The organism is Pseudomonas mendocina (assembly GCF_003008615.1).
Classification (GTDB): Bacteria; Pseudomonadota; Gammaproteobacteria; order Pseudomonadales; family Pseudomonadaceae; genus Aquipseudomonas; species Aquipseudomonas mendocina_C.
Genome location: NZ_CP027657.1, coordinates 5,377,491 through 5,435,161, shown reverse-complemented (window position 1 = coordinate 5,435,161; position 57,671 = coordinate 5,377,491). Strand labels below are relative to the sequence as shown.

Annotated in this window: 47 protein-coding genes and 1 other RNA gene (2 of these 48 cut by a window edge); 16 read left to right on the top strand and 32 right to left on the bottom strand. The window is 63.8% G+C overall.

Annotated elements, in window-relative coordinates:
- The 6 genes from C7A17_RS25210 to C7A17_RS25185 form a co-directional block, all read right to left on the bottom strand.
- Nucleotides 1-64 carry the 5' end (the start) of a hypothetical protein gene (locus C7A17_RS25210; RefSeq protein WP_106741975.1) on the bottom strand. The gene continues 137 nt to the left of window position 1, outside the view, so only the first 64 of its 201 coding nucleotides appear in the window; its start codon is at nt 62-64; its stop codon lies beyond the left edge, outside the window.
- Complete coding sequence (locus C7A17_RS25205) at nt 61-1,188, bottom strand: PepSY-associated TM helix domain-containing protein (protein ID WP_106741972.1); 1,128 nt, start codon at nt 1,186-1,188, stop codon at nt 61-63. The genes C7A17_RS25210 and C7A17_RS25205 overlap by 4 nt, the downstream gene beginning before the upstream one ends.
- A 97-nt stretch (nt 1,189-1,285) precedes the next feature.
- Nucleotides 1,286-3,730, bottom strand: a complete 2,445-nt coding sequence (locus C7A17_RS25200) for a TonB-dependent siderophore receptor (RefSeq protein ID WP_106741969.1) — start codon at nt 3,728-3,730, stop codon at nt 1,286-1,288.
- Between the two features lie 148 nt (nt 3,731-3,878).
- A complete protein-coding gene (locus C7A17_RS25195; RefSeq protein WP_106741966.1) occupies nt 3,879-4,838 on the bottom strand; it encodes a FecR domain-containing protein in 960 nt (319 codons plus the stop codon).
- Nucleotides 4,835-5,359 (bottom strand): RNA polymerase sigma factor, encoded by a 525-nt coding sequence (locus C7A17_RS25190; RefSeq protein ID WP_394337056.1) that lies wholly within the window; start codon nt 5,357-5,359, stop codon nt 4,835-4,837. Before C7A17_RS25190 ends, C7A17_RS25195 begins: the two co-directional genes overlap by 4 nt.
- Before the next feature lie 189 nt (nt 5,360-5,548).
- Nucleotides 5,549-6,070, bottom strand: a complete 522-nt coding sequence (locus C7A17_RS25185; RefSeq protein WP_106741961.1) for a MarR family winged helix-turn-helix transcriptional regulator — start codon at nt 6,068-6,070, stop codon at nt 5,549-5,551.
- Between the two features lie 83 nt (nt 6,071-6,153).
- Here C7A17_RS25185 and C7A17_RS25180 point away from each other — a divergent pair, with 83 nt between their 5' ends.
- Together C7A17_RS25180 and C7A17_RS25175 are read left to right on the top strand one after the other, a co-directional pair.
- Nucleotides 6,154-7,320, top strand: a complete 1,167-nt coding sequence (locus C7A17_RS25180) for an aminotransferase-like domain-containing protein (protein WP_106741959.1) — start codon at nt 6,154-6,156, stop codon at nt 7,318-7,320.
- A 46-nt stretch (nt 7,321-7,366) separates the two neighbouring features.
- Nucleotides 7,367-7,969, top strand: a complete 603-nt coding sequence (locus C7A17_RS25175) for a glutathione S-transferase family protein (protein ID WP_106741956.1) — start codon at nt 7,367-7,369, stop codon at nt 7,967-7,969.
- A 9-nt stretch (nt 7,970-7,978) separates the two neighbouring features.
- Here C7A17_RS25175 and C7A17_RS25170 read toward each other — a convergent pair whose 3' ends face one another.
- The 9 genes from C7A17_RS25170 to C7A17_RS25130 all read right to left on the bottom strand — a co-directional run bounded on the left by C7A17_RS25170 (nt 7,979) and on the right by C7A17_RS25130 (nt 19,167).
- Nucleotides 7,979-8,446 carry a helix-turn-helix domain-containing protein gene (locus C7A17_RS25170; RefSeq protein ID WP_199796374.1) on the bottom strand — a complete coding sequence of 156 codons (468 nt, stop codon included), beginning with the start codon at nt 8,444-8,446 and terminating at the stop codon, nt 7,979-7,981.
- A 192-nt stretch (nt 8,447-8,638) separates the two neighbouring features.
- Nucleotides 8,639-9,280 (bottom strand): response regulator, encoded by a 642-nt coding sequence (locus C7A17_RS25165; protein ID WP_106741952.1) that lies wholly within the window; start codon nt 9,278-9,280, stop codon nt 8,639-8,641.
- Nucleotides 9,277-12,333 (bottom strand): sensor histidine kinase, encoded by a 3,057-nt coding sequence (locus C7A17_RS25160; RefSeq protein ID WP_106741950.1) that lies wholly within the window; start codon nt 12,331-12,333, stop codon nt 9,277-9,279. Before C7A17_RS25160 ends, C7A17_RS25165 begins: the two co-directional genes overlap by 4 nt.
- The gene (locus C7A17_RS25155; RefSeq protein WP_106741948.1) at nt 12,320-13,057 is read right to left on the bottom strand and encodes an alpha/beta fold hydrolase; all 738 of its coding nucleotides are present in this window, start codon (nt 13,055-13,057) and stop codon (nt 12,320-12,322) included. The genes C7A17_RS25160 and C7A17_RS25155 overlap by 14 nt, the downstream gene beginning before the upstream one ends.
- A 44-nt stretch (nt 13,058-13,101) precedes the next feature.
- The gene (locus C7A17_RS25150) at nt 13,102-14,724 is read right to left on the bottom strand and encodes an MFS transporter (protein WP_106741945.1); all 1,623 of its coding nucleotides are present in this window, start codon (nt 14,722-14,724) and stop codon (nt 13,102-13,104) included.
- Between the two features lies 1 nt (nt 14,725).
- Entirely contained in the window at nt 14,726-16,708 is a 1,983-nt protein-coding gene (locus tag C7A17_RS25145) for an amidohydrolase (protein ID WP_106741943.1), read from the bottom strand.
- Nucleotides 16,705-17,283 (bottom strand): antibiotic biosynthesis monooxygenase, encoded by a 579-nt coding sequence (locus C7A17_RS25140; RefSeq protein ID WP_106741941.1) that lies wholly within the window; start codon nt 17,281-17,283, stop codon nt 16,705-16,707. Before C7A17_RS25140 ends, C7A17_RS25145 begins: the two co-directional genes overlap by 4 nt.
- An 81-nt stretch (nt 17,284-17,364) precedes the next feature.
- Complete coding sequence (locus tag C7A17_RS25135) at nt 17,365-18,051, bottom strand: hydrolase (RefSeq protein WP_106741938.1); 687 nt, start codon at nt 18,049-18,051, stop codon at nt 17,365-17,367.
- Nucleotides 18,052-18,189: 138 nt separating this feature from the next.
- Entirely contained in the window at nt 18,190-19,167 is a 978-nt protein-coding gene (locus C7A17_RS25130; protein WP_106741936.1) for an alpha/beta hydrolase, read from the bottom strand.
- A gap of 157 nt (nt 19,168-19,324) precedes the next feature.
- On the opposite strand from C7A17_RS25130, the gene arcD reads away from it, so the two are divergent.
- From arcD to C7A17_RS25095, 7 genes are all read left to right on the top strand, one after another.
- Entirely contained in the window at nt 19,325-20,752 is a 1,428-nt protein-coding gene (gene arcD, locus C7A17_RS25125) for an arginine-ornithine antiporter (protein WP_106741934.1), read from the top strand.
- 67 nt (nt 20,753-20,819) lie between these two features.
- On the top strand, nt 20,820-21,212 hold the full coding sequence (locus C7A17_RS25120) for a hypothetical protein (RefSeq protein WP_106741932.1): 393 nt from the start codon (nt 20,820-20,822) through the stop codon (nt 21,210-21,212).
- 72 nt (nt 21,213-21,284) lie between these two features.
- Nucleotides 21,285-21,581: a hypothetical protein gene (locus C7A17_RS25115; RefSeq protein ID WP_106741929.1), complete on the top strand. Its 297-nt coding sequence runs from the start codon at nt 21,285-21,287 to the stop codon at nt 21,579-21,581.
- A complete protein-coding gene (locus C7A17_RS25110) occupies nt 21,568-22,965 on the top strand; it encodes a TolC family protein (RefSeq protein ID WP_106741927.1) in 1,398 nt (465 codons plus the stop codon). Before C7A17_RS25115 ends, C7A17_RS25110 begins: the two co-directional genes overlap by 14 nt.
- Before the next feature lie 15 nt (nt 22,966-22,980).
- Nucleotides 22,981-24,393 carry a copper oxidase gene (locus tag C7A17_RS25105; protein ID WP_106741924.1) on the top strand — a complete coding sequence of 471 codons (1,413 nt, stop codon included), beginning with the start codon at nt 22,981-22,983 and terminating at the stop codon, nt 24,391-24,393.
- Nucleotides 24,394-24,437: 44 nt separating this feature from the next.
- The gene (locus C7A17_RS25100; protein ID WP_106741921.1) at nt 24,438-24,938 is read left to right on the top strand and encodes a cupredoxin domain-containing protein; all 501 of its coding nucleotides are present in this window, start codon (nt 24,438-24,440) and stop codon (nt 24,936-24,938) included.
- A 21-nt stretch (nt 24,939-24,959) separates the two neighbouring features.
- Nucleotides 24,960-25,253, top strand: a complete 294-nt coding sequence (locus C7A17_RS25095; RefSeq protein WP_106741918.1) for a copper-binding protein — start codon at nt 24,960-24,962, stop codon at nt 25,251-25,253.
- 103 nt (nt 25,254-25,356) lie between these two features.
- Here the strand turns inward: C7A17_RS25095 and C7A17_RS25090 are convergent, their stop codons facing one another.
- Complete coding sequence (locus tag C7A17_RS25090) at nt 25,357-25,635, bottom strand: HU family DNA-binding protein (protein ID WP_106741916.1); 279 nt, start codon at nt 25,633-25,635, stop codon at nt 25,357-25,359.
- Between the two features lie 305 nt (nt 25,636-25,940).
- On the opposite strand from C7A17_RS25090, the gene C7A17_RS25085 reads away from it, so the two are divergent.
- Nucleotides 25,941-27,575, top strand: coding sequence for a methyl-accepting chemotaxis protein (locus C7A17_RS25085; protein ID WP_106741913.1), 1,635 nt, complete (start codon nt 25,941-25,943; stop codon nt 27,573-27,575).
- Between the two features lie 103 nt (nt 27,576-27,678).
- An RNA gene (gene ffs / locus C7A17_RS25080) (signal recognition particle sRNA small type) lies at nt 27,679-27,775 on the top strand.
- A gap of 250 nt (nt 27,776-28,025) precedes the next feature.
- Here the strand turns inward: ffs and C7A17_RS25075 are convergent.
- From C7A17_RS25075 to C7A17_RS25040, 8 genes are all read right to left on the bottom strand, one after another.
- Nucleotides 28,026-29,777 carry a ShlB/FhaC/HecB family hemolysin secretion/activation protein gene (locus C7A17_RS25075; RefSeq protein ID WP_106741911.1) on the bottom strand — a complete coding sequence of 584 codons (1,752 nt, stop codon included), beginning with the start codon at nt 29,775-29,777 and terminating at the stop codon, nt 28,026-28,028.
- Nucleotides 29,778-29,779: 2 nt separating this feature from the next.
- Nucleotides 29,780-34,666, bottom strand: coding sequence for an MBG domain-containing protein (locus tag C7A17_RS25070; protein ID WP_158704706.1), 4,887 nt, complete (start codon nt 34,664-34,666; stop codon nt 29,780-29,782).
- A 411-nt stretch (nt 34,667-35,077) separates the two neighbouring features.
- Nucleotides 35,078-36,433 (bottom strand): DUF1329 domain-containing protein, encoded by a 1,356-nt coding sequence (locus C7A17_RS25065; protein WP_106741906.1) that lies wholly within the window; start codon nt 36,431-36,433, stop codon nt 35,078-35,080.
- 13 nt (nt 36,434-36,446) lie between these two features.
- Nucleotides 36,447-38,309, bottom strand: coding sequence for a DUF1302 domain-containing protein (locus C7A17_RS25060; protein WP_106741903.1), 1,863 nt, complete (start codon nt 38,307-38,309; stop codon nt 36,447-36,449).
- Nucleotides 38,310-38,446: 137 nt separating this feature from the next.
- Nucleotides 38,447-40,348, bottom strand: coding sequence for an acyl-CoA synthetase (locus C7A17_RS25055; RefSeq protein ID WP_106741900.1), 1,902 nt, complete (start codon nt 40,346-40,348; stop codon nt 38,447-38,449).
- Nucleotides 40,348-41,304, bottom strand: a complete 957-nt coding sequence (locus C7A17_RS25050) for a fumarylacetoacetate hydrolase family protein (protein WP_106743171.1) — start codon at nt 41,302-41,304, stop codon at nt 40,348-40,350. The genes C7A17_RS25055 and C7A17_RS25050 overlap by 1 nt, the downstream gene beginning before the upstream one ends.
- A gap of 157 nt (nt 41,305-41,461) precedes the next feature.
- Nucleotides 41,462-42,550: a VOC family protein gene (locus C7A17_RS25045; RefSeq protein ID WP_106741898.1), complete on the bottom strand. Its 1,089-nt coding sequence runs from the start codon at nt 42,548-42,550 to the stop codon at nt 41,462-41,464.
- 79 nt (nt 42,551-42,629) lie between these two features.
- Nucleotides 42,630-43,244 carry a TetR/AcrR family transcriptional regulator gene (locus C7A17_RS25040; protein ID WP_106741895.1) on the bottom strand — a complete coding sequence of 205 codons (615 nt, stop codon included), beginning with the start codon at nt 43,242-43,244 and terminating at the stop codon, nt 42,630-42,632.
- A 244-nt stretch (nt 43,245-43,488) separates the two neighbouring features.
- On the opposite strand from C7A17_RS25040, the gene C7A17_RS25035 reads away from it, so the two are divergent.
- Genes C7A17_RS25035 through C7A17_RS25025 form a run of 3 tightly spaced genes read left to right on the top strand, consistent with a single transcriptional unit; the run spans nt 43,489 to nt 47,010 of the window.
- Entirely contained in the window at nt 43,489-44,562 is a 1,074-nt protein-coding gene (locus C7A17_RS25035; protein WP_106741893.1) for an amidohydrolase family protein, read from the top strand.
- Nucleotides 44,563-44,570: 8 nt separating this feature from the next.
- Nucleotides 44,571-45,773 carry an amidohydrolase family protein gene (locus C7A17_RS25030; RefSeq protein ID WP_234035855.1) on the top strand — a complete coding sequence of 401 codons (1,203 nt, stop codon included), beginning with the start codon at nt 44,571-44,573 and terminating at the stop codon, nt 45,771-45,773.
- Between the two features lie 4 nt (nt 45,774-45,777).
- A complete protein-coding gene (locus tag C7A17_RS25025) occupies nt 45,778-47,010 on the top strand; it encodes an NADH:flavin oxidoreductase/NADH oxidase family protein (RefSeq protein WP_106741890.1) in 1,233 nt (410 codons plus the stop codon).
- On the opposite strand, the gene C7A17_RS25020 is transcribed toward C7A17_RS25025, so the two are convergent.
- Together C7A17_RS25020 and mhpA are read right to left on the bottom strand one after the other, a co-directional pair.
- Nucleotides 47,007-47,651, bottom strand: coding sequence for a TetR/AcrR family transcriptional regulator (locus C7A17_RS25020; RefSeq protein ID WP_106741888.1), 645 nt, complete (start codon nt 47,649-47,651; stop codon nt 47,007-47,009). The two genes, C7A17_RS25025 and C7A17_RS25020, sit on opposite strands and share 4 nt — an antisense overlap.
- A gap of 58 nt (nt 47,652-47,709) precedes the next feature.
- Entirely contained in the window at nt 47,710-49,299 is a 1,590-nt protein-coding gene (mhpA, locus tag C7A17_RS25015) for a bifunctional 3-(3-hydroxy-phenyl)propionate/3-hydroxycinnamic acid hydroxylase MhpA (RefSeq protein ID WP_106741885.1), read from the bottom strand.
- Nucleotides 49,300-49,430: 131 nt separating this feature from the next.
- Here mhpA and C7A17_RS25010 point away from each other — a divergent pair, with 131 nt between their 5' ends.
- The gene (locus tag C7A17_RS25010; protein WP_106741883.1) at nt 49,431-50,405 is read left to right on the top strand and encodes a phytanoyl-CoA dioxygenase family protein; all 975 of its coding nucleotides are present in this window, start codon (nt 49,431-49,433) and stop codon (nt 50,403-50,405) included.
- 89 nt (nt 50,406-50,494) lie between these two features.
- Here C7A17_RS25010 and C7A17_RS25005 read toward each other — a convergent pair whose 3' ends face one another.
- Nucleotides 50,495-51,538 (bottom strand): LLM class flavin-dependent oxidoreductase, encoded by a 1,044-nt coding sequence (locus C7A17_RS25005; protein ID WP_106741881.1) that lies wholly within the window; start codon nt 51,536-51,538, stop codon nt 50,495-50,497.
- Nucleotides 51,539-51,733: 195 nt separating this feature from the next.
- Here C7A17_RS25005 and C7A17_RS25000 point away from each other — a divergent pair, with 195 nt between their 5' ends.
- On the top strand, nt 51,734-53,680 hold the full coding sequence (locus C7A17_RS25000; RefSeq protein WP_106741878.1) for a methyl-accepting chemotaxis protein: 1,947 nt from the start codon (nt 51,734-51,736) through the stop codon (nt 53,678-53,680).
- Nucleotides 53,681-53,774: 94 nt separating this feature from the next.
- On the opposite strand, the gene C7A17_RS24995 is transcribed toward C7A17_RS25000, so the two are convergent.
- The 5 genes from C7A17_RS24995 to C7A17_RS24975 form a co-directional block, all read right to left on the bottom strand.
- A complete protein-coding gene (locus C7A17_RS24995; RefSeq protein ID WP_106741875.1) occupies nt 53,775-54,260 on the bottom strand; it encodes a flavin reductase family protein in 486 nt (161 codons plus the stop codon).
- 221 nt (nt 54,261-54,481) lie between these two features.
- Nucleotides 54,482-55,630, bottom strand: coding sequence for an ABC transporter ATP-binding protein (locus C7A17_RS24990; protein WP_106741873.1), 1,149 nt, complete (start codon nt 55,628-55,630; stop codon nt 54,482-54,484).
- A gap of 17 nt (nt 55,631-55,647) precedes the next feature.
- A complete protein-coding gene (locus C7A17_RS24985) occupies nt 55,648-56,457 on the bottom strand; it encodes an ABC transporter permease (RefSeq protein ID WP_106741870.1) in 810 nt (269 codons plus the stop codon).
- 3 nt (nt 56,458-56,460) lie between these two features.
- On the bottom strand, nt 56,461-57,369 hold the full coding sequence (locus C7A17_RS24980; protein ID WP_106741868.1) for an ABC transporter permease: 909 nt from the start codon (nt 57,367-57,369) through the stop codon (nt 56,461-56,463).
- Nucleotides 57,354-57,671, bottom strand: partial view of an ABC transporter substrate-binding protein gene (locus tag C7A17_RS24975; protein WP_106741866.1) — the final stretch only. Its footprint extends 708 nt past the window's final position; only the last 318 of its 1,026 coding nucleotides appear in the window; its start codon lies off the right edge, out of view — the gene reads right to left on this strand; its stop codon occupies nt 57,354-57,356. Before C7A17_RS24975 ends, C7A17_RS24980 begins: the two co-directional genes overlap by 16 nt.

The window sequence follows — 57,671 nt, the reverse complement described above, 5'->3', positions numbered from 1 at the left end:
GCCCGAGGGCGCTGAGCAGGCCGATCAGTGCCGGCAAGGCGAAAGTCGACTCGCGCCACTTCATTGCGTCACCTGCGCTGTCGGTTTGAGGCGTGGCGTCCGCCGCCGAACCCACCACAGGTACAGGCCGCTGAGCAGCACGATGATGGTCAGCACGTCGAGCACCGCCCAGAGAATCTGCATCGGCCTGCCGCCGTAGTCACCGAAGTGTAGCGGCTGCGACATCGACAGCGCGTCCATGTACCAGGGGCGTTCGGCGATGGCCGTGACTTCCAGGTGTTGCGCGTCGATCAGTACCGGTGTCCACAGATGGGCTGTGAGGTGCGTGCTGCCGATCATGAATACGGTGTAGTGGTGTTCGGTGGAAAAGCGTGTGCCGGGGAAGGCGATGAAATCCGCCTGCATGCCCGGCAAGGCCTCGCCGGCAATACGCAGCAGTTCGTCCGCCGGAGCGCGCTGCTGCAAGGGCGGCGCACCGCGGTAGGGCTCCATCAGCGCCCCCAGCGCTTCTTCGCGCCAGGCTTCGATAAGAATGTCCGCACAGGCGCTGATCACGCCGGTGATGCCGACCACCAGCGCCCAGGTCAGGGTGACGATGCCGATCAGGTTGTGCAGGTCGAGCCAGCGCGTGCGTGTCGAGCGTTCATGGCGCACCTCGGCGAATTTCAGGCGGCGCATGAACGGGGCGTAAAGCACCACGCCTGACACGATGGCCACGACGAACAGCAATCCCATGAAGGCCAGCAGCAACTTGCCGGGCAGGCCGGCGAACATGTCCACGTGCAGGCGCAGGATGAACATCAGTACGCCGCCGTTGGCGGCCGGCATGGCCACCGGTTCGCCGCTGCGTGCATCGAGCATGAAGGTGTGCGAGGAGTTGGGCTCGGTGCCGGCAGTTGCCGCGGTGATGGCGATGATGCCGTTGGGCTCGTCCTTCTCGAAACCCACGTACTGGATCACATCGCCTGGACGGTGGCGCTCGGCGGCGTCCACCAGTTGCTGCAGGCTCAGGTGGGGCGTGTCGGGCGGCAGTTCGCGCAGCTCGGGCGCTTCGCCGAGCAGGTGCTCGAGTTCGTGATGGAAGATCAATGGCAGGCCGGTGAGCGCCAGCATCAGCAGGAACAGGGTGCAGATCAGGCTGGACCAGGTGTGCAGCCATGACCAGCGGCGGATGGTTGTCGATCTCATGGTTTATCCGAGTGTCGGCGCGTGAAGCGGAAAAACACCGCGGCCGTGCAAGACGGTCGCAGTGTTTTCCAGGTGCATCGGTTGCCCGCGTGGGGGCTTACCACTTGTAGCCGAGGCTGGCGGTCACCCGACGTGGGTCGCCGGCGTAGCAGTAGAAACCGTCGCAGGTAGCCAGGTATTCCTTGTCGAACAGGTTCTCGGCGTTGAGTGCGATGCTTGCACCGCGCAGGCTGGCGTCGAGCTGGCCAAGGTCGTAGCGCACGGCGGCGTCGTAGACGGTGTAGGCGCTGCTGTGACCATCGGAGAGGTCTCTGATGTTACCTATCTGGCCGACGGCGACATTGTCGGTGGAACCGACGAAGCGCGCGCCGAAGCCAACGCCGAAGCCCGCCAGTGGGCCGACGCTGAAGTCATAGTTCGCCCAAAGCGAGGCTTGATGCTCAGGTGTCAGCGGCAGCGCGCGGTTCTTGTCACGTGGGTCGCCGACCTTGGTCATCTTGCTGTTGGTATAGGTGTAGGAGGCGGTCAGGCTCAGATTTTCAGTGACGTTACCCGTGGCTTCCAGTTCAAGGCCGCGTACCTGCACTTCACTCACGGGCTCGCTGGCACCCAGTGTGTTGGTCGAAATGATGTTTTGCCGCTTCAGGTCGTAGACCGCTGCGGTGAACAGCATATCGCTACCCGGCGGCTGGTATTTGATCCCCAACTCGTATTGCTTGCCGGTGCTGGGTTGGAAGGCTTCTCCAGTGCCGGCTACGGTGTCGGTCATCCCGCCTGCTTCAGCCTGGAAGGATTCGGCGTAAGAAATGTAGGGCGTGAAACCCGAATCGAAGACGTAGCTCAGCGCCGCGTTGCCACTGAATTGACTGTCGCGGCGGTGATCTTTCGCGTCATTGGCGTTGTAGAACACCGAGTCGGTGTTCAGACGATCCCAGCGGCCGCCCAGGGTCAGGCGCCAGGCGTCCAGCGAAAGCTGATCCTGAATGTACAGGCCCGTGTTACGGCGCTTCTGGTTGTAGTCCTGCAGGCGCCAATACGTCACGCCGCTGAAGTCCTGACCGTAGACCGGGTTGATGATGTTGCTGGAGGGAGCGCTGCCATACAGCCAGCGATAATCGGTATTCACGCGCTGGTAATCGAGGCCGAGCAACAGCGTGTGGCCGATCACGCCGGTGTTGAAGTCGGCCTGGAAGTTGTTGTCCACGGCGAAATGGCGGACGTTCTCGTCGTAAACGTTAGCACCGCGAGCAACGGTGCCATCAGGGCTTACCGCTTCATGTGGGCCATTGGGCCAATGCATGCCGCCAGCCGTGATGATCTGGTTGTCCAGTTCCAGCTTGCTGTAGCGCAGGTTCTGGCGGAACTGCCAGACGTCGTTGATGCGGTGCTCGAAGGCGTAGCCCAGGGCGTAGAAGGTCTTGTCGTAGAACTCCCAGTCCGGGTCGCCGAGGTTCTTGTTGTAGTCGACCTTGCCGGCCTGCGTGCTCAGTTTGGTGCCCTGTAGCGGCAGGAACTGGCTGGTGCCACCGGTATCGTCGCGGTTGAACTGGCTGAGGAAGGTCAGCTTGGTCTCGTCGCCGATGTTCCAGGTCAGGCTGGGCGCCAGGTTGAAGCGCTGGTCGTCAATGTGTTCGACCACCGTACCGCTGTCGCGCCCCATGCCGCTGATGCGGTAGAGGAAGCGACCGTCGTCGTCGATGCGACCGGTGCTGTCGAAGTTGATCTGCTTGTGGTTGTAGTTGCCGACCTGTACTTCGACTTCATGGCTGCTTTCATCCTGCGGACGCAGGCTCACCGCATCCACCAGGCCGCCGGGCGGCGTCTGGCCATATACCGAGGAGGCCGGGCCACGCAGGATGGCGACGCGTTCGAGGTTCCAGGTTTCCAGTTTGGGCATGGCATAGCTGCCCTTGGGCAGTGGCAGCCCGTCGAGCATCTGGATCGGTTCGAAACCGCGAATCTTCATCCAGTCGGCGCGACTGTCGCTGCCGTAGCTGCTGGCAATGACACCTGGCATGTAACGCACCGCATCATCGAGGTTCTGCACCTTGCGGTCGCGCAGCTGTTCACGGGTGGCTACCGAGATGGAGCGCGGGGTTTCCAGCAGCGGGGTATCGGTCTTGGTGCCGACCGCGACGCGGTTGGCCAGGTAACCGTTGGCCGGGCCCCAGGCGCTTTCGCTGGCCTGGCCCGTCGCCGTGACGGTCACATCGGGCAGTGCCATGGCTTCCTGGTCGGCCGGCGCCAGGCTGTAGGCGCCCGAGCCGCCGCCTTGCAGCTGCAGGCCAGTGCCGCGCAATGCCTGGTTGAGCGCGTCGATGGCGTCGAAGTCACCGTTGACCGGGGCCGAACGTTTGCCGGCGGTCAGCGCCGGATCGATGCTCAGGGTAATGCCCGCCTGGCTGGCGATCTGATTGAGGGTGCTGGACAGCGGGCCGGCCGGCAGCAGATAGGCGTCGGCCTGAGCCAGGCCGATATGGCCAGCCATGGCGACGGTCATGGCCAGCAGGGTGTGGCGGAACGGGGCAGGGCGGAAAGACATTGCGAACTTCTCCTAAGCGGGAATGCATCTCAATGTCCTGTTGCCGAAGCAGAATGAAAAAGTGACAGGGGGGCAGAAAAAATATTTCTGCCGCGCCATCCATGGGCTCCCCAGCTGTGGGCAAGGTCTGGATATTCGCCGACAACGCTTATTTTTCGGCCGGTACCACGCGTGTCCACCAGGGGCCAACCTGTTCGATACGCACCGGCAGGCTGGGCGGCAGGGCGGCCAGCGCCTTGTCCGTATCGTGCAGCGGGAAGCTGCCGCTGATGCGCAGTTCAGCCAGGCTCGGGTCGAGGCTGAGATAGCCGCTACGGTACTCGCCAATCTGCTCGATCAGTTGCGCCAATGGCAGTTCGTCCGCCACCAGCATGCCGCGGCTCCAGGCATCGGCGCCGATGGGAGCGGGCGTGCTGGCGCCCAGGTGCTGGCTGTCCATGCGTATCTGTTCGCCGCTGTGGACGATGCGTTCTTGCGCGCCGGATCGTGGCCGTGCGGCAACGGCAGACTGCAGCACGATCAGTTCGGTGACATCGCCTTCACTGCGTACCAGGAAGCGTGTGCCCAGCGCTTGCAGGCGTCCTTGCGCCGTTTCGACGACGAAGGGCCGCGTGTCGCCCTTGGCGGTCTGGATGAGGATTTCACCGCTGCGCAGCACCAGGCGTCGTTCCTGTCCATCGAACTCCACATCCAGCGCACTGCGGCTGTTGAGGCGGATCTGGCTGTGGTCAGCCAACAGCAGTTCGCGCTGCTCACCACCTGCGGTGTGGTAGTCGGCCAGGTAGTCACTCAGTGGTCGCTGCTGAGCCAGCAGTGCCAGGGTGATCCCCGCGGCCAGAACCACGCCCAGCGCACTGCCGCCCAGGCTGCGTAGACTGCGGCGGCGAGTGCTGGCGCTCTGTAGCAGGGCGCGGCGCGCCATGGGCGGCGCGGCAGCGCTCAGTTGCTGATCGATGCCGCCCAACTGGCGCCAGACCACCGCGTGCTCCGGATGGGCCGCCAGCCACTGGCTGAATTCATGGCGTTGCTGATCATTGGCGTCACCGGAATCCAGGCACAGTTGCCAGGCGATGGCTTCGTCGAGGGCGCGGGCTGATACCTGGCTCATCGTGGCTCGCCATACAGCGCGATATAGCACTGGCGCAGGCCCTGGGCCAGGTACTGGCGCACGCGCGACGGCGAAACGCCGAGGCGTTCGGCGATCTCGGCATGACCGAGGCCGTCCAGACGGCTATGCAAGAAGGCGGCGCGGGCCTTGTTCGACAGTTGGCCGAGCAGGCGGTCGATCTCGCTCAGTTGCTCCAATGCCAGCGCCTGTTCTTCCGGGCTGGGGTGCAGGGCCTCGGGGGCCAGGGCGAGTTCGTCGAGGTAGGCGCGTTCCAGCGCGCTGCGGCGGAACTGGTCGACCAGCAGGCCTTTGGCGATGGTGGTGAGCAGCGCCCTTGGTTCGCGTGGGGTTTGCAGGTCATCACGGCCAAGCAGGCGAACGAAGGTGTCCTGGCTCAGGTCTTCGGCACGTTGTGGGCAGTTGAGGCTTTTGCGCAGCCAGCCGAACAGCCAGTCGCGATGGTCGCGGTAGAGCAGACCGACCAGCTGCTGATTGCTGGAATCCTGAACCGACACGCGCACCTCGCGATAACCTAAGTTAAGGTGATAATTATTCGCATATGATTGCAGAGGTCATGTCCGGGTGCAATCACGCTGTGGCGTGGTATGACCGGCGGTGTTGGCAGCAGGAGCAAGAGGGCATGAGGTCTGTAGAGGCGAGCCCCGCCTGCCAAAGGGGCTCGTCCTGCATGGGCAATCTATCGGCGACTGCTACGCGCGTTCCTGGCGGCTGCGTGCCAGGGCGCGATTGACTTCCAGCCAGCCTTGCACAGCTTCTTCGTCCATTTCCCCGAACACCCGTTGCAGCAGGCGCGCCTGCTCACGGCGCAGGGCCTGTTCCAGCTTGGCACCTTCAGGCGTGAAGCCGAGCAGACGCTTGCGCTTGTCGTCTGGCGCGGCTTCGCTGAGCACCAGGTTCATTTCCATCAGTTGCCGCAATGGTGTGTTCAGCGCCTGTTTGCTTACGCCCAGATAGCGCAGCAGCTCGGTCATGTTCAGGCCCGGGTATTTGGCGATGAAGAACAGAATGCGGTGGTGCACGCGTGACAGGCCGCGCTTGGCCAGCATTTCGTCGGGCTTGGCGGTAAAGGCCTGATAGCCGAAGAAGAAGGCTTCCATGGCGGCCTGCTGAACGGCGCTGTTCTTTATGGCCTGCCATCCCTGGCGGCCACTTTGCGGGCCGTCGCTGTGCGACGTTAAAAATTTCTCGGGGAAATTTTTTAGGTCAGTCATATTGACGTATCCCTGTTCGGCATCGTAGTTTCGGTCAAGCAGTTTGACTTAAATCTACAGCCTTTGGCACCCCAGGAATACTCATGGCCTTCTCCGAACGCATCGCCCGCCTGAAAAGCTCCCTGATTCGTGAAATTCTCGCTGCGGCACAGCGTCCGGAGGTGATGTCCTTTGCCGGAGGCCTGCCGGCCGAACCCATGCTGCCGAAGGTGGACTGGGCCGAGATGCCGGCGAGCATGGGCCAGTACGGCATGAGTGAGGGCGAGCCGGCGCTGCGTGAGGCCATCGCCGCTGAAGCGCGCGCCCTGGGCGTACCTTGCGACGCCAGCCAGGTGCTGATCGTCAGCGGCTCGCAGCAGACGCTGGATCTGGCTTCCAAGCTGTTCATCGATCCGGGTACCGAAGTGCTGCTGGAGGCGCCGACCTACCTGGCCGCCCTGCAGGCCTTCCAGTTGTTCGGCGCCAATTGCATCAGTGTGCCGCAAGAGGCCGATGGCCCTGAGCTGGCTGCACTGCGCCAGCGCCTGGAAACCAGCAAGCCGGCCTTCGCCTACCTGATCCCGACGTTCCAGAATCCGTCCGGCACCCGCTACAGCGAGGCCAAGCGTGAAGCCGTCGCCGCGTTGCTGGACGAGTTCGGCGTGACCCTGATCGAAGACGAGCCGTACCGTGAGCTGGTATTCGATGCCGGTAGCGCCACGCCGATCGTCACCCGTTTGCAGAAGGCCAGCTGGATCTACACCGGCACGGTATCCAAGACCCTGCTGCCGGGCCTGCGTGTCGGCTACCTGATCGCCACCAAGGATCTCTACCCGCACCTGCTGCGCCTGAAGCAGTCGGCCGACCTGCACACCAACCGCATCGGTCAGTGGCAGGCGCTGCAATGGCTGGGCCGCGAGCAGTATCGCGGTCACCTGGCCGAGCTGCGTGACTTCTACCGCATCCGCCGCGACGCCATGCAGGTGGCTCTGGAAGAGCACTTTGGCGAGTTGGCCAACTGGGAAATCCCGCAGGGCGGACTGTTCTTCTGGCTGACGCTGAAGCAGCCGCTGGATACCCGTACGCTGCTGGATGCGGCGCTGGAACAGAACGTCGCGTTCATGCCGGGCGAGCCGTTCTTCATCGACCCGGACGCCAATCCAGGCTATCTGCGGCTGAACTTCAGCCACGTGGCGCCGGAGCGTCTGGGGGAAGGTCTGCGCCGGTTGGCGGCGGTTGTTCGTGAAGCGCAGGGCGTATCAGGGGTTTGAATTCTTAGGCGGCGAATGTGCCGCGAGCGTTAAGGAGGGCGGGGCAATGTTCAAGGTCTACGGCGATTACCGGTCGGGCAACTGCTACAAGGTCAAGCTGATGCTGCATCTGCTGGGCAAGGAGTACCAGTGGATTCCCATCGATATTCTCAAGGGCGAGACGCAGAGCGACGCCTTCCTGGCCAAGAACCCCAACGGCAAGATTCCGGTGCTGGAGCTGGAGGACGGCACTTGCCTGTGGGAGTCCAACGCCATCCTCAACTTCCTCGCCGAGGGCAGTGAATTCCTGCCGAGCGAACCGCGTCTGCGCACCCAGGTGCTGCAATGGCAGTTCTTCGAGCAATACAGCCATGAGCCCAATGTCGCCGTGGCGCGCTTCATCCAGCTCTATCTGGGCTTGCCGGAGGATCGGCGTGAAGAACACGGCGTTCGTCTGGTACGTGGCTACAAGGCGCTCAAGGTGATGGAGCAACAATTGCTGCGCACGCCGTACCTGGTGGGCGAGCAGTACTCCATCGCGGATATCGCTTTGTACGCTTACACCCATGTAGCCGAAGAGGGTGGTTTCAGTCTGGAAGCCTTCCCGGCCATTCTCGCCTGGATGGATCGGGTGGCCAGTCACTCACGTCATGTCACTATGCTGGGCTGATTGAAACCCTCACGCTTGATCGTTGGCGGGCTGCGCTCTTGAGGCGCAGCGCTGCCGCCACATCAGCGGGCTCAGTCCGGTTTCGCGGCGAAAGGTGCGGGTGAAGTGCGACTGATCGCAGAAACCGTGGGCATGAGCGATTTGTGTCAGCGGCTGGTCGCTGACCAGCATCATCTCCCTGGCGGCTTCGATACGCTTGCGGGCCACATAGGCCAGCGGCGTGATGCCGAAGGTCTGTTTGAACACATGGGAAAAATGGCTGCTGCTCAGGCTGAGCTGGGCGGCCAGGTCGCAGGTGCGAATCGAGGCGGCGAGGTTCTCGCTGATGTACTGATCCAGGCGTCGCGTCTGCCAGTGGGTCAGGCCGCTGTTTGCATGGCGCGCACCACAGTCACGACAGGCGTTCGCATGACGCAATAGCTCCATCGCCTGTTCGAGGTAGAAGTAGGCGCTGTGGGTGTCGTCTTGCAGCGCCATTTCGGCTTCCGCGAGCAAGGACGAGATTCGTCTCAGCACCTGCGGGTCGCGGCCAGCCTGGTGTGGGCAGGGCGCTACTGCGCGAAAATCACCGAACGAGCCCATATGGAAGCTTCCTTGTATGACTGGATGCCAAGCATGCGCGGCGCCTCGGGTCGCGCACAGCTCACAAGGAGGGGAAGCGCGGCAACACTAAAGTGGGGTGCCGATCTCCAGTACGCCGCGTTGCACGGCGATAGCCACGGCGTGGGTGCGGTTGTTGGCGCGCAGCTTGTCCATGATCAGGTGCATGTGACCTTTGACCGTGTCTTCGGTGATGCGCAGTTGCAGGGCGATGTCGCGATTGGAGTAACCCAGTGCGGCCGCCTGGAGAACCTCGACTTCACGCGGGCTGAGGCTTTGCTGGCCGATGTGCGCGGCCAGGTCGGCGGCGATCTCCGGCGGAATGTGGCGCTTGCCCGCGGCGAGGGTGCGGATCGTTTCCACCAGCTCCTTGCGCAGGCTGCTTTTCAGCAGATAGGCCTGCGCGCCTGCCTGAATGGCGTGCAGTGCGCGCACGTCGCCGCGATAGGTGGTGAGAATGGCAATGCGTGCATCCGGGCATTCGCCGCGAATCGCCAGGATGCTGTCGATACCGTTCATGCGCGGCATTTGCAGATCCATCAGGGTCACGTCCGGGCGCAATTGGCGAAAGCGCTCCAACGCCTCGCGACCATCGCTGGCTTCGCCGACCAGATCGATGTCCTCTTGCCCGGCGAGCACCGCGGCGATGCCTTCGCGCAGCAGGGGGTGATCATCCGCGACCAGTACGCGGATGGGGTTGGCGGCTGTCATGGCAGCGAGCTCCTGATCAATCGTTTCCAGTGTAGCCAGCGTCGTGCGCGCGGGTGCGGCTGACGGTAGGCCAATGGCCCGGCCAGGGCCACCTGCACCTGGCAGCCGTGGCCAGGTGCACTGTGAATATTCAAGGTGCCGCCGATCTTGGCGGCACGTTCGTACATGCCTTTCAGTCCCCAGTGGTCGACCGGTTCCGTGCCTTGCAGGTACTCGGCCAGCAGGCCGCGACCATCATCACTGACGGACAACGAGAACTGCCGAGGGTTGTAATCCAGGCGCACGCGTACGTGGCTTGCGTTGGCATGGCGGAAGGCATTGCTGACGGCTTCGCGGGTGAGCTGGCTGAGTTCGTCATGCACCACCGGATGCAGGGCGCAGGGTGTGCCGGCGATCTCGACCTGATAGTCGGTGTCAGCATGCTCGTGCAACTGATCGAGCTCGCGCAGCGTTTGCGGCAGGTCGCTCGATACCTCCTGCGCGTGACGCAGGTTGCGCACGCGTTCGCGCCCTTCGGCGATCACCTGGTCAGCACGATCCAGGGCATTTTCCAGCTTCATTCGCGCCGGTTGATCGGCCGGCAGGCTATCCGCTGCGGCCTGCACGTGCAGCACCAGGCCTTGCACGCCTTGCAGCAGGGTGTCGTGCAGTTCGCGTGCGATGCGTTCACGTTCATCGTGGCGTTCTTCCAGGCGCGTGCGCAGGCGCTCGGCGGCGCGCTGCATGTTGCTGCGGTAGAGCAGGTGCAGCACCAGCAGCACGCTCAGTGCCACGGCGAGTATGAACAGAGGATGGCGGTAGAACATCTGCTCGATGCTGAAGCTCAGCTCGGCATCCTGCTCGCTGGGCACGCCATCCTGATTGAGTGCGCGTACGCGAAAACGATAGGAGCCGGCTGGCAGGCCGGTGTAGGTCGCCTCGCGCTGGCGCCCGGCGGAGTGCCAGTCGCTGTCGAAACCATCGAGTCGGTAGAGAAAACGCAGCCCCTCGGGAGCCGACAGGCTCAGGGCGCTGTAACGAATGGCCAGGCGCTTGCTGTCGGCAGGCAGGGTCGTTGGCGCTTGCAGCGAGATGTCTGCACCGTCGGCGACCAGTGACTCGATGCTGACCTTGGGGGCTTTGCTGTTTTGCATCTGCCAGCCTGGCTTCAGTCCGGCCACGCCATTGCGGGTCACGAACCACAGGCGCCCCTGGGCGGTACGTACGGCCGTTGGCAGGGCAAGCACCTGCTGTGGGTCGTTGGCCAGGCCGCCCTGCAGGTCATAGGTGCGATAACGGATAGGATGCCGTGGGTCGTTCAGAGCCTTGGCGATCTCCTCGGCCGGCAATTGAAATACGCCGCCTTTGCCCTGTAGCCACAGGTCTTCGCCCTGTGCACTGGCCACGGGAATGATGGCGTAGAGGTTGTCGAACAGGCCGTTCTCGCTCAATGGCAGGCTCTGGAAACGCTTGCCGTCGAAGCGCGCCAGGCCTCGCTGTCCGCCGAACCAGCTGTGATCCGGCAGATGAGCCATCGCCGTCACATGACCGATGTCCAGGCCTTCGGCGCTCCCCCAGCGATGCTCGCCCTGATCGTCATGGCTGACGAGCAGGTTGTCGCGGTAACCGAACCAGCGCTGCCCGTCGGGTGCCAGCGCAGAGCTTACCGGCATCAGTTGCGTCGGGTTGGCGCTGGGAGGCGGTAGCCGCTGCCACTGGCCGTCACGCAGTACGTAGAGCCCCTGGCGGTTGAGTGACAGCCAGACTGCACCCTGGCGGTCGATCAGCAAGGTACGTACCGATGAATCCAGGTCGCGCTCGACAGGCAGGGCCGAGACCTTCTCCAGTCGCTCGCCGATGCTGCGCCAGATGCCCTCGGGGCCGGCCAGCCAGACCGAGCCATCCGGTGCCTTGCTGATCGCACTGATTGGCGTGTGCAGCGGCAGTTGATGCAGGCCGTCGTCGTTCAGGCGCATGACTGGCAGGTTGCTGCTGCCAGCCCAGAGGTTGCCCTGGTCATCGGCGCCCAATGCCAGGTTGTGCGCGTTTGCGGGAAAGCCGGCGGGAAGCAGGGAACGTTCGCGCAAACGATCCAGGCCGTTCTGCGTACCGATCCACAGGCTGCCGTCGCTGTCCTCGAGCAGTGGTCTGGCGAAGTCGGAGCTGAGCCCGTCGCGGGCGGTGAACCGCTCGCTGGTATCGAACCCGGCGCTGCCATGCTCGTTGGGCTTGGCCACATGCAGCAGGCCGCTACCCGCGGTGCTCAACCACAGGCAACCATGCAGATCGAACAGCATGGCGTTGGCTTCAGCGCCGATGGCGATGCGGCTTGCCTGCAGTGATGCCAGGCTAGTGTCGACTCGAAGCAGGCTTTCGCGATCGCGCTCGATCAGCCACAGCGCACCATCGGGAGCCTGCATCATCTGTCGGGTGCGGTTGCTGCGAATGCCGGTATCGTGCAGTGCTCGGGCGCCAGGCTGGAGAACGTAGAGGCGCTGTTCGTCGGCGACCCAGAGTCGGTCACTGCTATCGACCAGGACGCTGTAGGCATTGTTGCCGAGAAAACCCTCTGCGCTGCCCAGTCGTTGCCAGCCTTTACCGTCGTAGCGCAGCAGACCGTCGTTGGCAGCTGCCCAGACGCTACCGTCCGCCGTTTGCGCCAGGGCATAGATCACGCCGCTGCCCAGGTCGAAGCGGCTGGGTTGCTCCTTCTCCGACGCGATCAGGTAAACGCCGCCGTTGCGCAGGCCTACCCATAACCCGGCGTCGCTGGTCAGCAGGCTGGAGACGATCCCCAGTTCATGGCCGTCGGGTGTGCGGTAGCTGGTGAACTCGAAGCCGTCGAAGCGATACAGGGAGTCGTGCGTGCCCAGCCACATGTAGCCGTCGCGGGTTTCCGCCAAGGCGCCGATCTGGCTGGGGCTGTTGTCATTGAGCGTCCAGCGGCGATGTTCCAGTTGCTGCTCCAGCCCACTTCGGTCTGCCCGCGCGACGGCGCTGAACAGCACCAGGCAAAGCAAGGCCAGCACGACGCTGAGGCGGGTCTGTGAGGTGTACGGTCTAGAAGCATCCAACTTGATTCTGTGCCCATTCGATGCAGTAGTCGGCAACTCTTTCCCACCCGGGTTCGGCGATCAGCCAGTGGCTGTAGCCTGGAAACTGCTTGAAGCTGGTGACAGCGGCCGAGCGCCGATGATGGCGGTAGGTGGCGGCCACCGTGCTGGCGCGAACGATGCGCGCGCAGCCTCCGGCGATCAGCAGCAGCGGTGCGCGCTCGGCATTGGCAAAGTCGACACGCTTGCCAATGCCCAGTGCCGCCTCGAACAACACCCGGCCTGGCGCCGGGACGATGTGCTGCGCATAGGCATCGCTTTGCTCGGTAGGCGTCAGGGTTTGCGCCATATTGCGCGCGAAATACTGCGGTGTCATGTACAGCAGGTGACGCCAGCCTGCCCAGTGCAGCAGCCAGGGCCAGGCGCCGTACAAGCTGGCTAGGCTGGCCCGTGACGGCAATGGGTCGATGGCGATGCCGGCCTGGCCCAGGCCACGGTCGAGGAGCAATTGCACCAGCAGGCCGCCGAGGTCATGCCCGATCAGCAGTGGCGGCTGGCCCAGGTTGCGAATGTGCGCTTCGTAGTGATCGAGGATGGCGCTGATGCCCGGCTGCCGCCCGCCCTGGTCTGGCGGCCAGGGCGGTGCGCTGCAGCGATAACCGCAGGCGCTGAAACGGCGCTGGAACGACTCCCAGATTGCAGGCGTGAGCCAGATGCCGTGGATGAACAGTGCATGACGAGGCATATGCTATCTAGCCTGTCGCGCCCTGCGCTGTGCAGTCGCTCTCGTCAGGAGGTGGCATGAGGCGACTCCGCAGGCTGAGGGGCGCCCTTGGCAGACATCAGGAAGTGTTCGATATGCACCGCCACGTCCGGATTCTGGAAGCGCCGGGCCGCCGCCTCGATGCGTTGCTCGGCGCGGGTTACCCGGCCGTGATGGCGCAGGTGTTCGAGCCAGGACTCGTCGAAGAAGAACTCCTGCCAGTGCCGCGGATTCTCGCTGTTCTGTACCAGCCCCCAGGAAAATGCACCGTTACGCTTGCGCATGCGGGCGACCTCGACCATTGCCTGGCGAAAGCCTGCCACATGCTCCGGCGCGATGTCGTACTGCAGGGTGATCATCACCGGACCGCGTTCACGATCGGCCTCGTCGGCGAGGATCGGTGCCGGCCAGTGCAGCGAGGGCGCCAGGTCTTCGCTTTCGGTCACCGGCAGGGTGAAGCGCGGTGTCAGCAACAGGCCGAGCACCAGGCAGCCGGACGCGGCGAGCAGGGCGACGGGAATCGACGCATGACTGGCGACATAACCCCACAGCGCGCCGCCAGCGGCCATGCTGCCGAAGAACACCAGGATGTACACCGACAGCGCGCGGGCTCGCACCCAGTCCGGCACCGACGTCTGCGCGCTGACCTGCAGGCTGGACAGCACGGCGATCCACGCTGCGCCGCTGAGCAGCATCACCGGTAGTAGCACGGCGAAGTCGCGTACCCAGGCCAGGGCCAGCAGCACCAGGGCGTAGAGCACACTGGCCATGGCCACCAGATGGTTGGCGCTGATGCGCTCGCGCAGCCTGGGCAGCAGCATGGCGCCGAGCACCGCGCCGATTCCGACGCTGCCCAGCAGCAGACCGAAGTCACTGGCGCTGCCTTTCAGCTCGCCCCGTACGATCAGCGGTAGCAACGAGGTGCCGGCACTGGCGCCAACGAAGAAGGCTGCTGCGCGCACCAGCACCGACTGCAATGGGCGTGAGGCACGGCTGTAACGCCAGCCGGCACGCATGGCGCCGAGCAGGCGTTCGGCCGGGAAGGCGGCGACCTGGCGCTCGCGCTTCCAGGTTAGCAGCACCGCCATCACCGCGAAGAACGACAGGGCGTTGAGGGCGAAGGTCGCCCACGGCCCACTGAGGCTGACCAGTACCCCGGCGATGGCCGGGCCGAGCGCGCGGGCGACGTTGATGCCGAGGCTCGACAGGGCGATGGCCGAGGGCAGGTCGCGCTTGCTTACCAGCTCCGGCGTCAGCGCCGACCAGGCCGGCATCATCAGCGCGGTACCGACGCCCATGGCCAGGGTCAGGCTGAGCAATAGCCAGACCGTGGTCAGCCCGAGCAGCGTCAGGGTCGCCAGCAGTGTCGCCACGGCCGCCATCCACACCTGCACGAGCAGCAGGTAGCGACGCTTGTCGATGATGTCGGCCATGGCCCCGGCCGGCAGCGCCAGGAGGAACATCGGCGCGCTGCCGGCTACCTGCACCAGCGCCACGTGCATGGGGTTGCTCGACAGGCTGGTCATCAGCCAGCCGGCACCGACCTCGTGCATCCAGGTGCCGATGTTCGAGGCGATGCTGGCCAGCCACAGCCAGCGGAACGTGTTGTGCTTTAGGGCACCCCAGGGCGAAGCTTTTTCGCTGGCCATATCAGAACGCAAAGCACGAGCAGCCGAAGGCGCCCCAGAAGCCCTGGTGATCGCTGACCGGCACACTGCTGCGGCGGGCGCGATCATGCTGGTGCTGGTGTACCGCACAGGCGCCGATGCATTGGTGGATGCTGGCCGACAGCGGTGCTGCGACCGGCTTCCAGTGGCCGGGCACCTTGGCTACGGGTGACCAGTCCGGCAGTACCGGCAGCGTGGGCGGCGCGAGTTTGTCGAATTCGGACGTGGCATGCACGACCTTGCCGCCGACTACGGTGAGCACCGATTCCAGCCACTTGATCTGTTCTTCCTCGACGCTGAAGAAGTCCGCCGACAGCGCCACCAGGTCGGCGAGCTGGCCCACCTTGATCTGGCCCTTCTTGCCTTGCTCGCTGGAGAACCAGGCGCTGCCGTGGGTGAACAGTTGCAGGGCGGTGTTACGTGACAGGCCCTGCGGATTCAGCGTGGTGCCGCCGACCGTCTTGCCGCTGACCAGCCAGTACAGCGCCGTCCACGGGTTGTAGCTGGCCACGCGGGTGGCATCGGTGCCGCCGCCGACCGGGATGCCTTCGGCCAGCATGCGCTGTATCGGAGGAGTGGCCTCGGCGGCCTTGGCACCGTAGCGGTCGATGAAGTATTCGCCCTGGAAAGCCATGCGGTGCTGGATGGCGATACCGCCGCCAAGCGCTCGTACACGTTCGATGTTGCGCGGGCTGATGGTCTCGGCGTGGTCGAACAGCCAGGGCAAGCCGTTGAACGGCATGTCACGGTCGACCTTCTCGAATACGTCGAGCATGCGCGAAATGGATTCGTCGTAGGTGGCATGTAGGCGGAACGGCCAACGCTGTTCCACCAGATGACGCACTACCGGTTCCAGATCGGCTTCCATGCTGGGGGCCAGATCGGGACGCGGCTCGAGAAAGTCCTCGAAGTCGGCGGCGGAGAACACCAGCATCTCGCCGGCGCCGTTGTGGCGGAGGAAGTCGGTGCCGTCGCCCGGTTTGACGATCTTGCTCCAGGCCTGGAAGTCCTGCAGTTCTTCCTTGGGTTTCTGGGTGAACAGGTTGTAGGCGATGCGCACGGTGAGTTGATCCTGCGCGGCCAGCTCTTGGATCACCTGGTAGTCATCGGGATAGTTCTGGTAGCCGCCGCCGGCATCGATGGCGCTGGTCACGCCCAGCCGGTTTAGCTCGCGCATGAATTGACGCGTGGAGTTGACCTGGTATTCCAGCGGCAGCTTCGGCCCCTTGGCCAGGGTGGCGTAGAGAATCAGCGCATTGGGGCGGGCGATCAGCATGCCGGTGGGCTCGCCGCTGGCATCGCGCTGAATCTCACCGCCGGGTGGGTTCGGGGTGTTCTTGTCGTAGCCGACGGCACGTAGCGCGGCACGGTTGAGCAGGGCGCGGTCATATAGATGCAGCACGAACACCGGGGTGTCCGGCGCGGCCTTGTTCAGCTCATCCAGGGTGGGCAGGCGTTTCTCGGCGAACTGGAACTCGGTCCAGCCGCCGACCACGCGTACCCATTGCGGCGTCGGCGTGCGGTCGGCCTGTTCCTTGAGCATGCGCAAGGCGTCGGCCAGCGACGGCACGCCCTCCCAGCGCAGCTCCAGGTTGTAGTTGAGGCCACCACGGATCAGGTGCAGGTGCGAGTCGTTGAGGCCGGGGATCACCGTGCGTTTCTGCAGGTCGACCACGCGGGTGCCCTCACCGCGCAAGGCCATGGCTTCGGCATCGCTGCCGACGGCGACGAAGCGCCCGTCCTTGATGGCCACGGCGCTGGCTTGTGGTTTTTCACGGTCGACCGTGTGCAGCCGGCCGTTGAACAGAATGAGATCGGCACTCATGTTGCCTCCTGATGAACTGGCGGATGAGTCGCTGGCCATGGCGGCGAAGGGCAGCGCTGACCACAATGCGCCGGCGGCGCCAAGGACGCTACTGGTGGCGAGAAAGTGGCGGCGTTTCGGGTCGCTGGGATCCTGGCTCATGGTCGATCCTCGTCTACGGTTGGGCTCAGCCAGGCGGCGAACAGTCGCGTGGCGATGGGCATGAATAGGTACACCACGAGCAGAACGATGCTCAGGGTGATCACGACATTGCTCGGCAGATAACCGCCGAGCCAGGGTATGCGTTGAAACAGGGGTTGCCAGAGCAGCGGTACGAGCAGGCTCAATGGCAGGATCACGAGAAAGGTCACGCAGCTCTGTTTCCAGCGTGGCGGCGGGGCTTGCGCGGTTTCCGGCACGAACCAGAACTCCTTGTTCTCGGCGATTTCCAGCTGATCACCTGTGCGTAGCAGCGGTTCTACTTCGGCGATCAGCTGGCGCCGCTGCTCGGAGTCGATCCAGTTCTGCAGTTGTTCCAGGCTGGCGAAACGCAGCACGCAGGTGAATTGCGTCATGCAGGCCTGATGGCTGCGCACCACGTCGACGCCCAGGTGACCGGGGCATTGGCTGGCAGTGGCGATGATGCGCCGCAGCCAGGATTCGTAACGCGGCACGTGGTTTGGGCGAACCTGATGGCGTACCACCAGGGTGACGGTTTCCGACTGCGTCTCGCTCATGCTGGCGACTCTGCTCAAACCTTGTGCTTGTCGATCCAGCGGCGCGCATCGCTGCGCGCCGCTCGTTAAGCCTTCATCGGCTCAGATGGGCGCCGCGATCGGTGCCAGGGTCGGGCCATGCTGCACGCGCTCCGGCGCCTTGTGCACCATGGTGTAGGCGTAATCCACGCCCATGCCATAGGCACCGGAGTGCTCCTTGACCAGCGCCATGACGGCGTCGTAGGTATCACGGTTCTTCCAGTCGCGCTGCCATTCCAGCAGTACCTGTTGCCAGGTCACCGGCACCACGCCGGCCTGGATCATGCGCTGCATGGAATAGTCATGAGCGGCTTGCGAGGTGCCACCGGAGGCGTCGGCGACCATGTAGATCTCGTAGCCGGCATCGTGCATGGCCGACAGGGCGAAGGTGGTGTTGCACACCTCGGTCCACAGGCCGGAAACGATGATCTTGTTGCGGCCATTTTTCTTCAGCGCATCGCGGACTTTCTGGTCGTCCCAGGAGTTCATCGAAGTGCGCTCGAGCAGTGGTGCGTCGGGGAATACGGCAAGCAGCTCGGGGTAGGTGTAGCCGGAGAAACTCTCGGTCTCGACCGTGGTGATGATGGTCGGCACGTTGAAGATCTTGGCCGCCTTGGCCAGGCCCACGGTGTTGTTCTTCAGGGTTTGCCGGTCGATGCTCTGCACGCCGAAGGCCATCTGTGGCTGCTGGTCGATGAAGATCAGCTGGCTGTTCTGAGGGGTGAGGACTTCGGTTTTTGGATTGCTCATAGCGGTTACCTGTCGGTGAGGCGGTGGTCGATGCACGCATCCCGTCGGTCGTTGCCGTCGGGTAGACGCCGGAACTATTGCAAAGCGGCCAGCGCCTGGATTGGATGGGACTACGGTTCTGGTATCGGGCTGTGGTGTTCAGGCCAGGTGTTCGCGCAGGGCCGCGCCGGCCTGCTGCATGGCCGTGCGCACGGCAGGTACTTCGGCGATCACGTTGAGCAGGCCGTAGTCATGGATCATGCCGTTGTAGCGCACGGCACTGACCGCCACGCCAGCAGTCCCCAGGCGACGGGCGTAGGCTTCGCCTTCGTCGCGCAGCACGTCCATCTCGGCCGTCTGTACCAGGGCTGGTGGCAGGCCTCGTAGCTGCTCCAGGCTGGCGCGAAGTGGCGATGCATGGATCTCGTTACGCTGCTTGGGGTCGGTGGTGTAGTTGTCCCAGAACCACTCCATCATCGCGCGAGTCAGGAAGTGGCCCTCGGCGAACTGGTTGTACGACGCGTTGTTGAAACTGGCGTCGGTCACCGGCCACAGCAGCAGTTGGAAACGCAGCTTGGGCGTGCCGGCCTCCTTGGCTTTCAGGGCCACCACGGCGGCCATGTTGCCTCCGACGCTGTTGCCGGCCACGGCCAGGCGAGACCCGTCGATGCCGATCTGACTGCCATTGGCGGCTACCCACTGGGTGGCTGCATACGCCTGGTTGATCGCGGTCGGGTACTTGGCCTCGGGGGATGGCGTGTAATCGACGTAAACCGCTGCGGCACCGGAGTGCCGTACCAGGTCATGGATCAGCCGCGCGTGGGTGGGGTAGTCGCCCAGTACCCAGCCGCCGCCATGGAAGAACATGAACCCCGGCAGTTCGCCCTGACTGCCCACAGGACGCACCACGACCAGCTTGAGGCTCTGGCCGGCGACCTCAATGTCGTGTTCGCGCGCTTGCACGGCAGAGAGATCGATCTCGACCGAGGCCTGCGCGCCTGTGAGCACGTCTCGGGCCTGCGCTGGCGGTAGTTGTTCCAGTGGTGTGCCGCCACCGGCGGCGAGCGCTTCGAGAAAGGCTTGGGTGTTGCGTTCGACGCCGGGACTGCCGGCGCCCAGGTTGGGGGAGGGCTGCATGGCGAATGACCTCGTGATGGCTGAAGAAACGTTAGCGCAACTGCGTCGAGCATCTTCGGCCCAGGCGCGGTCACGCGCTTGGATCTATCTGCCGTTTTGGCATCAGGCTGCTGTCGGGCTGCTAGAGTGAGGTCGAAAGCTCAACCACGAGGTGGTCATGACAGGGGAAAGTCGCAAGCTGGGCCTGGGATCGCTGACCGCGCTGGTGGTGGGCTCGATGGTGGGCGGTGGCATCTTCTCGCTGCCGCAGAACATCGCCGCGCGCGCCGATGTCGGTGCGGTGCTGATCGGCTGGTGCATCACCGCGGTGGGCATGCTGGCGCTGGCTTTCGTGTTCCAGAACCTGGCCAATCGCAAGCCGGAGCTGGATGGGGGCGTGTACATCTATGCCAAGACCGGGCTTGGTGACTATATGGGCTTCTCGTCAGCCTGGGGCTATTGGATCAGCGCCTGGCTGGGCAATGTCGGTTACTTCGTCCTGCTGTTCTCGACCCTTGGGTACTTCTTTCCAGCCTTCGGCGAGGGCAATACACCGCTGGCGATTGGCTGCGCCTCCGTATTGCTGTGGTGCGTGCATGCCCTGGTGCTGCGCGGGATCAAGGAAGCGGCGCTGATCAACCTGATCACCACCGTGGCCAAGCTGGTGCCGATCCTGCTGTTCATCGTCATCGTCGGCCTGGCCTTCGACCGCGAGATATTCACTCGCGACATCTGGGGGCGCAGCAACCCGCAGTTCGGCAGCGTGCTGGAACAGGTGCGCAACATGATGCTGGTCACCGTGTTCGTGTTCATCGGCATCGAGGGCGCCAGCGTCTACTCCTCGCGAGCCCAACGCCGCAGCGACGTGGGCAAGGCTACGGTGATCGGTTTTCTCGGCGTATTGGCGCTCTTGATGCTGGTCAACCTGCTGTCGCTCGGGGTGATGAGCCAGCCGGAGCTGGCGTCGCTGCAAAATCCGTCCATGGCGGGTGTGCTGGAGCATGTGGTGGGCCGCTGGGGAGCCGTTTTCATCAGCATCGGACTGGCGGTTTCACTGCTCGGTGCGCTGCTGTCCTGGGCGCTGCTGTGCGCGGAGATCCTCTTCGTTTCGGCCAAGGACGGCACCATGCCGGCCTTTCTGAGCAGGGAGAACGCCAACCAGGTACCGGCCAATGCGTTGTGGCTGACCAATACGATGATCCAGTTGTTCCTGCTGATCATCCTGTTCGCAGAAGGCACCTATCTGTCGCTGATCTACCTGGCGTCATCGATGATCCTGGTGCCGTACCTATGGTCGTCGGTCTACGCCTTGCTGCTGGTGCTGCGCGGCGAGACTTACGAGGGACAGGTCGGCGTGCGGCGCAAGGATCTGCTGATCGGTCTGCTGGCGACCCTCTATGCCATCTGGCTGCTTTATGCCGGTGGGGTGAAGTACCTGCTGCTTTCGGCACTGCTCTACGCACCTGGCGTGCTGCTGTTCCACAAGGCCAAGAAGGAACTGGGACAAGCGCTTTTCAGGCATTACGAATGGCTGATCTTCGCCGCGGTTCTGCTGACAGCACTGCTGGCTGGGTATGGTCTGTATAGCGGTCACCTGACGCTTTGACACTGGACAAAGTGCTGCGAGTACGCATAATCCGGCAGACCATTTTCACTCTGATGCACCGAACCCCATGCGCAAGACGCTGCGTTGTGCCCTGATCTGGATGCTGATGCTGGCCCTGCCGGCACAGTCCATGGCAGCGCTCGCCATGCAGTTGTGCGAACAGGTGCATCGCAGTGACATACAGATGGTCATGGTCGAGCATGGCGCTCATGCGGGCATGGCTGCCGACAGCGGCCACGGTGGTCACCAGCAGGACGCCACGGTGGCCAGCAGCGATGCCCCGGCCGACTCCAGCCTCTGCACCCTCTGTGCCTTCTGCGTCGGTACCGCCGCACCAGGGCAACTGTTCAACAGCGATCTTTCGCAGTCCGCCATCGAGCCTGCGCCGGTCTGGCCGGAGCGACTCGTCCTGGGTGTTTCCGACACCCCCGAACGCCCCCCGCGTTTGTCTCTCGCCTGAGCCCTGTCGATCGCGTCGCCTTGCGGCGCTTATAGCTCATGCGGCCATTGGCCGCCCATGCGAGACACCAATATGAATTCGCAACCCCTTGCCGGGTGGCTGCTGGGCGTCATTGCCCTGGCGCTGCCTGGTGTCCTGCTGGCAGCCCAGCTCGAGCCTCTGGATGCCGAGGCCGCTGTGCCGGCGCAGGATTATCGCTCCCCATTGCAACACTACCGCCCACTGCCTGACGAACCCGTGCAGGACTGGCGTGCGGCCAACGATCAGGTCGGCCGTATCGGTGGCTGGCGCGCCTACGCCCAGGAAGGCTGGGAAAAGCCGGATGCCGCTGCCGAGACGATGGAGGGCGACGCTCATGAGCATCATTAGAGTTGCTGTGTTGCTGTTCGCAGCTTTCCTGTCTGGTTGTGCGAGCCTCAGCCCCGACGGTGGTTTCACCCCGGTGCAGCAAGTGGCCGAGCAGCGCCTGGAGAAGCAACTGATCTGGGCCAGGGACGACTCTGCCCACGACCAGATAGCCGAACGGGTAAGCGAGTTGCTGGCCGCCCCCCTTGACCTCGAAGCCGCAGTGCAACTGGCGCTGCTCAACAATCGCGGTCTGCAGGCGTCCTTTGAGCAACTGGGTATCGGCGAGGCCGAGTGGGTGCAGGCCGGACGTCTGCCCAATCCGGGCTTCTCCTATGGTCGGCTGGAGAAGGGCCGCGAGGTGGAATACGAGCGCGGCCTGCACCTGAACCTGGCGCGCCTCGTTGCGTTGCCGATGACGGCACGCCTGGAGGGGCGCCGTTTCGAGCAGTTGCAACGGCAGACCAGCCTGGCCGTGTTCGAACTGGCCAGCGAAACGCGCAAGGCCTGGTACGCAGCCGTCGCAGCCGAGGAAAGTCTGGTCTACGCCCGTCAGGTGCTGGACGCCGCCGAAGCCGCTGCCGAACTGGCTCGGCGTCTGGCTGCGGTGGGCAACTTCAGCAAGTTGCAGCAGGCCGAGCAGCAAGGCTTCTATGCCGAGGCCGGGATCGGCCTGTTGCGTGCCGAGCAGGCTAGGGTGCGCAGTCGTGAACGCCTGACCCGGTTGCTTGGCCTGTGGGGCGAACAGGTCGACTATCGACTGCCCGAACGCTTGCCGGACATGCCGGAAACGGCAGATGAGCTGCCCAACGTGGAGCGCCTGGCCATGAGTCAGCGCCAGGATATCCAGTCCGTGCGTCTGGATACCGAGCGTCTGGCACAGAACCTCGGGCTTACCCGCACCACGCGGTTCATCAACGTGCTGGAGCTGGGGGTGGTCAACAACCGCTCCAACGAGGAACCGACCCAGCGCGGCTACGAGATCAGCGTCGAGTTGCCGCTGTTCGACTGGAGCGGGGCGCGGGTGGCGCGCGCCGAGGCGCAGTATCGTCAGGCGTTGAATCGCGCCGCGCAGACGGCGATCGACGCCCGCTCGCAGGTGCGCGAGGCCTATCAGGGCTATCGCAATGCCTTCGAGCTGGCGCGCCACTACCGTGCCGAGGTCTTGCCGCTGCGCCAGCGCATCGCCGAGGAGAACCTGCTGCGCTACAACGGCATGTTCATCAGCACCTTCGACCTGCTGGCCGACGCTCGCCGCCAGGTACAGGCCGTGGACGGTTACCTGCAGGCGCAACGCGATTTCTGGCTGGCCCGTGCCGATCTCGACATGGCCCTGGTGGGCGCCCCCAATCTCTCGCTTGTCGCGACTTCGGCCCTTGCTGCCGAGCCTGCCGCCGCGGGTCACTGAACAAGGATCTTTCCCATGGTTTCACGACGCGATTTCTTTCTCGGGGCCAGCGCCATCGGTGCTGCCGTCGCCACTTCGGCGGTCAGCCGGGCGTCGATGGCGGCCCTGCCCGAGCCGGTGCTGCAGGGCAGCGCCGATACCCAGCCGCCATTGCAGCCAAGCAGCGGGCGACCCTACAACCCGGTGGTGACCCTCAACGGCTGGACGTTGCCCTGGCGCATGAACAACGGCGTCAAGGAGTTCCACCTGGTCGCCGAACCGGTGGTGCGAGAACTGGCACCTGGCTACAAGGCCCATCTCTGGGGCTACAACGGCCAGTCGCCGGGGCCGACCATCGAAGTGGTGGAGGGCGACCGGGTGCGTATCTTCGTCACCAACAAATTGCCCGAGCACACCAGCATCCACTGGCACGGCCAGCGCCTGCCCAACGGCATGGATGGTGTGGCGGGCCTGACTCAGCCGGCGATTCCATCCGGCAAGACCTTCGTCTACGAGTTCGTCGCCCGCCGTCCCGGCACCTTCATGTACCACCCGCATGCCGACGAGATGGTGCAGATGGCCATGGGCATGATGGGGTTCTGGGTCACCCATCCGAAGCAGCATCATCCGTTGATCAACGAGGTGGATCGCGACTATTGCTTCCTGCTCAACGCTTACGACATCGAGCCTGGCGCCTACACGCCGAAGATCATGGAGATGCTCGACTTCAACCTGTGGACCTTCAACAGTCGGGTTTTCCCGGGCATCGATCCGCTGGTGGCGCGCCAAGGCGAGCGGGTGCGCATCCGCGTCGGCAACCTGACCATGACCAACCACCCGATCCATCTGCATGGTCACGAGTTCGAGGTCACCGGCACTGATGGCGGCCCGACCCCGAGCGGTTCGCGCTGGCCCGAGGTGACCGCCGATGTCGCAGTGGGGCAGATGCGCCAGCTGGAATTCATCGCCGACGAGGAGGGCGACTGGGCGCTGCACTGCCACAAGAGCCACCACACTATGAATGCCATGGGGCACGACGTGCCGACCCTGGTTGGCGTCGATCACCGCGACATGACCCGCAAGATCGCCAGACTGGTGCCTGACTACATGGTGATGGGCGAGCGCGGCATGGCCGATATGGCCGAGATGCAGATGCCCCTGCCGGACAACACCATACCCATGATGACCGGTGACGGCCCGTTCGGCTCGGTGGAGATGGGCGGCATGTTCACGTTGCTCAAGGTGCGCAAGGAGCAGGCAGCGGGCGACTACGGCGATCCGGGCTGGTTCAGGCATCCGCAGGGCACCCAGGCCTACGAATGGCGCGGTGAGCTGCTGGCACCGACTCGTTCCGAACTGAACGGAGGGCAGACGATGCCGCTCAGGCAACCGATCCAGACGCCGGTGGACGTGCAGGTGCGCAAGCCCGGCGGGCATGCCGGGCATTGAACAGATCAACGATTCTTTCCTTACCTACATTCGAGGTACGAAACATGAAACGGGCATATTCCCTTGCTCTGGCGCTGGCAGCGAGCGCATTGCTGATCAGCGGCGCAGCGTTGGCGCATGGCGATTCGCACCAGGGCCACGCCATGATGGCGATGGACAAGGAGCAGAAACCCTGGGGCATCGCCGGCGAAGCGGCAGAGGTTGACCGCAGTATCGAGATCGCCATGGGTGACGACATGCGCTTCGTCCCGCAGCAGATAGAAGTGAAGCAGGGCGAGACCATTCGTTTCGTTCACCGTAACGGCGGGCAGATGCTTCACGAGTTCGTTCTCGGCACCCGCCAGTCGCTGGACGAGCACGCGGCGATGATGCTGCGTTTTCCCGGCATGCAGCACGACGAGCCCTACATGGCGCACGTCGAGCCGGGGCAGAGCATGGAGATGATCTGGACGTTCAACCGTGCAGGCGAATTCGACTTCGCCTGCCTGATCGCCGGCCATTACCAGGCCGGCATGGTCGGCCGCATCCGGGTGTTGGCCGAATAACCCGTGCACAGGAGATTCATGATGAAGAAAACACTATGGGTCGCGGCGCTGGCCGTATCGTTCAGCCTGCCGCTACAGGCTTCGGAGTCTGCGCCGCTGAGCCAGGGAGAGGTGCGCAAGGTCGATGCCGCCACGCACAAGGTCACTCTGCGACACGGCACCATTGCCAGTATCGGTATGCCGCCAATGACCATGGTTTTCGAGGTGCAGCCGGCCAGCTTGCTGGACGGTGTCGAGGTGGGTGATCGCGTACATTTCCAGGCGCGCCAGGAGGGCAACCGCTACATCGTCACCGAGTTGCAGGTGCGGGAATAAGGAAGGGAAGCCGGCCCGGGCAGGGTGTCACGGGCCGGCGGATACTCGGAACCTCGCGCTCTGTGCGAAAAGTGCCTGCGTTAGGCGACTTTTCGTACGGATATCAGTTCAGCGCGTCAGTCAGGGCCTTGGTAGGCACCAGCTTGACCACTTTCTTGGCAGCGATTTCGATGCTCTTGCCGGTCTGGGGATTACGGCCGGTACGAGCCGGGCGCTCGCTCACTTTCAGCTTGCCGATGCCTGGCAGGGTGATCTCACCGTCATTTTCCAGTGCGTCGCCGACAATTTCGCCCAGCTGATCGATCAGGGTGCGGACGGTGGCTTTGGGCAGGGAAACGGCCTCGGCCAGGTCGCTGATCAGTTGGTCTTTGGTGATTGCCATGATGTAACTCCATTTGCAGGTGAGAGGTTCGGTGCGCAGGCCTGACGCCAGGCAGCCGAAAACGTGGGAACGCTAGCATAAAAGGCGCGGCTCGGTAGTGCCGCAACAGACACTTCCGATAGGGCTTAGTGTCGCATCGGCCCGGGTGGTTCCAGTCTGCGACCAAAAAACGCAGGGGCCCCGAATCTCGGGCACACTTAGCGCCATCGAACACCCTTGATATGGGGGTGTTTTTGTAAAGCCAGTCGGCGACTTGGCAAGGCTCGGCTAAGCTTCACTTACTTGCCTAATACTGGAGTGCCATCATGCTGCGCGCTTTCTCCGATCTGGGTTTCCGCTGGAAAATTGCCCTGCCCATTCTCTTGCTGGCCGCCTTGATGGTGAGCATGGGGGTGCTGGGTATGCGTGGCATTACCCAGGTCGCCGAATCCAGTACCACGCTGACCAACCGCCATCTACCTGCCATCAGTCTGCTGCTCAATGCGGATCGTGACCTCTATCAGGCCTTCGTTGCCGAACGCAGCCTGCTCGACGAGGATGCTGGTAGCCATGCTGCCGACCTGCGTGCCTCGCATGCCGAGAACTTGCAACAGGCCTATGACCGGGTGCACAAGTTCGCCGCAATGCAGCCCGGCAGCGAAGCACTGGCGCTGGTGGCCGAATTCGACCGCGGTTTCGAGCGCTGGAAGGCGACGTCCCTACGGGTGCTGGAAATGACTGCTAGTGACCCCAATGGCGCCAGTCGACTCAGCTTCGCCGAGAGCGAGGCGCAGTTCGAAGAGGCGCGCAGCGCCATCGACAAGCTCGGCGAACTGGAGGACAACGCCGCCAATGCCGTGGGTACCGCGGCCATTGCCCACGGCGAGTCGCTGGCCTGGCAACAAGGGGTGATCATCGCGGTTGGCCTGCTGGTGTGCCTGGTGCTGGTGGTGGGCTTCCCGCTGCTGGTGACCCGTCCGCTGCACAATCTACTGCACCGTATCGAGCAGATCGCCGATGGTGACGGCGACCTGCGCGTACGCCTGGACGTGCTGTCCAAGGACGAGCTGGGCAAGCTCAGCCATGCCTTCAACCGCTTCCTCGACAAGCTGCAGCCGTTGATCAAGGAAGTCGGGCGCGTCACTGACGAAGTCGCCGATTCGGCCAAGAGCCTGGCCGGCCTGGCGGCCGCCAACGACCGGCTGATCAGCAGCGAGCACGCGGCGGTAGATCAGGTCAGTACCGCCGCCACTGAGATGAGCGTGGCGGTGCACGAAGTGGCGCGCAATGCGCAGAACGCGGCCGATGCTGCGCGCAATGCCGAGCAGCAGTCACGCGAAGGCGCCCAGGTGGTGGGGGCGACCATCCATTCGATTCGCCAACTGGCCCAGGAAGTGGAAAGCGCCTCCGACACCATCCAGACTCTGGAGCAGGAAACCGCCAACATCGGTGCGGTGCTGGCGGTGATCAAGGGCATCGCCGAGCAGACCAACCTGCTGGCACTCAACGCGGCCATCGAAGCAGCGCGGGCAGGCGAGCAGGGCCGTGGTTTCGCCGTGGTCGCCGATGAGGTGCGTGCACTGGCGGCGCGTACCCAGGAGTCGACCAAGGACATCCAGCAAATGATCGAGCGCCTGCAGACCGGCGTGCAGAACGCGGTCAAGGCCACGCACTCGGGCAGCGCACGGGCGCGGCAGAGCGTGGAACAGGCCGCGGGTGTGGATCAGGCACTGAGCGTCACCGGCGATTCGGTGCAGCGCATCAACGACATGGCGGCGCAGATCGCCACTGCCTGCGAGGAGCAGAGCAGCGTCACCGAGGAGATCGCCCGCAACATCAGCGATATTCGTGACCTGTCCAACGAAGCGTCGCAGACCTCCGAACAGAGCACGCGGGCCAGTCAGCACCTCTCCGAACTGTCCCATGGCCTGGCCCAGTTGGTGGGGCGTTTCAGGGTGTGAGGTGCGCAGCGACGCATCTAAGTGTTTGAAGCAGTTGTAAGTTTGCGTTTAGTCGTTACAATGGCGCGGCCCGTCGCAATGGCGGGCAGCGTTATGGTGGCCCTGCCGGTCCCCTCGCAACGATTACCCGTCAACCTGGTCAGGCCCGGAAGGGAGCAGCCATAGCGGGAACATTGTGTGCCGGGGTGTGGCTGGTAGGGTCCACCTCCAGTTTTCCTGCCTGGTTCTTTGCGCTGATCACGCCCGTGATTCAGCGGCTCTGGTACTTTCCCATCGTCTCTTGCTGATCAGGCTTTCGTCTGCCCGTCCTCGGCATTCGCTTGACGCCGTATCACGAAAAGGCCGCCATGCTGGTAGCATGGCGGCCTTATGCGCTACGCGTCCAATCATGCACGGCATCGTCGCCGAAGAGGGCGAAGTGGGGCGTGCCTGTGCATGCGGTTCACCTTCTCAGAAGAGCTTGAGGAAGTTGATGTAGAACCTAGGCGCCTTGCCGTTATCGTCATCCAGCTCCTCGGCGGATACCGAACGGGTGAGCGGGAAGGCGACCTCGGGCGATACATAGGTGTCCTTGAACACATTGAAGCGCGCACCGAAACCCGCCGAGGCCAGGCTCTCCGAGCGAACCCAGCTGGGTTTCTCGCTCCAGACCTTGCCGGCATCCCAGAAACCGTAGTACTGCGTTGGCACAGCATGATCCTTGACGCTGTGCACGTGGTTGTACTGCAGCTCGGTCTTCAGCGCGACACCGCTGTCACCGGTAATTTCCGATGGGTCGTAGCCCCGGCCGAACTCGCTGCCGCCCACACCGAACTGCTCGGGTGAAAGCAGGCGCTGACCGAACGAGGTCTGCGCGCTGCCGGCGACGTAGAGGTTCAGGCCATCCATCACGCCAGACAGATCCTGAATCCGCTGGGCGTCCACCTGCAGCTTGGTGAAGTCGGTCTCGCCGCCTTCACGGGACGGGTTCAGGCGGCTCTCGCTGCTGGCCCCCATGATATCCAGCCCCTGGCTCAGCTCGGCCTTGAGCAGGTTCTTGCCGCCATACGCGTCGTACCAGTCGTAGCTGGCGCCCAGGCGCAGGGCGCGGATACGATCCTCGCTGGAGGGTGGCAGGCTCTTGTCGTCCAGGTACTCAGAGGTGCCGTTGTAGTAGGTGAAGGCTGCCGAGGTCTTCAGGGTCTCGTCACGCAAGCGGATCCACGGACGGGTCAGGCGCAACGCGAAGGTATCGCCTGAGCTGTTGGGGTTGAGGAACGAGTAGGTATCGGCATGACCGTCGTTGTGCTGGGCGAGCACGCTCAGCACGTCGCCCTTGCTACCCAGCGGCAACTCGTACTGGCCTTCGACGAAGGTCATCTTGTCACCCTCGATGGAGCGTCCGGCGCGTACGCCCAGGTGGTCGCCGCGCCCGGTGAGATCGTTCACTCCAACGCCACCGTACAACTGCCAGGGGCCGAAGTAACGGCTGTCGCGGTTGTCGAAACCGACGAAGCCTTCGTATTTGCGCAGGCTGTTTTCCACGGCCAGGTCGGTGCCGTCCTCGACCGGTGAGGCCTGCAGCATTGCCCGGCTATCATTGCCCGAGACGTCGTTCATCAGCAGCAGGTTGCGCTCGAGGGTGGTGCTGGTCGGTGGCGTCTCGCTGAGTATGTTGTCGGCGTAACGCTTCAGGGTCGTGTTGGTAGGGCCGCTGAAGGTCACCTCATTGACCTTGCCCTCGAATACCTGGATGGTCAGAACGCCGTCCTCCAGGCGCTGCTCCGGGAGGTAGGCCTTGGCCAGCAGGAAGCCGGCCTTGCGATAGCGCTGGGTGATGGTGTTCACCACCTTGTTGATCTCCTGCAGATTCACCCTATTACCCTCCAAGCGGCTGACCAGAGAGTCGAAAGTGCCTGGCGGATAGCTATTAGCACCGACGATGTTGACCTTCTTCACAAGGAAGCGAGTCATGTTGCCGGGCAGGGCGGTCATCTCCTCTGGCGGCTCCTCGATCTCTGGTGTGATGACGGTTTCGGGCATCTCCAGGGTGCCGGGCATCGTGGTGACGGAGTTACGGGTGCCTGAGCGATCCGGAACCTCCACGCGGCCAGGATCCAGTTGCCCCAGCGGGGCGGCCACGGCCTGGGTGCCATTGACCAGTACCAGTGCAGAGAGCACGGCTGCGGCCACCCGGGTGAGTTTGGAAGGATGTGCGTTCATGACTATTTACCTCCCTGGGTCGGAGCGGTGAGCTCGTGTGGGATCAGAGAACGATTCCAGTCCGGGACGATGAACTTGCCGTCCTCGAAGCGGCTGTTGGCGTAGCTCAGTACGTCCAGCAGGGTCGGCACGGTGTCGGTAGTGTCGCCATAAGACCGGGGTTTGCAGACCAGCTGCACGGCATAGGTGCGGATCACGGCCGGCGAGATCGAATAGTTGGCCGATACTGCCGAAGGTGATTCGACGGCGGTGCAGCGGGTGTTTCCGGGCGATTGCGCCGTGACCGGCAGCGGCGGTAGCGGGGCAGGTGCCAGCGGGCCGGTGATGGTCAGGGTGCCGCCCTCGAAGGTCACGGTGTAGTTGCTGCCGGCGCTCAGGCTGCCGTCCTGGCCGATGGCATACTGGCCGGGCGCCTCGCCGGGGTCGCGCTTCAGTTGGCCCTGCACCACGCTGGCGGAGTCATCGCGTTTCAGGCCGGAAACGCTGTAGGTGAGCGCAGGATCCTGCTCGCCTTGCACCTTGGTCTTGTTGTCGGCCACTACCGTCAGCGGCGCCGGGGAGACCTGCAGCTTGCCGTCCTTGAACACCATGCGGTAGTTGCCGCTGCTCAGCTCCACCGTGCCCTGGGTGATGGCGTAGCCTTCGGGTCTGACGTTCTCGCCAGCCTCGCGGGTCAACTCGCCGCCGATTACCGAGGCAGCGGTATCACCGTTTTTCAGCCCGGAGACGACGTAGGTCAGGGTCGGGTCGGCGTCGCCGTAGACCTTGCCTTTGTCCTGTGCCTCGACAGTGAGGGTTGCCGGGGTGATGGCCAGGTTGCCGTCGACGAAGGACAACATGTAGTTGCCACCCTTGCCTTCACTGAGCCCGAGATCGCCCTGGCCGATGGCGTAGTCGCCGACGTTTTCGCCAGGTGCACGGCTCAGCGCGCCGCCGTTGAGCACGTCGGCCTGGCTGTCGCCATTCTTCAGCCCGGCCACGGTGTAGGTGAGCTTGGGATCGAGGTTGCCATACACCTTGGTCTTGCTGTCGGCAGTAACGGTCAGGCTTGCCGGGGTGATGGTGAAGTCATCGCCGGTAAAGCTCAGCACGTAGTTCTGGCCCTTGCCCGAGGAGAGGTCGAGGCTGCCTTGGCCGATGGCATATTTGCCGACGTTCTCGCCTTCGGCACGGCTCAGCGCGCCGGTCAGGACATCGGCCTGGGTGTCACCGTTCTTCAGGCCACTGACGCTGTAGGTGAGCGCCGGGTCAAAGTCGCCATAGACCTTGGTCTTGCCATCGGCATCGACGGTCAGGGTCGCGTGGGTAATGTAGAAGTCACCGCCCACGTAGTGCAGAACGTAGTTCTGACCAGCCTGGCCGTTCAGATTCAGGGTGCCCTGGTGAATGCCGTACTGGCCAACGTTCTCACCGGCGTCGCGCTCCAGTACGCCGGCGTTGAGCACCGAGTCAGCCGTGTCGCCACGTTTGAGACCGCTGACCTCGAAGGTGAGCTTGGGATCGGCGTCGCCGTAGACCTTGCTGTTGTCTTTGGCAGTGACGGTCAGCTCAGCCGGAGTGATGCTGAACACCCCATCATGGAATTGCAGGACGTAGTTGTTGCTCAGCAGGGCCAGGCTGTCGTTGGTGATGCCATAGGTGCCGACGTTCTCGCCGGCTTCACGCTTGACCGTGCCATCGCTCAGCACCTGCTCGCGGGTATCGCCGTTCTTCAGTCCGGAGATGACGTAGGTCAGGGCCGGGTCGACCTCGCCGTAGACCTTGATCTTGTCCTGCGCTGTGACGTCCAGCGTGGCCTGAGTGATCTGCAATTGGCCATCGACGAATGTCAGGGTGTAGTTGCCGCCCAGGCCATTGTTCAGCGCGAGTTCGCCCTGTTCGAGGCCATATTTCCCGACGTTCTCGCCAGGTTGACGCACCAGCGCGCCACCATTGAGCAGTTGCTCGCCGGTCTGGCCGAGCTTGGCGCCGGACACGCTGTAGTCGAGGGCCGGGTCGGCGTCGCCATAAACCTTCTGTTTGTCATTGGCGGAGACGGTGAGCTCGGCTGGGGTGACATGCAGCGTCCCTTCCTTGACCGAGGCCTGGTAGCGCTGGCCGGCATAGCCGCTGGCATCGATGTTGCCGCCGACCTTGTAGTCGCCGACAGCGGAGCTGGCGGTGGCGTCGGTGCTCGGGGTGACCTTGACGTCGAAGCGATCCTGCTGCAGTTGGCGGTCGACGAAGTCGTCCACGCCCTTGACCGCCTTGCTGTTGTCGGAGGCATTTTCCGGCAGTCCGACGCTGGCGGTGAAGTCGGGGTTGGCATCACCGTACTCGCGCTGAGCATCGGCGATCTTACCTTCCAGTTGTGCGGTCTGGGATTTGAGCGTCACGCCACCGTCCTGGCTGGTGTCCTTCTCGCCCAGGAAGCTGACGACGCCGCTCTCGTACTTGTTGCCCGAGTGCCACAGGTCATTGGCCTCGGCGACTACGCTGGAGGTGCTGGTGCCCAGATCCACGACCAACTGATCCGATGCGTTCTTGGCACCATTGCGGTTGATCGCGTTGGAAGCCGCTTTGTTGCCCTCGTCGCCTTTACCGTCAGTGACACCCCAGCCCTGAGTGGAAGCCGTCACGGTGCCTTGCGGGGTGCCCAGAGCAAAGCCCGGTGGCAGCTCGCTGGTGGCTTCGCCATTGCGAGTGACGGACATGCCGCTGGCCACGGCCGGGTTCGAGGACACAACCCACACGTCGCCTGTGGCGGCGTTCTTGAAGGTCAGCGACGACACCCAGTAGTCCGAGTCGGTTCGGTCGCCGGCGATCGGCTTATGGTTCTTGTGATCGACGTATTCCAGCGCCTCGAAGACCAGGTACTGGAACGGCGTGCTTTCGTCGATGGTGAGGTGGTGCGGCTCTTCGCCGGTGCGTTCCCACATCCAGTGCTCGCCCAGCTTGGCGATGGCCGAAGAGCTGACGCCGTCCTGGGTTTCAGTGACGCCATCGTGGGTGACCTGCACCTTGCCGGTGTGCACGCCATCGCTGGAGGTCTGGTTGTAGATGAACTTGCCATTGCTGGCCTTGCCAGCCAGCGTGCCAGCATGGTTGAGCGAGCTGTCGAGCAGCACGCTGGCACCTTCCACGGCCACGTTCTTGCCGATCAGCGCGGTGCCCTGCTGCTGGATGACCGAGGCGCTATTGGAGGTCTTGATCCAGATGGTGCCGTTGCCGACATCGATGATCGCCCGGCCCAGGTAGCCGGCATCGCCGGACTGCGTGCCGGTGGTGTTGTTGAGCAGTACGTCGCCGCTGGCGGCAATATACAGGTGCCCATCCTTGAGCAGGATCGGCGCATTGATGTAGACGGAGCCGCTGTCGTTGCGCTTGGCATCGGCGAAAGGATCGCTGCTGTCGTTGTAGACGCTCACCGGGGCGACCGTGCCGTCGGCCAGCAGGCGCAGCGTGTGATAACCGGCGTCCTGAGCGATGATCGCTGCGTTGACGTTGATACGCTTCTCGGCGTTGATTTCCACGTCGTTGTTCTTCAGGGCCGAGGCAATTGCGCTAGCGGCCACCGTACCGCTGCCGGGAGCGCCGCCTTCTGCCTCGATGTTCACGGTTTGCGGATCGAGCAGCCATTTGCCTGAAGCCTGACCACCGCTGGCATTGACCTGGGCCTGCGGGGCGATGGTCAGCTGCTTGCCGGAGGTCTCGACCACGCCACCCTTGCGTTCGCCCTGGGCGCTGGCGCTGCCAGCAAAGTGGGTTTTGCCGTCACTCCAGACCACCACCTGGCCGCCATCGGTCTTGCCGTCCGCCTTGAGCTGGGCGCCTTCGGCCACCGTGGTGCGGCTGGCTGCCGGCTCGCTGCCTTTGCCCTGGTAGCTGCCGCCCACCAGCACCTTGCCACCTGCAGCCTGCGTGCCACTGGCGTCGATCTGTGCGCTGCCAGCGACATTCACTTCGTCACCGAGAACCCGGATTTCACCGCCGTTAACGCCCTTGGCGCTGAGGTGGCCGGTGACATCGGTTTTCGCTGCATTGGCCAGAACGATGGTACCGCCGTCTTCGCTCACGGAGTCGGCAATGACAGCGCCGCCGATGTGAATCACCGAGTCGAGGTGCTTGGCTGCCCGACCCGCACTCATGGCGACGGTGCCGTTGCCGACGTCGATCTCGCCAGTGTTGCGCACGCCGCCGCTCACGTCTGCGTTGACACTGTCACTTGCCCCGGGCTCGCCGTCGATGGCGATGTTCAGCAGGCCGTCGCCGTAGAAGTCCAGAGCGGCTTTTGGCCCGGTGGCAAGTTGAACCGTACCCTTATGGGCTTCGATCACGCCGGCGTTGTTCACCTGGGCGCCGAGCAGGGCGACCATGCCGTTGTCGTGCACGGTGATGGAGCCCTGGTGGTCGACGGAGCCGGTGAGGTGAATGTCCAGCTTGCCAGTCTCGGCGAATTGCCTGGCTTGTTCTTCGGTGAGGAAGCCGGCACTTGCCACCAGTGCGCTGGAGGAAACGTGGGAGTTGGGCCCGAACATGATGCCGTTGGGGTTGACCAGGATCAGTTGGCCGTTGGATGTGATGGCCCCGTAGATCTTCGACGGGTCGCCGCCGAGAACTCGGTTGAGCGTGATGGATTTTCCGTCAGGCTGGGTGAACGTGATCCTGTTGTCAGGGCCGACGTTGAAGCGTTGCCAATTGATGGTCGTGCGGTGCGTGGACGTGTTCACGTCCATTTGGTTGCCATGCTGAGTGATGGTGGCCTGGCCGCCGATCACCTGGCCGCCCTCGGGAAGGCTGCCGCTGTGGTTGGCGATTTGCTCGATTTCATGGGCGCCGTTGGCCGCGGAGGCTATGGCGATGGCCAGAGGGCTGGCCAGAAGAAAAGCAAGATGGTTGTGTTTCATCATGGTTTCCCTCGACAGAAGTGAAGAAAACCCGGGGTGCTCGTATTCCATGTGCCACACCAGTGCGGGACTGGTGGATTGCTGGGTTAGTGGTTGTTAGCGGTGATCACCTGGCACTGTGAGTCGCTCACGGGAATTGGTTCGGGCGTGATTCTATTTCGTGAAATTGGCCTGTTTTCTTGATCTGAATCAAAGAAAACGCCGATTTGAAACGGTCGTTTCATTTCCTGGGGAGCCACACGTGAGCTTCATCAGGCAGGCTCCCTTGTCTGGAATTGCACATCTGCCCAGGCCGCGCCTGCTCGTGCATCGGTTCCTTGCCTCAGGCTGGTCAATGGGCGACCTCATCAATGACGCAGTAAAACGACCGCTCTGGAGAGTGCGGCCGTTTCATCGAGGAGGAGGGCGTGGCAGCTAGCGCACACCTGCATTGCGCAGAGCCGTTGGCGTGTATTCGGCCGCCAGCGACTCTTGACCGAACTCCATGGGGTCGCGCTCTTCGTTGCGCATTCCGGAGACGATGTAGCGACCGTTGATGAGGTCGTACAGCGCCTCTACACCCAGCCAGGGAACCTGCAGGTCGTAGCGATAGGTCTGGAAGCCTTCGGCGACTCGCCACAGCATGCCGCGTGCGTCGTAGTGGTCGGCCAGCGCGATCTGCCAGGTGTCTTCATCGAAGTACAGCGTACGCTTGGCATAGATATGACGTTCACCCGGCTTGAGGGTGGCCTCGACCACCCACACTCGATGTTTCTCGTAGCGGGTCAGGTCAGGGTTGATGTGCCCCGCCTTGACCAGGTCGGCGTACTTGGCCTGTGGCGAGTCGAGCAGGTAATTGTTGTAGGGGATGTACAGCTCCTTCTTGCCGAGCAGCTTCCATTCGTAGCGATCCGGCGCGCCGTTGAACATGTCTAGGTTGTCCGCCACGCGCTGACCTTCGGAGGCCGGGTAAGGGCCGTCGTAGGCGATCTGCGGGGCACGGCGCACGCGACGCTGGCCGGCGTTGTAGATCCATGACATGCGCGGCTCCTTGACCTGGTCGAGCGTCTCGTGAACCAGCACCACGTCACCGGCCAGGCGCGCTGGCGCGGTCACCAGTTGCTTGTAGTAGAACAGCACGTTGCCGGGGTTCTGCGGATCGAAGCCCTTGATCTTGTCGCGGTAGCTGAACTGCTGCTTGAAATAGACCGGCGTGAAGGTGCCATTGGCCAGTGGCGTGGCCTGCACATGGGTGCGTTTGACGCTGCCACCGCGGTAGCGGGTGATGTGGTTCCACAGCACCTCCATGCCGTTCTGCGGGATCGGGAAGGGGATAGCGACATCGAAGTTCTGCAGGCCGTTGCCACCGCTGACCAGGGTAGTGGTGCGGGCGTTGCGGGCGATGGCCTGGTAGGCCTCCTCCGGCAGCGCCGCGCTGCGATGGGTGGGAAACACGCGCAGGCGATAACTGCCCGGATAACGCTTGAACATCGCCAGTTGCCCCTGGCTCAGTTGCTCACGGTATTGCTCGGCGTTCTGGGCGGTAATGACGAAGAGTGGTTGTTCGGCGGCGAATGGGTCGCTGAGAAAGCCTGCGGCGTCCACCGCCCCCGCGTTTTTCGGCAAACCACCCGTCCAGGCCGGGATGGAACCATCGGCATTGCCGGCACGCTCGGCTCCGGTGGGCGTCAGGTCGCTGTCCAGCGCCGCAGCCTGCTCGGCAGTGACGGCAGCATGGGCACTGCCGCTCAGCGTGATCAGCAAGGCAAGAATCAAAGGCGATATTTTCATTGTTTTTCTCCGCTTAGAAGGACACGCCGAAACTCAGCGCGACGAAGTCGCGGTCTGCGTTCACGTTGTAATCACCGCCGAAGTAGTCGGTGTAGGACAGGCTGGCGGTGTAGGTGCTCAGGTAGGTGGCATCGAGGCCGACGCTGACGGCCTTGGAGCCCTCGTTGAAGCCGGGCTCGGGGCCGTAGCCCTTGACGTCATGCGACCAGGCCAGGCTGGGATTGAGCTGCACGCCCGGGATCAGGTTGCTGTATTCCCAGATGGCACGCAGGCGATAGCCCCAGGAGGTGCGGGTGACGTAGCCGTCGTCGGTGCAGTTCTCGGGTGCGGCTGCGTTGGTCAGGCTGGTGCAAGTGGCATTGCTTGGGTAGAGCTGGCCTTGGCCGTAGATGGTGCTGCGGCCATAGCGCGTGCCGCCCTTGCCCTCCAGGCCTCCGACCCAGGTCATGCCGGCCTCGCCGATCAGCGTGACGCGGTCGGCGCCCATCACCTGGTCGAAGAAATGCGTGGCGGTGACCTGCGCCTGGGTGACTTCCTTGCGTCGGTAGCCATAGATGTCCTGGTCGTTGGTTAGCGTGACGTCACCCGAGGAGAGCACCGGAGTGATCGCTGACACGCCGATCACGGCGCTGGTCAAGTCCACCGGGTTGATCTGCACAGGCATGTTCGGGCGGTAGCTGATTTCGCCGGCCAGGGTGGTGCCGCTGTCGAGGCTGGTACTGAAGCTCAGGCCATAGAGGCGGATATCCTCCGGATAGGCGGCGAAATAACGCGAGGTACCCAGCCGGTAGGCCTGGGCAAGGCTTTGCCCGGCCTCGCTGCCGAGGAAGCTGGAGCAGCCGAGTGCCGGAATGGAGAGGTTGGCGCACAGTTGCGAGGCGAACGTGGTATCGGTGGCGTTGGGGCCGCTGGTCACGCTGAAGTAGGGCTGGCGGCTGTGATAGTTGATGAAGTAGCCGGCGAACTCGCTGTTCAGCTCGGGAGCGAACCAGCGCAACGCCATGCCCCATTGACCGCTGTCGCGTGCGTTGTGATCGGCGCTGCGGGGGATCACGATACCTTCGTCGGAAAGCTGGACGCCGAAAGGTGATAGCGCGGCGACGGCAGAGGCGTTCTGGTTGATCACCGGGCCAGCTGTCAGGCTGTTGCAGCCGTCGGCCATGACATCGGTCTGGGAGAAGAAGGTGCCGCAGTTGTCGAGTACGGTCTGCTCCCAGTCCAGTTGATAGAAGCCTTCCGCGGAGAGGTTCTCGGTGAGGTTCTGCGAGACGAAGAACATGTTCACCGGGATCAGGCCCTCCTTGATTTCCGCGCCAGGGCGGCGGAAGGCGGCGACATCCACGGGGTTGATGGAGTTGATACCGCCCTGGATGAAGGTGCTTTCCCCCCAGCTCACCACCTGCTTGCCGAGGCGCACGGTGCCGGGCAGGTCGCCGATCATGTAGCTGTGGTAGAGGAAGGCGTCGAGCAGCTCGGCTCCCGAGGACTTGGCGCCTTCGTTGCGCCCGTTATCGTCGATGTCCTTGAATGGGCGGCTCTCGTCCTTGAGTTCGAAGTCGTACCAGTACTTGCCGCGTACGAACACGCCGCTGTCACCGTACTTGAGCTCCAGGTCGTGAATACCCTTGAAGATCTTCGAGAAGGTTTCGCCTTGCTCGAAGTTGCGGCGGCCATCGTCGGCGCTGCGGCTGCCGAGCAGTTCCTGCTTGGGGTTGCGCAGGGCCCAGCTCGCGCCGACCGAAAGGGTCGAGTCGAACTGGCCTTCGAGCTCACCGATATTGAACGTCACTGCCGAGGCCGGAAGGGCGGCGAGAGTGGTGAATCCGACGGCGACGGCAAGGCGGGTTCGCCGCCATGTGGGGTGGATGGGGTTCATTGCGTGACTACCTCTTGTTTTTGTGGGTTGGTCTGTTACGCGTCGTGGGGTTTTCCGGAGATGAGCGAGCACGTGGCCGGCTCCCGGAGCGCCGGCCAGTGATGGGGTTGCGTGGAGGTGGGGGCGAGCGCTTGGGCTCAACTCACCCAGTCGATAGGGAAGCTGTACCGGCCAAGTGCCTGAGCCAGCGCTTTCTGGCATCGACCGGCGGCGACCTGTGCCACCAGGCCGCGCCGAGCGTCCTGCACGACGTCGACGCTGAGATCCTTCAGGCCCAGCTCGGCGGCTTCCTCTTGCACCACGCGTGCGATCTCGCGCTGCTGCAGGGCTGGCTTGAAGATCTTGCCGACCGGAGTGACCGGAAGGGCTTCGAGGATCTCGATGCGCTTGGGTATGGCGGCGCGTTCGCTGATATGGCGGGAGGCGAAGTCCATCAGTTCGCCGCGCTCGGCCTTCTGCCCGGACGTGAGCTGGACATAGGCCACCGGCACTTCGCCCGCATGCGCGTCGGGACAGCCGACTGCCGCGACCAGGGCCACCGCCGGGTGGGCCTGCAGGGCTTCCTCGATCTGTTTCGGATCGATGTTGTGTCCACCGCGGATGATCAGCTCCTTCTTGCGTCCGGTGAGCCAGAAATAGCCGTGCACGTCCTGGCGTCCGAGATCGCCCGTGTTGAGCCAGCGCTGGCCGTTGATGTCGAGCCATACACCCTTGTTGTGCTGGGCCTCGAGGTAGCCGGCGAAGACGTTGGGGCCTTGGATGGCGATCACGCCGACTTCATCGGGGGCCGCGTCACGCAGGTAGCTGCCGTTATCGTCGAGAATCACCGCACGCATGTCCTGGTAGGCCAGGCGTAGGCCGATGGAACCTATCTTGCGCTCGCCGTCTGGTGGATTGACGGACGAGACGCAGGCGCCCTCGGTCAGGCCGTAGCCCTCCAGGATGCGCACGCCCACGCGCTGCTCGAACTCGCGGAACAGCTCGACCGGCATGGGCGCGGCACCACACAAGGCATATTGCAGGCTGCTGATGTCGAAACCCTCGGTCGGCTGCTGCAGCAGCGACGAGTAGACCGTCGGCACGCCCGAGAAGAAATTGATGCGGAAATGCTCGACCATGGCCCAGAAGTTGGCGACCACACCGGCCCCGCGATAACCCTGCGGCGTACCGATGACCACCTTGTCGCCATGCATCCAGGGCATCAGACCGGTGACCAGTTGACCGTTGACGTGAAACAGCGGCAGGCCGCAGAAGATCACCTGGCTGGCCTGGCGTGGCTGCATGTTGGCAGCCATGGCCCAGGCGTTGAACACCTCCGAACGGTGCGTGCGCACGGCGATTTTCGGCAGGCCGGTGGTGCCGCCGGTGCAGAAGTAGGACGAAGGATCTTCTGGGCGAATCTGCCGCCTGCTCTTCAGGTGATCACCCGGTTGCTGGCGCATCAGGTTGCGCAGGTCATGGATGCGCAGGCCGCGCTGGCGGGCTTTTTCGCGCAGCGCCATCCAGCCCAGCGCGAGTCCCGGCAGTGTGCTGACGTAGGGGCGCATGCTCACCCAGACGATGTCGCGCACGCTGGGCAGCTCGGTGAGCTGGCTGGCCAGCTTCGGCCACAAATCGCTACCGGGCGTGGGCGCCAGGGTTACCACCAGCTTGGCCTTGGCGGCCCGCAGCAGTTCGGCGATCTGTGGTGCTTCGAGCAAGGGGTTGATGGCCATGACGATGCCGGCCGCTTCACCTCCCCAAATGGTGAAGTGGGTTTCCGGCAGGTTGGGCAGCAGGAAAGCGACCACGTCACCAGGACCGATACCCAGGGCATGGAAGGCATTGGCGGCGCGGGTGATATCGGCGAACAGCTCGGCGTAGTTCCAGTCATGGGTGCGCTGGAAGTGCCTGGCGTCGAGCATGAAGCTCAAGGCGGGGGCCGTGGCGTTGTCTATCGCGCAACGCTGCAGTGCCGCATAGGTATTGGCGGCGAGTTTGCGCTCACTCAGCGGCGTCTGTTCCAGAGTGCGGATATCGAAGTAGGAACGGACGGCCATCAGGCTTGCTCCACCACGACGTTACGCTGTACGCCCAGGTCGATCAGGCCGTCGGCGCTGCTGATACGGGCTTCGACGACATCGCCTTTCTTCAGGTAATAGGCGCTACGTCCCTCCTGGGCCTTGAGGAAGGCTTTCCATTTCACGGCCTCCGGCAACAGGGCGCCGATGCGCTGTTTCATGGGTGATGGAATGCTCAGGGCACAACCGGCCGGCGTGCCCGTGGCGATCAGGTCGCCGGCGACGAAGTCCTGCACGCCGGACAGCTCTGTTAGGGTTTCCGCCGGGCCGTAGACCAGGTTGGCCGTGCTGTCCTGCTGACGCACCTGGCCGTTCACGGTCAGGCGTAACTGCAGTTTCTTCAGGTAGTGCATATCCTCGGCGCCGAGCAGGCAGAGGAAGGGGCCGACCGGGCCGAAGGTGCGATAGCTCTTGCCCTTGTAGAACTGCATCTGCGGGATCTGGATGTCGCGCGCCGAATAGTCGTTGACGATCACCACGCCGGCGACGAACTCATGCAGGTTGGCATCGGTCACGCGCTGCTGGCCGCTGATCTCGCGCTTGAGCACCAGGCCCAGCTCGATCTCGTAGTCGAGGAAGCGCACTTCGCGGGGTTTGATCAGCTCGCTGTCCGCCGCAACGATGCAGCTGGTGGCCTTGGTGAAGATCATGTTGAAGTTCTTCACGTCGGGATCCATACCCGACTCGATCATGTGCTGGCGGTAGTTGGCGCCCTGGCAGACGAACTGTTGATCACGGGTGATGGGCGAGAGCAGGCGCACTTCGTCGAGTGCCAGTTCATCGCCCTGCAACTCGGCCAACTGGTCGATATGGGTATTGCTGATCAGGTCGCCCGTGCTGGCGTAGGTTCCGGGAATCCGTGATATCCGTCCCTGGCGTATCACCCCCCACTGGGCTTGGTTCTGGTGCTCGAAATGGACTACATGAACAGGCATGGTGGTGACTCCCGGTGACGCGGTTAGTTGCACGGAGGCAGTGGATTGTTGTTGTTCTTCCCAGGCGGTCGCGGCGCACGGCAACAAGGCGCCACCGGCCAGGGCAAGGCTGGCCTTGAGCAGCGTGCGGCGCTTGCAGGCAGACATGGCGCGGGCGCTAGCCGAACATCCGCGCCAGCACGATCAGCTTGCGCAGGGTCAGATCCGGGCTATGGCGCAGGTTGCGCAGCAGGGCGCGCAGGTTGCCCAGGGTGAGCCGGGGCTTGGTGAAGCTCTTGGGCATGCGCTGCCCCCACTGCGACATGGCCTCCGGGCTGACCGCATGGATGCCGGTGGGCTGATCCGCAGTGAACAGGTCGCCGTCGCAGTAGTGCTCATGCTTGTCGCCCCAGGGGTCTTGCCAGTAGTCGAAGATCTGGCTGCCGAGGATGTGCCGGCCGATGCCCCAGGCATGTCGCCAGCCGTTCTGCCGCAGAACGCGCTGGCCCATGCCGACGGCATCGGCATCGACCACTTCGTAGGCGCTGTGGCTGTAGGTCGCCATGAAGCCCTGGGCGATGGCGAGGGTATGGTGGTCGGCCGGGGTGTCGCCCAGATCCAGGCGCATGAACGCCACCGCGGGCGAGCCGTCGGGCAGCACCTGCACGTCGCTGGGAATGAAGCCGAAGTGGTCGGTGTACCAGGCGCACGTCGCCTGGTAGTCGGCGACCTCCATGACGACATGGCCGAGGCGGATGATTTCGGGGGGCGCTACTGGCGGACGTTGGGTGGCGTTGATCCTGGGCAACTCGTCGACCAGATTCATCGGCAGCGGCGCGCGGTGAGGCAGGGCGGCTACAGCCTGTTGGCCATGGATTGCCTCGACCAGGAAACCGGAGGGATCGGTCAGTCGCACGCACTCGCCACCCCCAGGCGTCTGCAGCGTTGCGATGGACGAGGCGCCGGGCAGGGCTGCCAGGCGTTGCAGATCGGCACGGCTGGCCAGGGTCAGGCCGAAACCGACGAAGCGTGCTTTGTCCGCGCGCTGAACACGGTAGCAGTAGGGGGCGCTGCCGGTGCCGCGCAGGTACAGGCAGTCCGCTTCACGGTGGGCGACCTGGAGGCCGAAATCCACCAGGAAACGTTCGGCTTCATCAAGATCCGGGCGTTCGAAAATCAGGTGGGCCAAAGCCTGGGCCTTGACCGTGGGCTTGGCATGCCGTCTCGGTTGGGCAGTGGCGAGCAGAGGAGTGGGGCGTTGCGTCATTGTCGCGCTCTCCGGGGTTTTCGCAGGCAAAGAGAGGCCTGCGACCCTGTTCGGCAGGATCGTTGTTGGGGGTGACGAATCAGTCCAGGGTGTGCAGCGGCGGCAGATCAGTCGTCGCCAGACTGCGCGCTTCCTGGTCGGGCAGCCCGAGTGCGCGCAGGATCATCTCGGCGATGTCGCTGCCGGCTTCGCGCCAGGTCTTCAGCCCTTCAAGCACCAGGAACATGGCCGCCAGGGTGGAACCCGAGATCAGCGAGATGACGCTGACCATCTGCTCGTGGCGGAACTGGTAGCGACCGGCCTGCAGGCCGTTCATCAGGTCGAGGGTGGCCTGGCTGTAGAACATCTCGCGCAGCGACGCGTCGCTCATGGCGAAGCGGCTGAGAAAGATGCCCCACTGCGGCTCTTCATGAGTGCGCCGGACGAAGAAACGAATGCCGTTGGCCAGGCGCTGGGCGGGATCCTCGACCCCGGCGAAGCTGCGGCTGACCCGCTGGTGCATCTCCTTGCTCAGCTGGCTGGCTACCTGCTGGAACAACTGCTCGATGCTGTCGACGTTGTTGTAGATGGTGCCACGGGCTACGCCAGCCTCTTGGGCGAGGTCGCTGATGTTGACCTGGCTGACGCCTTTCTCGGCGAACAGGCGCAGTGCGGCCTGGTGAATGCGGCGTTGCACGGGGTTCAGGGCTTCCATGGGGCTCTCCACAGTCGAATCTGACTTTATTGAACACTCGTGTTCATTTCTCGTCAACAGGATATTTCTCTGTCTGATAGCCGGAGAGCTGGGTTGCAGGTGTTAAAGCTGATTAATTCCGGTGGTTTGAGTTCTTTTCAGCGTGCTTAGGGTATTTATCCGATTTTTTATATTGATTTAATTGAACACTGGTGTTCATTATTGTTGTGAGATGTCCTGTCACTGATCCCTAGGCATAACAACAATGAGCATCCAGCAAGGCCGTATCGACGTTCACCACCACATCATCCCGCCGGTCTATGCCGAGGCCATCCACCGTCACGGCCTGCAACTGCATGCGGGGGCGCCGTTGCCCAACTGGTCGCCGGAAAAGTCCCTGCAGGTCATGGATGTCAACGGCATCCAGCGTGCGATTACCTCCCTGACCACGCCGGGTGCCCACCTCGGTGGCGGGGTGGCGCAGGCCAGTAGCCTGGCGCGCGCCTGCAATGAGTACGCCGCCGAACTGTGCAGCCGGCATCCTGAGCGCTTCGGCAGCTTTGCCCTGTTGCCACTGCCGTTCACCGAAGCCAGCTGCGCCGAAGCGATCCACGCGCTGGATGTGCTCAAGGCCGATGGCCTGGTGATGTTCGGCAGTAGCGATGGGGTCTTTCTCGGCGACCCGCGTTTCGACGAGCTGATGGCCGAGCTGGATCGCCGCGAGGCAGTGGTATTCGTTCACCCCAACCTGCATCAGACCAGCGAGCAGTTGGGCATGCAGGCGCCGGGCTTTCTCATCGAGTTTCTCTGCGACACGACGCGGGCTGCGGTCAATCTGATCCTCACCGGCACGCTCGAGCGTTATCCGCGCATTCGCTGGATCCTCGCCCATGGCGGTGGTTTCCTGCCGTACGTGGCCTGGCGCGTATCGCTGGCCAATGCGCTGCCGCAGTTTCAGGACAAGGCGCCACAGGGGGTGATGCACTACCTCAAGCGTTTCTACTTCGACACCGCGCTGTCGCCCTCGCGCTACTCGATGGCGGCGCTCAAGGCGCTGGTCGAACCGTCGCATATCCTCTTCGGCAGCGACTTCCCCTTCGCCCCAGCTCCGCTGACCACCCTGCAATGCCAGACGCTGGAGGAGAACCCGCTGTGGTCTGCGGAGCAGTTGTACGGTATTCACCGTGGGCATGCCCTGAGCCTGTTCCCGCGCTATCGCCAGGAGGGCGAGGTGGTACAGCCTGCGCCGATCTACAGCGGTGAATCGTTCACCAACCGTTTGAAGCGAAACCTGGCCCGCCCGGTCGGTGCCTTCGTCGAACGCGTACGCAGTCGCTGAGGCCGAGTATGAAACGTCGTCATTTCATGGTTGGCGCCGGCGCGCTCGTCGGTGCCTCGCTACTGGCGGAAAACCTGCCCGGCCTGGGTTCCGCTTCACAGTCCGGCGCGCCTGAAAGCGAAGAGGCGCCTGTGAGCGTCGAGCCGCATTCGGCGTCGTGGCGCGTCGATGTACACCATCACCTGCTGCCGCCTTTTTATGTCGAGGCGCTGCAGCGCGCAGGGTTCGGCGGGGTTGCCGGGCAGACGTTGCCGCCGTGGACGCCGGAGCATTCGCTGGCCCTGCTCGATGCCCAGGGCATCCAGGCGGCGCTGATGTCCCTGCCGGCGCCGGCGGTCGACTTCGCTGAGCCCGCTGCCCGCGCCGAACTGGCGCGGCGCTGCAACGAGTACGCGGCCGAGTTGGTGCAGCGCCAGGCGAATCGCTTCGGTACGTTCGCCACGCTGCCATTGCCGTCCACAGCTGAGGCGTGTACCGAGGCGATTCACGCGCTGGATGTGCTCAAGGCCGATGGCGTGATGCTGCTGGCCAGCAGTTCAGGCGTTTTTCTCGGCGATCCACGCCTGGACGAGCTGATGGCCGAGCTGGATCGACGCGAAGCGACCGTGTTCGTCCAGCCCAACCTGCATCCGAGCAGCCAGACGCTGGCCGTGGAGGCGCCAGGCTTCGTACTGGAACTGGTCTGCGACACGACCCGTGCCGCCGTGAACCTGATGCTTTCGGGGACGATGGAGCGTTATCCGGGTATCCGCTGGATTCTCGCCAATGCCGGCGGCTTCCTGCCCTATGCGGCCTGGCGGGTGTCGCTGGCCAATGCCATCCCCGAGTTTCAGGAGCGCGTGCCTCAGGGGGTGATGAGCTATCTGCAGCGCTTCTATTTCGATACCGCATTGGCGCCGTCGGCCCCGACCCAGGCGGTTCTGCACGAACTGGTCGAGCCGCGTCAGGTGTTGTTCGGCAGTGGCTTCCCAATTGCTCCGCCCGCGTTGGTCGAGCAGCAGCTAGCAGAGCTGGGCAGTGCTTCCCCATGGTCGGCCACACAGCTTGCCGGTATCGCACGTGGCCATGGGCTGAGCCTGTTCCCGCGTTTTGCCAAGGCTGGCGAGGCGGTCGTCGCCGCGCCCCGTCATGCATCCGAGTCCACCCTGCACCGACTGGGGCGGACGGCTACCCAACCGCTGGCCGCACTGGCTCAGCGTCTTAAGGATTGAAGCTATGAGCCGCTTGTTCGAGCCGTTGCACCTGCCCAACGGCCAGGTCATCCCCAACCGTATCGCCAAGGCCGCAATGGAGGAGAACCTGGCCGACGTCGACCATGCGCCGAGCCCGGCACTGATCCAGCTCTACCGCAGCTGGGCGCAGGGCGGTGCGGGCCTGATCATCACCGGCAACGTGATGGTCGATCGTCATGCGCTGACCGGGCCGGGAGGCGTGGTGCTGGAAAGTGACAGGCATTTGCCACGGTTTCACGACTGGGCGCAGGCATGCCGCAGCGAGGGCGCGCAGGCCTGGCTGCAGATCAATCATCCCGGCCGGCAGTTAATGGCTGTCCTTGGTCAGCCGGCACTCGGGCCGTCGGCGGTGCCGGTGAAGATCCCCGGTCTGGAGCGACTGTTCGCCCAGCCCCGCGCCCTGTCCGAAAGGGAGATCGAGGCACTGATCGAGCGCTACGTCCGCACCGCCGTGCTGGCCGAACGTGCCGGCTTCACCGGCGTTCAGATCCATGCGGCGCACGGTTACCTGTTCAGCCAGTTTCTTTCGCCACTGAGCAATCGCCGCGATGATCAATGGGGCGGCAGCCTGGAGAATCGTGCGCGCATCCTGCTGCGTACCGTGGCTGCCGTACGGGCGCAGGTCACTGCGCAGTTCTGTGTGGCGGTGAAGCTCAATTCGGCCGATTTCCAGAGGGGCGGCTTCGATAGCGAGGAGGCAACTGCCGTGGTGCAGATGCTCAACCCGCTGGCGGTGGATCTGATCGAGCTTTCCGGTGGCAGCTACGAGAGCCCGGCGATGCAGGGGCAGACACGCGACGGCAGTACCCTGGCGCGCGAAGCCTACTTTCTCGAATTCGCCGAGCGCATCGGCGCGGTAGCGCGCATGCCGATCATGGTCACCGGCGGCGTGCGCCGCAAGGCAGTCGCCGAGCAGGCCTTGCAGGGGCGTGTGGCGATGGTCGGCATGGCCACTGCGCTGGCCATGGAGCCACAGTTACCGACACGCTGGCGCCAAGGCGAGGATGCCGTCGTGCAGCCTGTGGTGGTGAACTGGAAGAACAAGGCGCTTGCCGCCGGGGCGACCCAGGCCGTGGTCAAGAAACAGCTGGTACTGCTGGGCAAGGGGCGTCCGACCAACCCGAGGGTATCTCCCTTGCTGGCGTTGCTCGGAAGTCAGCTGACGCTCCGGCGTCAGGCGCGCCGCTACCGGCGCTGGCTGGCGAGCACGCGTTAGTCCGGCAGGGCCTGGCGAGCCAGCTTGCGTGCTCTGGCCGGTGTGGCGCCCAGGGCCTTGAGGATCATTTCCGCGAGCCGCGCATCGTGTTCCGCTGCGCTACGCCCCTCGACCGCACTGCGCATCGCGCCCAGTGTGCAGGACACCACTAGGTCGAGGGCGATGCCTTCGTCTTCATAGCTGAGGGCGCCTTCCTCGGCACCGGCGCGCAGGTCAGCCAGCACATAACCAGCGATTTTCGAGCGCATGGCCTGGTCGAAGTGCACCACGCGGATCACTGCGCTGGCCCATTGCGGGTCGGCGAGCGCACGCAGGATGAACAGGCGAATGCCTACGGCCAGACGCTGTGCGCCGCTGTGAATGCCGGCGCTGCGCGAGGCGATGACTTCGGAGAACTCGTCGGCCAGGCTCAGGCCGACGGCTTCCACCACTTCCTCGCGGGAGCGGAAGTAGTTGTAGATGGTACCGCTGGCCACCTCTGCTTCCGTGGCCACGTCGAGCAGCGCCACTTCGCCCACCTCCTTGCGGGCGAACAGGCGCAATGCTGCATCGATCAGGCCGCGGCGTGTGCGCTCGCGCTTCTTGTAGCCGCGAGTGAGGGGCTGGGCAGGCGCGCTACTGGGTGTATCGGCTCGACTCATGCTCGGGTTCCGCAGAATGGATGGCCGATGATAAGGGACGCAGAGGGGCTGGGGCCATTCACTTTCCCAGCAGGCGCAGGCAGTCGTCGATCAGGCTTGCGGCCTGAGCGGCGTGGCCGCCATGCATGAGGATCCGATCCGGGCGAACCACCAGCAGCGAGCCCATCGCGGCAGCCCCCATCAGGCTCTGTCCGAGGTCTTCGACGAATGGGCCGGGGCCTTTGCTGCGCTGGCCATGCAGGCCGACTTGCAGGTAGCGGCCACCTGCCTGCTCCCAGCGGCGCTTGAGATCGGCGGGTAGGCCCACGCCAGGATCGACGCCCAGGCCGATCAGGGTCAGGCTGTCACCCAGCACGTCGTCACTGGGCAGGATGCGTCCGTCGCTGGTACGCACCAGCCCCTGTGGCAGCAAGCCACCGCGCAGCACGCCGCAGCGTCGGGTTCTGCTCACGAACAGACCATGGCGGAAAACGTTCTTCGGCTTGATCTCCAGTTCCTCGAAGTGACGACGGGCTGGCGGGATCAGGCTGACGAGGCGCATCAGGCCATGACCGAGCGCGGCAAGCAGGGCGTTCCTCGGCATGATCAGGCGACCCATGAATTTGGCCAGGTCGATCATCTGCTGGGCATGCGGGCGGCGCTCCTCGTCATAGCTGTCGAGAATGTCCGGGCTCGCCCGGCCTTGCAGCACCCAGCTCAGTTTCCAGGCCAGGTTGGCGGCATCGCGCAGGCCGGCGACCAGGCCTTGGCCGACGAATGGCGGGGTGATGTGGGCGGCGTCGCCGATGAGAAATACCCGGCCTTGCTGGAAGCGTTTGCAGCAGCGTGCGTGGAAGCGGTACACGGCCTTGCGCTCGATGTGCAAGTCGCTGGGTGCGATCCAGCGTTCGAGAAGCGTGCCGATCTTGTCGGCATGCTCCATCTGCTCGCGCGTCTCGCCTGCGCGCAGCATGAACTCCCAGCGTTCGCGGCCGCCCGGCGCCGGCATGTGCGGCGTCGGTCGACGGTGGTCGCAGAGGAACTCCACATGGTCGATAGCCTTGCCTTCGCGTTGGCAGGCATCGACGATCAGCCAGTCCTCGGTATAGCTCTGACCCTCAAAGTCCTGACCGATCAGGCTGCGCACCTTCGAGCTGGCACCATCGGCACCCACCAGATAGCGCGCACGTACCTGATGCAGATCCCCGTCCTCTGTGCGCAGCATGGCCGTGACGCCGTCGCTGTCCTGGTGAATGTCCATCAACTCCAGGCCGCCAAGGCTGGTGACGTTGTCGAAGCGCTGGAATTGCGCGCGCATCGAGCGCTCCAGATCCGGCTGGTAGAAGGTCACCAGCTTGGGATGACCGTCCAGGCTGCCACTGGTATTGGCGCGGCCGAACTGGCCGACCATGGGGCAGTGCATGCGCACCTCGGGGATCACGATCCTGTCGAAGGCATCTTCGGCCAGACCGGCCAGTTGGAGGATTCTCAGTGCCTCGTTGTCCAGCGCGATGGCGCGTGGCATCAGCAGGATGTCGTGGATCCTGTCGACGACCAGGGTCTGGACGCCGTAGCGGCCGAGCAGGGCGGCCAGCGTGGCACCCACCGGGCCGGTGCCGATGATCAGTACGTCGGTGGTGTCAGGCAGCGATTTATTGTTGTTGTGCATGGCGGGCCCTTGTGATGGCTCATGGATTTAATGGCAGATTATTCAAAAATGAAAAATTGCTCAATATTGATTCATGAGTTAAAAAATACCTACAACAAGAAACGCGCACGCCGTGCCGAAGGAGTCCACCCATGTCTTTCCCTGCATATCCCACTCGCGTCCTGACCGCCGAGGAAATCCAGCGCTACCGAGAGGACGGTGTCGTCATGCTCAGGGGCGCCATCGATCCCAACTGGATGGCCCTGGTGGAGAGTGGTATCGAGACAGCGAGAGGCGATGCTTCGCTGGTGGGGCGCTTCATGTCGCGCAAGGTCGAGGGCTACCAGATGGATATCTTTCTGTGGAAGCGCATCGATGCCCTGCGTGACCTGATCTACTACGGGCCTTTCGCGCGCTGGGCCCAGCAGTTGATGGGTTCGCAGCAGGTGCGTTTCTTCTATGACCAGATGTTCGTCAAGGAGCCCGGAACCGATGCACCGACGCCCTGGCATCAGGATCTGAGCTTCTGGCCTATTCGCGGCGAGCAGATCTGCTCGTTCTGGATTCCCTGCGACCCGGTCAACCGCGAGAACAGCGGGCTGCTGTACGTGAAGGGTTCGCACAAGTGGCCGCAGCGTTTCAAGGCCATCTCGCCGGACTATGTGGCGGCTATCATCGACGAGCAGATGGATGACATCCCCGATATCAACGCTCATCCCGAGCGCTATGAGTTGCTCGACTGGGACATGGAGCCAGGCGATATCCTGATGTTCCACCCGCTGACCCTGCATGGCTCCTACGGCAATCAGTCACGCACGCGCCGTCGTCGCGCCCTGGCCTTGCGCTGGGTGGGGGACGATGTGATCTACGCGCCTTCGGCCAGGCGCATGCCGATTCACTTCGAGCACTCGTCGGTACCGGGCGGTGCGCTGCAGGGGGCCGCGTTCCCGCGCATCCTGCCCGAGATGGATGCGCAGGAACGTGCTGCCCGAGCCAGGCCGGAGCGACCCAGCACGAGCAAACTGCTGCGTTCTTCGCTGAGCAACGCCGTGGCGGCTGCAAGGCTGGTGCTCAAGCCCGGCAAGACAGCTTCGCTCAAGCAGACGTGGACGAAGTCCGAGACCTGACCCTGGTAGCGACCTGAAGCGCTGCCATGAATGCGCGACGCCCGTCAGGGGGAATCCTGGCGGGCGTCGTGACTACGGTGGGAAGGCGATCAGCGGAACGCCGGCACCACGTGCTGGATGAACAGCTCCAGCGACTTCTTCTTCTCGGCGTAGGGTAGGCTGTTGTCGGCCCAGAAGCTGAACTCGTCGACGCCCAGTTCCTGGTAGTGACGGATGCGCGCGATGATTTCTTCCGGGGTGCCGATCATGGTGTTCTTGCGGATGTTCTCCAGTTCGAACTCCGGGCGCTCCTTGAATTTCTCTTCCGGGCTCGGCGGCAGCAGGCCGTTGACCGGTGTCTGCTTGTTGCCGAACCAGGCGTCGAAGGTGCGATAGAAGCGCGAGATGGCTGCGGCCCCGACCTTCCAGCCTTCCGGATCGTCCACCGTGTGCACGTGGGTGTGGCGCAGCACCATCAGCTGCGGGCGTGGCACGTCCGGATTGTTGGCCAAGGCCGCTTCGAACTTGTTCTTAAGATCCACGACTTCTTCGTCGCCTTTCATCAGCGGTGTGACCATGACGTTGCAACCGTTGGCGACGGCGAAGTTGTGCGAGTCGGGGTCGCGTGCGGCGATCCACATCGGCGGGGTCGGTTGCTGCAGCGGACGCGGCGAGGAAGTCGAGGTGGGGAATTTCCAGATCTCGCCTTCATGAGCGATATCGCCCTGCCACAGGGCTTTGACCACCGGCACCATCTCGCGCAGGTACTTGCCGCCGTCAGTGGCAGGCATGCCGTTCATCATGCGGTCGAATTCGTACTGGTAGGCGCCACGGGCCAGGCCGACTTCCATGCGACCGTTGCTGATCACGTCGAGCAGGGCGCATTCACCGGCCACGCGGATGGGGTGCCAGAACGGCGCGATGATGGTGCCGGCGCCCAGACGGATGGTGTGGGTGCGGGCGGCCAGGTAGGCCAGCAGCGGAATGGGGCTGGGGGAGATGGTGTATTCCATGGCGTGGTGTTCACCGATCCACACGGTGGAGAAGCCGCCGTTCTCGGCCATGAGCGTGAGCTCGGTCAACTCGTCGAAAAGCTGGCGATGGCCGACCTGCTCGTCGTAACGCTCCATATGAACGAACAAAGAGAATTTCATGCTGATGTCCTCAAGTCTGTTGGGTCGTTTTCGACCTGCTACGGCGAAGCGTTCACTGCGCTTCTGCTGGGGAGATTCCGCTATCGGGTTCGGCGCTATGCAAGGCGGCGCGGATCGCTATATATTGGTATACCATAATATGGAATGTCTGCAAGACCTGCCATTCGACTATTGTCAAAACAACAAGGGCCGTCCATGAGTATCAAGCACAAACTGGTCATGACCTTCGCGGTCATCGCCAGCCTTCCCGTCATTCTGGTCGCGGTTCTGGTGGTGCTGAACCTGCGTGACTCGGCCAGGGAGGATTTCATCGACAGCAGTGGAAGCGAAATCCGCCAGGTGGAGAACGCCATGCGCCTGTTCTTCGACGGTATCAGTCAGAACGTCGATTACCTGGCCGCACATCCGCAGATTGCTGCGACGGATGCGAACCTCAAGCGTTTCACCACCGCCGAGATGGCTGCTCAGCCCGAGGGCGAGCAGGATCGTGCATTGTTCGAGCTGTTCGCCGGGCTGGCGGCCAGTCATCCGGCCTATGCCTACGTCTCGCTGGGGACGAGCGAAGGCGGCTATGTGTTCTGGCCGGGAGATCCGAGCCTGAGCAATTACGATCCGCGCACGCGTCCCTGGTACCAGCGGGCGATGGCCGAGCCGAACAAGACGCTGCGTACCGAGGCCTATTACTGGGCGGCTGACGACGTGGTGCTGGTGAGTACCGTGCGTAGCCTGGCCAACCGCCTCGGCCAGCAGGGTGGGGTGGTCAACATCGATGTTTCGCTGCGTCAGCTCACCGACATCGTGCGGCAGATCAAGCTGGGTGAGAGTGGCTACCTGATGCTGATGGAGCGCAATGGCACGGTGCTGGTCGACCCGAGCCAGCCGGAGCATAACTTCAAGGCGCTCAAGGATCTCGGCAGCGCTTATGCTGAGCTGGCCGCAACCCGTGACGGGTTGGTCGAGCTGGCCATCGATGGCCAGCCGTTCATGGCCAATGTCTATTCCTCGGAAACGTTGGGTTGGCAGTTCATCGGGCTGGTCAAGAAGAGCGAGGTGATGGCCGGTGCGACCCACATGACCTGGCTCATCGTGTCCATCGCGGCGCTGGTGGCGCTGGCCTTCGCTGTGCTCGGTGCTGTGTTCGCCAGCATGATCGTGCGGCCGATCAGCGCTGTGGCCAGCGGCCTGGAAGGCATCGCCCAGGGTGAGGGCGACCTGACCAACAGCCTGGTCGTACGTGGCCGTGACGAGACGGCGCAACTGGCCGGCTGGTTCAACCGGTTTCTGGCGTCGATCCGCGACATGATCCTCAGCATCGGCCAGGCGGCCGGGCGCATCCACAGCAGCTCCAGCAGTTCCAACGAGGTGGCGCAGGAGCTGGCGGATGTGGCAGCGCGCCAGCGCGAAGCGGTGGACATGGTGTCCACCGCCTTCCACGAAATGGTCATGACCGCCAACGAGGTGGCCCGCGCCTGTTCCGAGGCCGCCGGGTCGGCGGATGCAGGGCAGCGCCAGGCACACGACGGGCAGCAGCAGATCGAAGCCTCGGCCAGCAGCGTGACGCGCCTGAGCGAAGAGATGCAACTGTCGGTGCAGTCGATGCAGCAACTGCAGCAGGACAGTGATTCGATCCAGTCGATCCTCGGCACCATCCGCGCGATTGCCGAGCAGACCAACCTGCTGGCGTTGAATGCTGCCATCGAGGCGGCGCGAGCCGGTGAGCAGGGCCGTGGTTTTGCCGTGGTGGCTGACGAGGTGCGTGCGCTGGCCAAGCGCACCGCCGATGCCACGGGGGAGATCGACGGCCTGCTCGGCAACCTGGCGCGACGCACGCAGGACACCGCTCGGCAGATGCACGCCAGCCTCGACGTGTCGCGTCAGACGGTGAATTCGATTGGTGAGGCGCGCTCCAGTTTCGAGCGCATCCGCGAGGCGGTGGACAACATCCGCGACATGAACACGCAGATCGCCACGGCAGCCGAGGAACAGCACCAGGTCGCGGAGGACATCAACCGCCATATCAGCCAGATCCACAGCGACTCGCAGCAGGTCGCCGAACTGGCCGAATCCACCAGCCATGATGCGCGAACCTTGACTGAGCTATCCGATGAGCTGAACCAGTTGGTCAGGCGCTTCAAGACCTGAGTGCGAACGCAGGCCGAAAGCAAACGGGGGAGTGGATGTCATCCACTCCCCCGTTTGCGTGATGAGGTGACCCGGCGTGCGAGGGCCGCTGACTTCAGGCCAGAGCGGGCAGGGCGCCCATCTTGCCGCGGCAGTAGATCATTGGCGCCAGGCTCTGTTCGGCGACGATCAGGTTCTTTACTTCACCTACCAGGATGGCGTGGTCACCGCCTTCGTACTCGCGCCACAGCTCGCATTCGATGACGGCGGTGGCGTTCGCCAGGATCGGGTTGCCCAGCTCGCTCAACGACCACTCGATACCTTGTGCCTTGTCCTTGCCCTTTTTGGCGAAGGCATAGGCTTCGTCCTTCTGCTCGGCGGAGAGCAGGTGGATGGCGAAGCGCTTGTTGCGGATCAGGGTGGGGTAGGAGTCGGAGCTGTAGTTGGGACAGAACAGCACCAGAGCAGGCTCCAACGACAGGGAGCTGAAGGCGCTGGCGGTCAGGCCGACGATCTGGCCGTCATCGTCCAGCGTGGTGATCACGGTCACGCCGGAGGGAAAGGAACCCATGACTTTCTTGTAGGTATCTGCGTCGATCATTGCGAAGGGCCTGTACAGGGTGGTTTGTGGATTTCGGTATTGTGGTATGCCAAATAAGACGGCGGACAAGCCCTGGTTTCACTCGATGGTCGGCTTCGTCGTCAGCGCAGGGCCAGGGTTTGAGCATCGCCTTGCTGGTCGTGAGCGGCAGGGCGTTGCTTCGGCTTGCCGGGTTGTCGGCGGCATCGGGGGATGCCGCCGACGGAGGCCCTTTGTGTCCGTCAATGGCTTCCGGCGCCCTTGAGCAGGTCGCTCTCGTTCCACTCGCTGTAGACGCAGCTTTCCGCCGCCTGCCAGCGTACCCGTACCGTGCTGCCCGGTTGGGGCGAAGCGCTGGCGCCGGACAGTGCCTTGAGCGTCATGCGGCAGCCGCCTGCGGTGATCACGCTGCAGGTCAGGCTATCGCCGAGAAAGACGATTTCCTCGACCCGTGCAGCGATCTCGTTGCAGCCGGCCGGCAGCGGCGTCTGTTCGGCCTCCTGCTGAGTCAGCAGCATGGCTTTCTCCGGGCGCACCATCAGCACCACGTCCTGGCCCGTGTGCAGGTTGGCGGTGGGGCGAATGGCCAGCGGCTGGTTCTCGAACGTCACCGCTGCGGCGCCCTGCACCTTGGCCCGGAGGAAGTTGGAGTTACCGAGGAAGGAAGCGACGAAGGCATTCGGTGGGTTCTGGTAGAGGTCGTAGCCGCTGCCCAGGCCGACGATCCTGCCGTGGCTGAAGATGGCGATACGCTGCGACAGGCGCATGGCCTCTTCCTGGTCGTGGGTGACGTAGACGATGGTGATGCCCAGGCGACGGTGCAGGTGGCGCAGTTCGTCCTGCAGGTCTTCGCGCAGTTTCTTGTCGAGGGCGCCGAGCGGCTCGTCCATCAGCAGGATGCGCGGCTCGTAGACCAGGGCGCGGGCGATGGCCACGCGTTGCTGCTGGCCGCCGGAGAGCTGTGCCGGGCGGCGATGGGCAAAGGCTTCGAGCTGCACCAGCTTGAGCATGGCGTCGACCTTGCGCTTCTGCTCGTCGGCGCCGAGCTTGCGGATGCCCAGGGGGAAGGCGATGTTGTCGCGCACGTTCAGGTGCGGGAACAGCGAATAGCGCTGGAACACCATGCCGATGCCGCGTTTGTGCGGCGGCACGTTGATCAGCGATTTGCCATCCACCAGGATCTCCCCGGAACTGGGCGTTTCGAAACCGGCGAGCATCGACAGCGTGGTGCTCTTGCCCGAGCCGCTGGAACCTAGGAAGGTGAGGAACTCACCTTCCTGAATGTCCAGGTTGATGTTGTCGACGGCGGCGAAGTCGCCGTAGTGCTTGTTCAGGTCGCGCAGGCTGACCAGCGGCTTCTGGTTGTATTTTTCTTGGAGTACGGCACTCATCTCGCTTACCTCGTCGGTCAGGCGCGGATTTCGCTGCGCCGACGGATGACGGCGGCAACGATCATGATCAATAGGGAAAGGCCGATCAGCAGCGTCGACGCGACGGCGATCACCGGGGTCAGATCCTGGCGCAGGGTCGTCCACATCTTCACTGGCAAGGTCTGCAGGCTGGGGCTGGCCATCATCACGCTCAGTACCACTTCGTCCCAGGACACCAGGAAGGCGAACAGCGCGCCGGCCATCATGCCGGGGCGGATCGCCGGGAAGGTCACCTTGACGATCGCCTGCAGGCGCGAGGCGCCACAGATCACAGCGGCATCCTCGATGGACTGGTCGAACAGCTTCAGCGAGTTGATGATCGAGATGATGGTGAAGGGCAGGGCGACGATCACGTGGCTGATCACGAAGGCCAGCAGCGTGCCGGTGTAGCCAAGCTTGAGGAACAGCGCGTAGACGGCCACGGCGATGATCACCAGCGGCACTATCATCGGCAGGGTGAACAGCGCGTACAGCAGCTCACGGCCCGGGAACTTGCCGCGCACCAGGGCGAAGGCGCAGGGCAGGCCCAGGGCCAGCGCGCAGACGGTGGTCAGCAGGGCGACCTTGAGGCTGGTGTAGGCGGCCTGCATCCAGTCGGGGTTGGAGAAGAACTGTTCGTACCATTTCAGCGTCCAGCCCGGTGGCGGGAATACCAGCCACTGCGAGGAGCCGAACGACAACAGCACGATGAAGACGATGGGCAGCAGCAGGAATGCGGCGATCGCACCTGTCGTCAGGAACAGGCCCGCCCGCAGGCGTGGCCCCATGGCATTCGGTGAAAGCAGCATGGCTTACCTCGCGGTACTGGAGGCGACCGGGGATTCCGGTTGCAGCTTCAGGTAGGCGTAGAACAGCAGCAGGGTGATGGCGATCAGCAACGCGGCGGCGGCGCTGGCCAGGCCCCAGTTGAGGAAGGACTGCACCTGCTGGATGATGAATTCCGGCAGCATCATGTTCTGTGCACCGCCGAGCAGTGCCGGGGTGACGTAGTAACCCAGCGACATCACGAAGACCATCAGCCCGCCGGAGAACAGGCCCGGTCGGCACAGTGGCAGGAACACCCGGAAGAAGTTGGTCCACGGGCTGGCGCCGCAGATCGAGCCAGCCTGCAGCACCATCGGGTCGATGGCGCTCATGGTGGCCTGCAGCGGCAGCACGATGAACGGAATCATGATGTAGCTCATGCCGATCACCACGCCGGTCAGGTTGTGCACCATCTCCAGCGGTTGATCGGTCAGCCCGAGCCACATCAGGATCGAATTGATCACTCCCGAGCCCTGCAGCAGCACCAGCCAGGCATAGGTGCGCGCCAGCAGGCTGGTCCACATCGACAGCAGAACGATGCTCAGCAGCCAGCGGCCCCAGCCGCGTGGCACCAGGGTGATCACCCAGGCCAGCGGAAAGCCCAGCAGCACGCTGATCAGGGTAACCAGGCCGGCGACCGTGAAGGTGTTGAGCAACACCCGCGAATAGGCCGAGTTGGCGAACAACGCTTCATAGTTGGCCAACCCTGGCTCGGGCTCCAGCACGCCGCGCAGCAGCAACCCGACCAGCGGGGCGATGAAGCACAGCATCAGGAACAGCAGGGCTGGAACCAGGGGCGTGAACCCACGCCAGCGCAGCAAGCGAGCCGGGCGGCTTGCGCCGCCGGCGGATGACGAGGTCAACGGCACGGCGGCTGCTTTCATTTGACCAGCCACTCGTTCCAACGCGCGGCGATCTCGTTCCCGTGCTCGGCCCAGTAGGCGAAGTCCAGGGTCACCTGCTCGGATGCATGGGCAGTCGGTAGGCTGGGGGCCAGCTCAGGCTCCAGCTGGCTGACCGAGTCGAGGTTGACCGGCGCGTAGGCAGTCAGGTTGGCGAATTCGGCCTGGCCGGCGGCGCCACTGGCGGCGGCCAGGAACTTCATGGCCGCATCCTTGTTCTTGGCGCCCTTGGGAATGACCAGGAAATCGGCCATAACCAGGTTCTGTTTCCAGCTCACGCCCACCGAGGCGCCTTC

Bases quoted from the DNA above. Each gene is read 5' to 3' on its own strand.
- C7A17_RS25205 (WP_106741972.1), bottom strand. From the start codon at position 1,188: ATGAGATCGACAACCATCCGCCGCTGGTCATGGCTGCACACCTGGTCC.
- C7A17_RS25200 (WP_106741969.1), bottom strand. From the start codon at position 3,730: ATGTCTTTCCGCCCTGCCCCGTTCCGCCACACCCTGCTGGCCATGACC.
- C7A17_RS25195 (WP_106741966.1), bottom strand. From the start codon at position 4,838: ATGAGCCAGGTATCAGCCCGCGCCCTCGACGAAGCCATCGCCTGGCAA.
- C7A17_RS25185 (WP_106741961.1), bottom strand. From the start codon at position 6,070: ATGACTGACCTAAAAAATTTCCCCGAGAAATTTTTAACGTCGCACAGC.
- C7A17_RS25180 (WP_106741959.1), top strand. From the start codon at position 6,154: ATGGCCTTCTCCGAACGCATCGCCCGCCTGAAAAGCTCCCTGATTCGT.
- C7A17_RS25175 (WP_106741956.1), top strand. From the start codon at position 7,367: ATGTTCAAGGTCTACGGCGATTACCGGTCGGGCAACTGCTACAAGGTC.
- C7A17_RS25170 (WP_199796374.1), bottom strand. From the start codon at position 8,446: ATGGCGCTGCAAGACGACACCCACAGCGCCTACTTCTACCTCGAACAG.
- C7A17_RS25165 (WP_106741952.1), bottom strand. From the start codon at position 9,280: ATGACAGCCGCCAACCCCATCCGCGTACTGGTCGCGGATGATCACCCC.
- C7A17_RS25155 (WP_106741948.1), bottom strand. From the start codon at position 13,057: ATGCCTCGTCATGCACTGTTCATCCACGGCATCTGGCTCACGCCTGCA.
- C7A17_RS25150 (WP_106741945.1), bottom strand. From the start codon at position 14,724: ATGGCCAGCGAAAAAGCTTCGCCCTGGGGTGCCCTAAAGCACAACACG.
- C7A17_RS25145 (WP_106741943.1), bottom strand. From the start codon at position 16,708: ATGAGCCAGGATCCCAGCGACCCGAAACGCCGCCACTTTCTCGCCACC.
- C7A17_RS25140 (WP_106741941.1), bottom strand. From the start codon at position 17,283: ATGAGCGAGACGCAGTCGGAAACCGTCACCCTGGTGGTACGCCATCAG.
- C7A17_RS25135 (WP_106741938.1), bottom strand. From the start codon at position 18,051: ATGAGCAATCCAAAAACCGAAGTCCTCACCCCTCAGAACAGCCAGCTG.
- C7A17_RS25130 (WP_106741936.1), bottom strand. From the start codon at position 19,167: ATGCAGCCCTCCCCCAACCTGGGCGCCGGCAGTCCCGGCGTCGAACGC.
- arcD (WP_106741934.1), top strand. From the start codon at position 19,325: ATGACAGGGGAAAGTCGCAAGCTGGGCCTGGGATCGCTGACCGCGCTG.
- C7A17_RS25120 (WP_106741932.1), top strand. From the start codon at position 20,820: ATGCGCAAGACGCTGCGTTGTGCCCTGATCTGGATGCTGATGCTGGCC.
- C7A17_RS25115 (WP_106741929.1), top strand. From the start codon at position 21,285: ATGAATTCGCAACCCCTTGCCGGGTGGCTGCTGGGCGTCATTGCCCTG.
- C7A17_RS25110 (WP_106741927.1), top strand. From the start codon at position 21,568: ATGAGCATCATTAGAGTTGCTGTGTTGCTGTTCGCAGCTTTCCTGTCT.
- C7A17_RS25105 (WP_106741924.1), top strand. From the start codon at position 22,981: ATGGTTTCACGACGCGATTTCTTTCTCGGGGCCAGCGCCATCGGTGCT.
- C7A17_RS25100 (WP_106741921.1), top strand. From the start codon at position 24,438: ATGAAACGGGCATATTCCCTTGCTCTGGCGCTGGCAGCGAGCGCATTG.
- C7A17_RS25095 (WP_106741918.1), top strand. From the start codon at position 24,960: ATGAAGAAAACACTATGGGTCGCGGCGCTGGCCGTATCGTTCAGCCTG.
- C7A17_RS25090 (WP_106741916.1), bottom strand. From the start codon at position 25,635: ATGGCAATCACCAAAGACCAACTGATCAGCGACCTGGCCGAGGCCGTT.
- C7A17_RS25085 (WP_106741913.1), top strand. From the start codon at position 25,941: ATGCTGCGCGCTTTCTCCGATCTGGGTTTCCGCTGGAAAATTGCCCTG.
- C7A17_RS25075 (WP_106741911.1), bottom strand. From the start codon at position 29,777: ATGAACGCACATCCTTCCAAACTCACCCGGGTGGCCGCAGCCGTGCTC.
- C7A17_RS25070 (WP_158704706.1), bottom strand. From the start codon at position 34,666: ATGATGAAACACAACCATCTTGCTTTTCTTCTGGCCAGCCCTCTGGCC.
- C7A17_RS25065 (WP_106741906.1), bottom strand. From the start codon at position 36,433: ATGAAAATATCGCCTTTGATTCTTGCCTTGCTGATCACGCTGAGCGGC.
- C7A17_RS25060 (WP_106741903.1), bottom strand. From the start codon at position 38,309: ATGAACCCCATCCACCCCACATGGCGGCGAACCCGCCTTGCCGTCGCC.
- C7A17_RS25055 (WP_106741900.1), bottom strand. From the start codon at position 40,348: ATGGCCGTCCGTTCCTACTTCGATATCCGCACTCTGGAACAGACGCCG.
- C7A17_RS25050 (WP_106743171.1), bottom strand. From the start codon at position 41,304: ATGCCTGTTCATGTAGTCCATTTCGAGCACCAGAACCAAGCCCAGTGG.
- C7A17_RS25045 (WP_106741898.1), bottom strand. From the start codon at position 42,550: ATGACGCAACGCCCCACTCCTCTGCTCGCCACTGCCCAACCGAGACGG.
- C7A17_RS25040 (WP_106741895.1), bottom strand. From the start codon at position 43,244: ATGGAAGCCCTGAACCCCGTGCAACGCCGCATTCACCAGGCCGCACTG.
- C7A17_RS25035 (WP_106741893.1), top strand. From the start codon at position 43,489: ATGAGCATCCAGCAAGGCCGTATCGACGTTCACCACCACATCATCCCG.
- C7A17_RS25030 (WP_234035855.1), top strand. From the start codon at position 44,571: ATGAAACGTCGTCATTTCATGGTTGGCGCCGGCGCGCTCGTCGGTGCC.
- C7A17_RS25025 (WP_106741890.1), top strand. From the start codon at position 45,778: ATGAGCCGCTTGTTCGAGCCGTTGCACCTGCCCAACGGCCAGGTCATC.
- C7A17_RS25020 (WP_106741888.1), bottom strand. From the start codon at position 47,651: ATGAGTCGAGCCGATACACCCAGTAGCGCGCCTGCCCAGCCCCTCACT.
- mhpA (WP_106741885.1), bottom strand. From the start codon at position 49,299: ATGCACAACAACAATAAATCGCTGCCTGACACCACCGACGTACTGATC.
- C7A17_RS25010 (WP_106741883.1), top strand. From the start codon at position 49,431: ATGTCTTTCCCTGCATATCCCACTCGCGTCCTGACCGCCGAGGAAATC.
- C7A17_RS25005 (WP_106741881.1), bottom strand. From the start codon at position 51,538: ATGAAATTCTCTTTGTTCGTTCATATGGAGCGTTACGACGAGCAGGTC.
- C7A17_RS25000 (WP_106741878.1), top strand. From the start codon at position 51,734: ATGAGTATCAAGCACAAACTGGTCATGACCTTCGCGGTCATCGCCAGC.
- C7A17_RS24995 (WP_106741875.1), bottom strand. From the start codon at position 54,260: ATGATCGACGCAGATACCTACAAGAAAGTCATGGGTTCCTTTCCCTCC.
- C7A17_RS24990 (WP_106741873.1), bottom strand. From the start codon at position 55,630: ATGAGTGCCGTACTCCAAGAAAAATACAACCAGAAGCCGCTGGTCAGC.
- C7A17_RS24985 (WP_106741870.1), bottom strand. From the start codon at position 56,457: ATGCTGCTTTCACCGAATGCCATGGGGCCACGCCTGCGGGCGGGCCTG.